The 56,195-nt window shown below is 59.0% G+C and carries 55 protein-coding genes (2 of these 55 running past the window's edge); 34 read left to right on the forward strand and 21 right to left on the reverse strand.

Going from position 1 to position 56,195, the window contains the following annotated elements; translation table 11 throughout:
* The 6 genes from arcB to AB5Y67_RS04225 form a co-directional block, all read left to right on the forward strand.
* Window positions 1–816, forward strand: partial view of an aerobic respiration two-component sensor histidine kinase ArcB gene (arcB, locus tag AB5Y67_RS04200; RefSeq protein WP_199428624.1) — the 3' end only. The gene continues 1,497 nt to the left of window position 1, outside the view; only the last 816 of its 2,313 coding nucleotides appear in the window; its start codon lies off the left edge, out of view; it ends in the stop codon at window positions 814–816.
* Between the two features lie 51 nt (window positions 817–867).
* The gene (gene dgt, locus AB5Y67_RS04205) at window positions 868–2,232 is read left to right on the forward strand and encodes a dGTPase (RefSeq protein WP_199428623.1); all 1,365 of its coding nucleotides are present in this window, start codon (window positions 868–870) and stop codon (window positions 2,230–2,232) included.
* A gap of 315 nt (window positions 2,233–2,547) precedes the next feature.
* Window positions 2,548–2,751, forward strand: coding sequence for a hypothetical protein (locus tag AB5Y67_RS04210; RefSeq protein ID WP_199415545.1), 204 nt, complete (start codon window positions 2,548–2,550; stop codon window positions 2,749–2,751).
* A 223-nt stretch (window positions 2,752–2,974) separates the two neighbouring features.
* Window positions 2,975–7,216 carry a transporter substrate-binding domain-containing protein gene (locus tag AB5Y67_RS04215; RefSeq protein WP_199428622.1) on the forward strand — a complete coding sequence of 1,414 codons (4,242 nt, stop codon included), beginning with the start codon at window positions 2,975–2,977 and terminating at the stop codon, window positions 7,214–7,216.
* A complete protein-coding gene (locus AB5Y67_RS04220; protein WP_199415547.1) occupies window positions 7,197–8,408 on the forward strand; it encodes an EAL domain-containing protein in 1,212 nt (403 codons plus the stop codon). The genes AB5Y67_RS04215 and AB5Y67_RS04220 overlap by 20 nt, the downstream gene beginning before the upstream one ends.
* A gap of 39 nt (window positions 8,409–8,447) precedes the next feature.
* On the forward strand, window positions 8,448–10,424 hold the full coding sequence (locus tag AB5Y67_RS04225) for a methyl-accepting chemotaxis protein (protein ID WP_199415548.1): 1,977 nt from the start codon (window positions 8,448–8,450) through the stop codon (window positions 10,422–10,424).
* A gap of 59 nt (window positions 10,425–10,483) precedes the next feature.
* Here AB5Y67_RS04225 and rfaH read toward each other — a convergent pair whose 3' ends face one another.
* The 4 genes from rfaH to metN form a co-directional block, all read right to left on the reverse strand.
* The gene (gene rfaH / locus AB5Y67_RS04230) at window positions 10,484–10,984 is read right to left on the reverse strand and encodes a transcription/translation regulatory transformer protein RfaH (RefSeq protein ID WP_005339074.1); all 501 of its coding nucleotides are present in this window, start codon (window positions 10,982–10,984) and stop codon (window positions 10,484–10,486) included.
* A 96-nt stretch (window positions 10,985–11,080) separates the two neighbouring features.
* On the reverse strand, window positions 11,081–11,881 hold the full coding sequence (metQ, locus tag AB5Y67_RS04235; RefSeq protein ID WP_005339072.1) for a methionine ABC transporter substrate-binding lipoprotein MetQ: 801 nt from the start codon (window positions 11,879–11,881) through the stop codon (window positions 11,081–11,083).
* A 25-nt stretch (window positions 11,882–11,906) separates the two neighbouring features.
* Window positions 11,907–12,560, reverse strand: a complete 654-nt coding sequence (locus tag AB5Y67_RS04240; RefSeq protein WP_005339070.1) for a methionine ABC transporter permease — start codon at window positions 12,558–12,560, stop codon at window positions 11,907–11,909.
* Window positions 12,541–13,584 (reverse strand): methionine ABC transporter ATP-binding protein MetN, encoded by a 1,044-nt coding sequence (gene metN / locus AB5Y67_RS04245; RefSeq protein ID WP_005341087.1) that lies wholly within the window; start codon window positions 13,582–13,584, stop codon window positions 12,541–12,543. The genes AB5Y67_RS04240 and metN overlap by 20 nt, the downstream gene beginning before the upstream one ends.
* A gap of 505 nt (window positions 13,585–14,089) precedes the next feature.
* Here metN and AB5Y67_RS04250 point away from each other — a divergent pair.
* Entirely contained in the window at window positions 14,090–14,545 is a 456-nt protein-coding gene (locus AB5Y67_RS04250; RefSeq protein WP_325793965.1) for a hypothetical protein, read from the forward strand.
* Window positions 14,546–14,649: 104 nt separating this feature from the next.
* Here the strand turns inward: AB5Y67_RS04250 and ppgK are convergent, their stop codons facing one another.
* On the reverse strand, window positions 14,650–15,390 hold the full coding sequence (gene ppgK / locus AB5Y67_RS04255) for a polyphosphate--glucose phosphotransferase (protein WP_005339062.1): 741 nt from the start codon (window positions 15,388–15,390) through the stop codon (window positions 14,650–14,652).
* Between the two features lie 111 nt (window positions 15,391–15,501).
* Complete coding sequence (gene queG / locus AB5Y67_RS04260) at window positions 15,502–16,656, reverse strand: tRNA epoxyqueuosine(34) reductase QueG (RefSeq protein WP_047436159.1); 1,155 nt, start codon at window positions 16,654–16,656, stop codon at window positions 15,502–15,504.
* A 60-nt stretch (window positions 16,657–16,716) separates the two neighbouring features.
* Here queG and AB5Y67_RS04265 point away from each other — a divergent pair, with 60 nt between their 5' ends.
* The 11 genes from AB5Y67_RS04265 to AB5Y67_RS04315 all read left to right on the forward strand — a co-directional run bounded on the left by AB5Y67_RS04265 (window position 16,717) and on the right by AB5Y67_RS04315 (window position 27,518).
* Window positions 16,717–18,228: an NAD(P)H-hydrate dehydratase gene (locus AB5Y67_RS04265; protein ID WP_199427958.1), complete on the forward strand. Its 1,512-nt coding sequence runs from the start codon at window positions 16,717–16,719 to the stop codon at window positions 18,226–18,228.
* A gap of 10 nt (window positions 18,229–18,238) precedes the next feature.
* A complete protein-coding gene (gene tsaE, locus AB5Y67_RS04270) occupies window positions 18,239–18,712 on the forward strand; it encodes a tRNA (adenosine(37)-N6)-threonylcarbamoyltransferase complex ATPase subunit type 1 TsaE (protein WP_005339056.1) in 474 nt (157 codons plus the stop codon).
* A gap of 23 nt (window positions 18,713–18,735) precedes the next feature.
* Complete coding sequence (locus tag AB5Y67_RS04275; protein WP_234915170.1) at window positions 18,736–20,424, forward strand: N-acetylmuramoyl-L-alanine amidase; 1,689 nt, start codon at window positions 18,736–18,738, stop codon at window positions 20,422–20,424.
* A 72-nt stretch (window positions 20,425–20,496) separates the two neighbouring features.
* Window positions 20,497–20,619 carry a hypothetical protein gene (locus AB5Y67_RS04280; RefSeq protein ID WP_265177011.1) on the forward strand — a complete coding sequence of 41 codons (123 nt, stop codon included), beginning with the start codon at window positions 20,497–20,499 and terminating at the stop codon, window positions 20,617–20,619.
* A 3-nt stretch (window positions 20,620–20,622) separates the two neighbouring features.
* Window positions 20,623–22,488, forward strand: coding sequence for a DNA mismatch repair endonuclease MutL (mutL, locus tag AB5Y67_RS04285; RefSeq protein WP_199427956.1), 1,866 nt, complete (start codon window positions 20,623–20,625; stop codon window positions 22,486–22,488).
* A complete protein-coding gene (miaA, locus tag AB5Y67_RS04290) occupies window positions 22,478–23,407 on the forward strand; it encodes a tRNA (adenosine(37)-N6)-dimethylallyltransferase MiaA (RefSeq protein WP_199427955.1) in 930 nt (309 codons plus the stop codon). Before mutL ends, miaA begins: the two co-directional genes overlap by 11 nt.
* A 72-nt stretch (window positions 23,408–23,479) precedes the next feature.
* Window positions 23,480–23,743, forward strand: a complete 264-nt coding sequence (gene hfq / locus AB5Y67_RS04295) for an RNA chaperone Hfq (RefSeq protein ID WP_005339045.1) — start codon at window positions 23,480–23,482, stop codon at window positions 23,741–23,743.
* Between the two features lie 63 nt (window positions 23,744–23,806).
* Window positions 23,807–25,093: a ribosome rescue GTPase HflX gene (gene hflX / locus AB5Y67_RS04300; RefSeq protein ID WP_199427954.1), complete on the forward strand. Its 1,287-nt coding sequence runs from the start codon at window positions 23,807–23,809 to the stop codon at window positions 25,091–25,093.
* 91 nt (window positions 25,094–25,184) lie between these two features.
* Window positions 25,185–26,336, forward strand: coding sequence for an FtsH protease activity modulator HflK (gene hflK / locus AB5Y67_RS04305; protein WP_005339041.1), 1,152 nt, complete (start codon window positions 25,185–25,187; stop codon window positions 26,334–26,336).
* Between the two features lie 3 nt (window positions 26,337–26,339).
* On the forward strand, window positions 26,340–27,224 hold the full coding sequence (hflC, locus tag AB5Y67_RS04310; RefSeq protein WP_005339038.1) for a protease modulator HflC: 885 nt from the start codon (window positions 26,340–26,342) through the stop codon (window positions 27,222–27,224).
* Between the two features lie 105 nt (window positions 27,225–27,329).
* Window positions 27,330–27,518, forward strand: a complete 189-nt coding sequence (locus AB5Y67_RS04315; protein ID WP_127007877.1) for a DUF2065 family protein — start codon at window positions 27,330–27,332, stop codon at window positions 27,516–27,518.
* Between the two features lie 81 nt (window positions 27,519–27,599).
* Here the strand turns inward: AB5Y67_RS04315 and ispB are convergent, their stop codons facing one another.
* Window positions 27,600–28,571 carry an octaprenyl diphosphate synthase gene (gene ispB / locus AB5Y67_RS04320; RefSeq protein ID WP_058059475.1) on the reverse strand — a complete coding sequence of 324 codons (972 nt, stop codon included), beginning with the start codon at window positions 28,569–28,571 and terminating at the stop codon, window positions 27,600–27,602.
* 242 nt (window positions 28,572–28,813) lie between these two features.
* Between ispB and rplU the strand changes: the two genes are divergently transcribed.
* The 4 genes from rplU to AB5Y67_RS04340 all read left to right on the forward strand — a co-directional run bounded on the left by rplU (window position 28,814) and on the right by AB5Y67_RS04340 (window position 32,541).
* On the forward strand, window positions 28,814–29,125 hold the full coding sequence (rplU, locus tag AB5Y67_RS04325) for a 50S ribosomal protein L21 (protein WP_005304210.1): 312 nt from the start codon (window positions 28,814–28,816) through the stop codon (window positions 29,123–29,125).
* Between the two features lie 17 nt (window positions 29,126–29,142).
* The gene (gene rpmA / locus AB5Y67_RS04330) at window positions 29,143–29,400 is read left to right on the forward strand and encodes a 50S ribosomal protein L27 (RefSeq protein ID WP_005339028.1); all 258 of its coding nucleotides are present in this window, start codon (window positions 29,143–29,145) and stop codon (window positions 29,398–29,400) included.
* 200 nt (window positions 29,401–29,600) lie between these two features.
* A complete protein-coding gene (cgtA, locus tag AB5Y67_RS04335; protein ID WP_021231939.1) occupies window positions 29,601–30,803 on the forward strand; it encodes an Obg family GTPase CgtA in 1,203 nt (400 codons plus the stop codon).
* A 367-nt stretch (window positions 30,804–31,170) separates the two neighbouring features.
* Window positions 31,171–32,541 carry a YjiH family protein gene (locus AB5Y67_RS04340; RefSeq protein ID WP_159143057.1) on the forward strand — a complete coding sequence of 457 codons (1,371 nt, stop codon included), beginning with the start codon at window positions 31,171–31,173 and terminating at the stop codon, window positions 32,539–32,541.
* Between the two features lie 183 nt (window positions 32,542–32,724).
* Here AB5Y67_RS04340 and AB5Y67_RS04345 read toward each other — a convergent pair whose 3' ends face one another.
* Together AB5Y67_RS04345 and AB5Y67_RS04350 are read right to left on the reverse strand one after the other, a co-directional pair.
* Window positions 32,725–33,066: a hypothetical protein gene (locus AB5Y67_RS04345; RefSeq protein ID WP_199427953.1), complete on the reverse strand. Its 342-nt coding sequence runs from the start codon at window positions 33,064–33,066 to the stop codon at window positions 32,725–32,727.
* Between the two features lie 99 nt (window positions 33,067–33,165).
* Entirely contained in the window at window positions 33,166–33,495 is a 330-nt protein-coding gene (locus tag AB5Y67_RS04350) for a hypothetical protein (protein WP_199427952.1), read from the reverse strand.
* A 305-nt stretch (window positions 33,496–33,800) separates the two neighbouring features.
* Between AB5Y67_RS04350 and AB5Y67_RS04355 the strand changes: the two genes are divergently transcribed.
* The 3 genes from AB5Y67_RS04355 to AB5Y67_RS04365 all read left to right on the forward strand — a co-directional run bounded on the left by AB5Y67_RS04355 (window position 33,801) and on the right by AB5Y67_RS04365 (window position 35,864).
* The gene (locus tag AB5Y67_RS04355; protein ID WP_199427951.1) at window positions 33,801–34,790 is read left to right on the forward strand and encodes a luciferase-like monooxygenase; all 990 of its coding nucleotides are present in this window, start codon (window positions 33,801–33,803) and stop codon (window positions 34,788–34,790) included.
* A gap of 3 nt (window positions 34,791–34,793) precedes the next feature.
* Window positions 34,794–35,240, forward strand: coding sequence for a VOC family protein (locus AB5Y67_RS04360; protein WP_197724829.1), 447 nt, complete (start codon window positions 34,794–34,796; stop codon window positions 35,238–35,240).
* A gap of 123 nt (window positions 35,241–35,363) precedes the next feature.
* Window positions 35,364–35,864, forward strand: coding sequence for a 2TM domain-containing protein (locus AB5Y67_RS04365; RefSeq protein WP_199427950.1), 501 nt, complete (start codon window positions 35,364–35,366; stop codon window positions 35,862–35,864).
* 119 nt (window positions 35,865–35,983) lie between these two features.
* Here the strand turns inward: AB5Y67_RS04365 and AB5Y67_RS04370 are convergent, their stop codons facing one another.
* From AB5Y67_RS04370 to lptD, 6 genes are read right to left on the reverse strand one after another with little or no spacing between them, the layout of a single operon-like run.
* The gene (locus AB5Y67_RS04370; RefSeq protein WP_069555848.1) at window positions 35,984–36,805 is read right to left on the reverse strand and encodes a symmetrical bis(5'-nucleosyl)-tetraphosphatase; all 822 of its coding nucleotides are present in this window, start codon (window positions 36,803–36,805) and stop codon (window positions 35,984–35,986) included.
* A gap of 6 nt (window positions 36,806–36,811) precedes the next feature.
* Entirely contained in the window at window positions 36,812–37,174 is a 363-nt protein-coding gene (gene apaG, locus AB5Y67_RS04375) for a Co2+/Mg2+ efflux protein ApaG (RefSeq protein WP_031227971.1), read from the reverse strand.
* 4 nt (window positions 37,175–37,178) lie between these two features.
* Window positions 37,179–37,991 carry a 16S rRNA (adenine(1518)-N(6)/adenine(1519)-N(6))-dimethyltransferase RsmA gene (gene rsmA, locus AB5Y67_RS04380; protein WP_005339016.1) on the reverse strand — a complete coding sequence of 271 codons (813 nt, stop codon included), beginning with the start codon at window positions 37,989–37,991 and terminating at the stop codon, window positions 37,179–37,181.
* Window positions 37,981–38,976 (reverse strand): 4-hydroxythreonine-4-phosphate dehydrogenase PdxA, encoded by a 996-nt coding sequence (gene pdxA, locus AB5Y67_RS04385; protein WP_040065076.1) that lies wholly within the window; start codon window positions 38,974–38,976, stop codon window positions 37,981–37,983. Before pdxA ends, rsmA begins: the two co-directional genes overlap by 11 nt.
* Entirely contained in the window at window positions 38,976–40,274 is a 1,299-nt protein-coding gene (gene surA, locus AB5Y67_RS04390; RefSeq protein ID WP_325793958.1) for a peptidylprolyl isomerase SurA, read from the reverse strand. The genes pdxA and surA overlap by 1 nt, the downstream gene beginning before the upstream one ends.
* Before the next feature lie 26 nt (window positions 40,275–40,300).
* Window positions 40,301–42,745 (reverse strand): LPS assembly protein LptD, encoded by a 2,445-nt coding sequence (gene lptD / locus AB5Y67_RS04395; protein WP_150390305.1) that lies wholly within the window; start codon window positions 42,743–42,745, stop codon window positions 40,301–40,303.
* Between the two features lie 174 nt (window positions 42,746–42,919).
* On the opposite strand from lptD, the gene AB5Y67_RS04400 reads away from it, so the two are divergent.
* The 3 genes from AB5Y67_RS04400 to djlA are packed head-to-tail and all read left to right on the forward strand — an operon-like array spanning window position 42,920 to window position 45,448.
* Window positions 42,920–43,930: an aminoglycoside phosphotransferase family protein gene (locus tag AB5Y67_RS04400; RefSeq protein ID WP_150390306.1), complete on the forward strand. Its 1,011-nt coding sequence runs from the start codon at window positions 42,920–42,922 to the stop codon at window positions 43,928–43,930.
* Window positions 43,927–44,595, forward strand: a complete 669-nt coding sequence (gene murU / locus AB5Y67_RS04405) for an N-acetylmuramate alpha-1-phosphate uridylyltransferase MurU (RefSeq protein WP_325793957.1) — start codon at window positions 43,927–43,929, stop codon at window positions 44,593–44,595. Before AB5Y67_RS04400 ends, murU begins: the two co-directional genes overlap by 4 nt.
* 19 nt (window positions 44,596–44,614) lie before the next feature.
* Entirely contained in the window at window positions 44,615–45,448 is an 834-nt protein-coding gene (gene djlA, locus AB5Y67_RS04410; RefSeq protein WP_005358354.1) for a co-chaperone DjlA, read from the forward strand.
* Window positions 45,449–45,529: 81 nt separating this feature from the next.
* Here djlA and AB5Y67_RS04415 read toward each other — a convergent pair whose 3' ends face one another.
* Window positions 45,530–46,981 (reverse strand): aminoacyl-histidine dipeptidase, encoded by a 1,452-nt coding sequence (locus AB5Y67_RS04415; protein ID WP_325793956.1) that lies wholly within the window; start codon window positions 46,979–46,981, stop codon window positions 45,530–45,532.
* 947 nt (window positions 46,982–47,928) lie between these two features.
* On the opposite strand from AB5Y67_RS04415, the gene gpt reads away from it, so the two are divergent.
* The 5 genes from gpt (at window position 47,929) to AB5Y67_RS04440 (ending at window position 52,863) form a co-directional block, all read left to right on the forward strand.
* The gene (gene gpt, locus AB5Y67_RS04420; protein WP_005339007.1) at window positions 47,929–48,396 is read left to right on the forward strand and encodes a xanthine phosphoribosyltransferase; all 468 of its coding nucleotides are present in this window, start codon (window positions 47,929–47,931) and stop codon (window positions 48,394–48,396) included.
* A 172-nt stretch (window positions 48,397–48,568) separates the two neighbouring features.
* A complete protein-coding gene (frsA, locus tag AB5Y67_RS04425) occupies window positions 48,569–49,837 on the forward strand; it encodes an esterase FrsA (RefSeq protein ID WP_064338704.1) in 1,269 nt (422 codons plus the stop codon).
* A gap of 62 nt (window positions 49,838–49,899) precedes the next feature.
* Window positions 49,900–50,292 carry a sigma factor-binding protein Crl gene (gene crl / locus AB5Y67_RS04430; protein WP_005339003.1) on the forward strand — a complete coding sequence of 131 codons (393 nt, stop codon included), beginning with the start codon at window positions 49,900–49,902 and terminating at the stop codon, window positions 50,290–50,292.
* A 179-nt stretch (window positions 50,293–50,471) separates the two neighbouring features.
* Complete coding sequence (gene proB, locus AB5Y67_RS04435; RefSeq protein ID WP_199427900.1) at window positions 50,472–51,575, forward strand: glutamate 5-kinase; 1,104 nt, start codon at window positions 50,472–50,474, stop codon at window positions 51,573–51,575.
* 34 nt (window positions 51,576–51,609) lie between these two features.
* The gene (locus AB5Y67_RS04440; RefSeq protein WP_199427899.1) at window positions 51,610–52,863 is read left to right on the forward strand and encodes a glutamate-5-semialdehyde dehydrogenase; all 1,254 of its coding nucleotides are present in this window, start codon (window positions 51,610–51,612) and stop codon (window positions 52,861–52,863) included.
* A gap of 85 nt (window positions 52,864–52,948) precedes the next feature.
* On the opposite strand, the gene AB5Y67_RS04445 is transcribed toward AB5Y67_RS04440, so the two are convergent.
* Genes AB5Y67_RS04445 through rsgA form a run of 5 tightly spaced genes read right to left on the reverse strand, consistent with a single transcriptional unit; the run spans window position 52,949 to window position 55,783 of the window.
* Window positions 52,949–53,338 carry a hypothetical protein gene (locus AB5Y67_RS04445; RefSeq protein WP_199427898.1) on the reverse strand — a complete coding sequence of 130 codons (390 nt, stop codon included), beginning with the start codon at window positions 53,336–53,338 and terminating at the stop codon, window positions 52,949–52,951.
* Window positions 53,339–53,340: 2 nt separating this feature from the next.
* Window positions 53,341–53,592, reverse strand: coding sequence for a DUF2960 domain-containing protein (locus AB5Y67_RS04450; protein ID WP_005338984.1), 252 nt, complete (start codon window positions 53,590–53,592; stop codon window positions 53,341–53,343).
* On the reverse strand, window positions 53,582–53,851 hold the full coding sequence (locus AB5Y67_RS04455; RefSeq protein WP_040096191.1) for a VF530 family DNA-binding protein: 270 nt from the start codon (window positions 53,849–53,851) through the stop codon (window positions 53,582–53,584). Before AB5Y67_RS04455 ends, AB5Y67_RS04450 begins: the two co-directional genes overlap by 11 nt.
* On the reverse strand, window positions 53,848–54,720 hold the full coding sequence (gene asd / locus AB5Y67_RS04460) for an archaetidylserine decarboxylase (protein ID WP_199427897.1): 873 nt from the start codon (window positions 54,718–54,720) through the stop codon (window positions 53,848–53,850). The genes AB5Y67_RS04455 and asd overlap by 4 nt, the downstream gene beginning before the upstream one ends.
* A gap of 28 nt (window positions 54,721–54,748) precedes the next feature.
* Window positions 54,749–55,783, reverse strand: coding sequence for a small ribosomal subunit biogenesis GTPase RsgA (gene rsgA / locus AB5Y67_RS04465; RefSeq protein WP_199427896.1), 1,035 nt, complete (start codon window positions 55,781–55,783; stop codon window positions 54,749–54,751).
* A gap of 91 nt (window positions 55,784–55,874) precedes the next feature.
* Here rsgA and orn point away from each other — a divergent pair, with 91 nt between their 5' ends.
* Window positions 55,875–56,195 carry the 5' portion of an oligoribonuclease gene (gene orn, locus AB5Y67_RS04470; RefSeq protein WP_167573881.1) on the forward strand. The gene runs 225 nt beyond the window's last position, so the window shows 321 of its 546 coding nt (coding positions 1–321); it begins with the start codon at window positions 55,875–55,877; its stop codon lies off the right edge, out of view.

Consider the following 56,195-nt stretch of genomic DNA (forward strand, 5'->3'; position numbering starts at 1 on the left):
TGCTTTACCGCCGAGCTGGAGGTAGCTTGCGCCGAGCCTGTGTTGCCAGAGCAGGAGGAGGAGATGCCCTCCCTCGATATCCTGCTGGTGGAGGATGTGGAGCTTAACGTGACGGTGGCCTGCGCCCTGCTGGGCAAGCTGGGTCATCAGGTGCAGGTGGCACGGGACGGCACCCAGGCGTTGGCGATGGCCAACCCGGATGATTTCGACCTCATTTTGCTCGATATCCAGCTGCCGGACATGACCGGCTTCGATGTGGCGAAAAACCTGCTGGAGCGTTATGGCGACAGCCTGCCACCCATGGTGGCGCTCACCGCCAACTCCACCGGCGATCGCCAGTACTACCGGGATCACGGCATGCAGGATGTCATTAACAAGCCGCTTGGCTCCAAAGCGGTGCGGGAGGTGATTGGTCACCTGTTTGCCGATCTGGCCGAGGATGAAGCGGACGAGCAGGCGGATGCGGGCAATCAGGATGCCCTGCTGGATATCCCCTTCCTCACCGATTACGCCGATACCGTGGGAAAGCAGGTGCTGCTCTCCAGCGTTGATCTGTTCGAGAAGATGATGCCGGACTACATGGCGGTGCTCGACTCCAACATGATTGCCAAGGATCAAGCTGGGGTGGTGGAAGAGGCACACAAGATAAAAGGAGCGGCAGGCTCCATTGGCCTGCGTCGACTGCAGCAGACGGCCCAGCTGATCCAGAGCCCGGATCACCCCGCCTGGTGGGAAAACGTGGAAGACTGGATTGAGACGCTGCGCCGCGAATATCCCGGCGATATCGCCCGTCTGCGGCGCTGGTTGCTGTCTTGAGGCTGGAGGTTGTCTTGAGTCTGATGGAAGTTGCTGGCAAGGAGCTGCGAGATGTATAGCCGTTTGATTACCCCTGCACGCATCCACCCCTGGGGGGATGAGGAGCTGCTGGAGGCGACCGAGCAGGATCGCGCCCGTATCGTGCAGGCGGCGCCGGTACGCCGGTTGCAGCAGAAGACCCAGGTCTTTCCGCTCGATGTGAAGGCCTCGGTGCGCAGCCGCCTCACCCACTCGCTGGAGGTGCAGGAGACCGGTCGCCAGATCAGCCGCCGCATTCTGGCCGCCTTGCCTGCCGGGATGGTCTGTGAAGGGGCTTTTATCAATCTGGTGGAGATGTCTTGCCTCTTGCACGATGTGGGCAACCCGCCGTTCGGCCACTTCGGTGAGCAAGTGATGAGCCAGTGGCTCGGCGAGATGCTCGATCCCCTCTATCAGCAGGCGCTGGCGCAACCACCTTCGGCCCAGTGGGCGGAATTGCGTCAGGACCTGCAACTGTTTGATGGCAACGCCCAGAGTCTGCGGCTGGTGCACAGCCTACACGAGCTCAACCTGACGCTCGGGCAGCTGGCGGCACTCTGCAAATACCCGCAGCAGCCGCAACCCGGTGTGAGTTACGGCCAGCATCATGGCTGGAGCAGCAAGCGGGGCATCTTCTTTAGCGAGCAGCCGCTCTACCGTGCCCTCGGCCAGAGTCTGGGATTGGCCCCAGGCTGTCGTCATCCGCTGGTCTACATCATGGAGGCGGCCGATGATATCTCCTACTGCATCGCCGATCTGGAAGATGCGGTAGATCGGCGGATCCTGACTCAGGGTGAACTGCTGGCGGCACTGCGGGCCGCTGACCAGAGTGACTACATGGGCACCTTGCTGGATGAGGCGCTGGCTTCTGGTCGGGGCTTTTTCCCCCATTTTCGCCAGCAGCTGACCCGGGATCTGGTTACGCTGGCGGCGCAGAGCTATGTCAGCGAACATCAGGCCATTTTGCAGGGCTCCTATCCGCAAGCACTGCTGCATGGTCAGGCGCCGGCGGCGCGGGTGCTAGATATCCTCAAACGGGTGGCCCGCGAGCTGGTCTTTATGCGCCCCGAGGTGGAAGCGCTCGAGCTGGAGGGGTATGCGGCGCTGCGCGGGGTGCTGACCAGTTATGCCTGTCTATTGGCGCTGCCAGCGCCACAGTTTGCTCGCCTGCTGGCCGGGGAGGGGAGTCAGGCGCTGTTCTTTGCGCGCCGCCTCTATCACCGTCTCTCGGCCCGCCATCTCAAGGCCTATCGATTGGCGATCGCCACCCCGGATCCGCGCTTTGCCTGCCAGAACGAGCAGGAGTGGTATTACCGGGTGCGGCTGCTGCTCGATTATGTCAGCGGCATGACGGATACCTACGTGCTGGAGGAGTACCGGCTACTCTCGGGGATCTGATGCCCCAAGCTCCCCTTCGGGCAGCATAAAATGCCGTAAAAACGTTTAAAAAGGAGTCGCAAGAGGCTTGTTTTAAATTCGGATATTTTTTAGACTTCTGCAACCTGTTCAACTTTTATCCTGTAAGGACACGAAAATGCAACATCTGATGCTCAATATTGCATTCTCTCGCGGCACTGCGTGCGGCGTGAAATCTCGTGCTCTTTTACCGCGTGGCGTAAACAGGTAACCCCTGTCTTTTTATCACCCGCGGTTCGTCCCGCAGGGTGATATCCACTTTCTCCGGGAGAACCGCATGTTCAACTGGAGAATGTCATGTCTATCGAACTGGTTTTACTGCGCAGTGTTGAATCCCTGGTCCAGAGAAGGATTGCCAAGGTCGAGCGTCGTCTCGTGCAGGTCAATCTGTCACCCGCCCTGCTCAGGGATATCGGGCTGGAAGGATATCAGGGTCAAATCGCCCTCGTTCGCGAGCGGGAGTATCAAACCGGCTTCCGCCTCGGGAATCGAATAACCTGATCGCGAGGGGGAGAATAAGATCCCCCTCGCTGTTGAAATGGCAGGCTGCATGCCTGCCATTTTTCCATCTTATGGTTGATTCCAGGTTCACATGTTGGTGACTCAGTATTATCCTCTCCGCCCTCTTTGTAACAGTTGCGATTGTTTTCTCGCCTTGCGTCGTCAGGATCTGCAAGATTAGAGGTGGCAGCCCTATCTGTTTTACTCATCAGGACAAGACCTTATGCCACTCCTTCGTCAGCTTTTTCTTCCCATTTTGCTGTTGTTTTCAGGCATGTTGGCTGTTGCGGCTCCCCAGCCGCAAGATGAGAGCACAAGTAACGAAATCTCCGCACAAAAGGAGCTGCTGGTCGGGGTACCCCGTGGTGGTTATCCCCCTTTCATCTATCAACTCCCCAACCAGCGTTATGCCGGTCCACTCAAGGAGTTGGCCTCGCGCATTGCAGCCGAAATGGGCGTGTCCCTGCGCTATATCTCCTACAACTCCTACGTAGATGCCCAGATTGCTCTCCAAGGCGGCCAGATCGATGCATTAATCGGAGTCGAACGTAATGCTCTTGAGCTGAAGGGGATAAACCATATCGGCAGTATCGGTTCATTTGCCCGCTCCATTTTAATGCATACTCCGGATCAGCAATTGACCCTGGAGCAGGCGCGCAAGTTACGCTGGGTCTGTATTCGCGGGTTTGGCAGTTGTAATGAATTGGCTCGTTTGGGGATCTCTGATGTAACTGAGCTGGAGAGCCGCACTGAGGCGACCTATATGGTCAAGCTGGGCGCTGTCGATGCATATCTTGAGTTGGGTCCAATTGTTACCCTTAAGATGGAGAGAATGCCAGCATCAATGGGGGTTGTCGCTCCTGGGTGGCTTTCTGGCAGCACGCTGACGATGGCGACCAGCTCCCGCCAGCCAGAACTGAGTGAGAAGCTTTGGCAGGCATATCAACGGATACCCGTTGCAGACTCACGACTAAGGTTGCATCAGGAAGATGAGCGCGCCAACGCTGGTCTGTTGTTGGAACCAGATGAGGCTAGTTGGCTGAAGCAGAGAAACAAGGTGATCAAGTTCGCCGTTGCCCCCGGATTTGCCGGCATCAGCGAAATCGATGACGAAGGTGAATTGCATGGCTATACGGCAGACCTGATGAAGTTATTGAGTCTGCGCTCCGGAATCCGCTTTGAGCTGGTGTCGACAAATACCTGGCAGGAGTCACTTAAACTGCTGAAACAGCATAAAGTGGACCTTATTCCCTTGATGACACCGCTCAAGGATCGTCAGTCCTTTGCCTCTTTTACCTCCTCCTATCTGAAGTTCGACAGCTATGTCGTAGCCAGACACGGTGCTCGTCCGCTGAAGTCGTTGGTCGAGCTGAAAGGGCGTCTGATTGGTGGTGTGACGGGCTCTTACGAAGCCTCTCTCATTCACGCGCTGGGCGCCAATATTATCGAAGTAGGCAAAGATGCCGATTTACTGACCTTGCTTGATACTGGGCGAGCCGAATATGTGCTGTTGACCATGACCAATCTGGGACAGCAGGCGATGAAGGGTTTCAATGATAAGTATCAGGTAGTGCTGAGTTCCCCCGAATTTTCCGTACCTATCAGTATGGCCGTCGATAATGCTCAGCCCGAGTTGCTCCACATCATGGACAAGTTGTTGCTGACCATAACGGATGAGGAGTGGCAACTGCTGGAACGACGCTGGCTCAATGTGTCGGTCAATATCGAGTCTGATTACACCCTGATTTACAAATGGTTGGCCATAGGGGGGGGCGCCTTGCTCGTCAGCGGTTTGCTGGTGATGTTCTGGGCTCGCAGTTTGCGTCGCCAGATTGCGCAGCGCAAAATCGCAGAGGACAAGCTGAACGAACAGTTGCTGTTTGTGCAGACCTTGCTCAACTCACTGCCAACCATGGTGGCGCTACGTGATAGCGAGCAGCGGATCACCTTGTGCAATCAGGCCTACCGCGATGCTTTCCTTGGTGCTGGCAGTAGCAGTGAGGAGCTGCAAAACATGCCAGAGACTCTCAGAAACAGTGTGTTGGAAGAAGAGCGTTTGGTGTGGCAGACCGGACAGGATCTGGAGGGTGCAGGCAGTAACCTGCGAGCTGATGGTACGCCCTGCCATGTTATCTATGCCAAACGCCCTTATCGCGATCCCGATGGCAATATGCTGGGGGTGTTGACAGTATTGACCGATGTCAGCCGGATCAAGGAGGCGGAGGAGCGCGCCCGTCAGGCTGAAAATCGCCTTACCCAGATTACCGACAGCATGCCTGGGGTGGTCTATCAGTATTTGTGGCAAGGACCCGGCAAGGGGCGGTTTTTGTATGCTTCTCAGGGGGCCAGCGAGATCCTCGGGGCTTCCCGGCAGGAGCTGTTCAATGCCGAATCGGGTGGTGAGGTGTTCGGCTTTACCGAAGAGGCGCTGCAGGATTTTGTCAGTAAGGTGGCCAATCATGCCGAGACTCTGGCTCCCCTCGACCTGGAGGTCAAGGTGGAGCGACCTGATGGAGATCGCTATCTGCAAGTGCGTGGCAACTTTGTCAGACAGGAGCAGCAGGCACTGATCCTTAACGGGGTGATTCAGGACATCACTGCCCTCAAGCAACAGGAATATGAGCTGCGCGAAGCTCGCGCCTATGCCGAGCAGGCGATGCAGGCTCGCAGCCGCTTTTTGGCAACCATGAGCCATGAACTACGAACACCCATCTCAGGCATGCATGGCATGCTCGAATTGCTGCAAATGAGCGAGCTTAACGACGACCAGCGTTTTATGGTGCGCAATGTGGTCACCTCGACCAATAACCTGCTCTATCTGGTCAATGACATCCTCGATTTCTCCAAGATAGAAGCGGGTCAGTTGCAGTTGAATTACCAGAGCAGCCGGTTGCAAACGGTGATCTGCGATGCCATTCGTGGCCATGCGACACTGGCTCATAACAAGGGGCTCCACGTGGTGCTGGAGTGGGAGCATCATGTGCCGGATTGGGCCGACATCGATGGGGTGCGTATTGGTCAGGTCATCTCCAACCTGCTCAACAATGCGGTGAAGTTTACCGAACAAGGGGGGATTACTATCCAGGTCAGCTACCTGAGCGAGCAACTGACCATCAGTGTCAGTGACACCGGTATCGGGATCGCCGAAGAGAAGCAGGCGCTGCTGTTCACGCCTTTTGAGCAGGTGGAGTCAGATATCAACCGTCGTTTTGGTGGCACCGGCTTGGGGTTGGCAATCTGTGAGCAGCTGGTATGCAAAATGGGGGGGGCACTGACACTGACCAGCAAGGCAGGGGAGGGCTCCAGCTTCCGCTTTACCGTGCCGCTAACCAATCCGCAGTGGGATCCCCCTGCTTTGGCTGACACAGAATGGTGGTTTTTCAGCGATGACACCAATCTCGAAGCGGCCATGGTACGGCAGGGGGCCAAGCTCAGGTACTTGGGGGCCAGTGAGCTCAGTCGCTCACTGGAAGGGTTGCTGTTGGCCGATCAACGGTGGCTTGAGCAAGCGCTTGGGGGGGAATGGCAAAGCTGGCTGCAACACTCTGCGCTGAAGGGGATCATAGCGTCACCCGATGAGGCGTTACGGGGTCGGATTGGTGAACAGAAATGGTGGCGCCTGGGTCTATCTCCTCTCTATCCGGATCTTCTGCTGGAGAGCTGCCACGAATTGCTACAGGAGCGGGTCACACCAATTCTCCCTGCGCTTGCAGAGAAGCTGGGTGGCAAAGTATTGGTGGCCGATGATCATCCGGTCAATCGTGCCTTGCTGGCACGGCAGTTAGCCATTCTTGGTATCGAGGCTCAGGTTGTGGAAGATGGCGAGAAGGCTCTGCGGGCCTGGCAGGGACAGCAATTCTCTCTGCTGCTGACTGATTGCCATATGCCGGTGATGGATGGTTATGCCCTGACCAAGGCGCTGCGGGCTGCGGGAGTGACGGCCCCCATCATAGGGGTAACGGCAGATACGTCGGAAGAGGCGAGTGCTCGTATGGTAGAGGCAGGCATGAGTGACATGTTACTGAAGCCCTACCCGCTGGATATCTTGCGCCAGATGCTGGCCCATTGGCTGGCAGAGAAGACGCCAACCAGAAGCGCGGTTGCGCCCGTTGGTGGGGTGACTGGCATGCAGGCTGAACGCTGGTTGGCGTTGTTTGGTGACGAGCTGACCGCGCGAGCCATGGCGGTGGAGTATCTCGATTCCAACCGGCAGGATGGCGAGGCCATGATGGCTGCGCTGATTTGTCATGATGCCAGCGCTTTGGTAGAGACCGCCCACCGGATCAAGGGGGCTGCCCGAATGGTCGGGTTGGAGGAGCTTGCCAGCCAGGCCGCCATACTGGAATCGGCAGCGCGATTGAAGCGGCTCGACGAGCTCGACGATCTGGTCAGCACTGTGCAGAGGTTGATGACGGCGATTGCCCACGACATTGGATTATGGCTCGATGATAAAAGCACAACATGAGTTGGTCATCATGGTCGTGGAAGACCATGGATTTCAGCGCAAGGCGCTGCTGCACCAGATCCGCAGCCTGGGTTACCAGAATCTGCTGGAAGCGGTTGATGGTGTCGAGGCGTTGGCGCTTAGCCAGCAACACAACGTCGATATCCTGTTTTGTGATCTGCGAATGCCCGGAATGGATGGCATGGCGCTGTTGAGCCGCCTGTCGCTGGGTGGTTTTCAGGGCGGCATTATCCTCTCCAGTGCGCTTGAGGGGGATGTGGTGGAAGCCGTATTGCGTATGAGTGCCGCTTATGGCTTGCAGGTGCTCGGTCGCATAGATAAACCCTCAACGCCGCAGCAGCTCCAGCGGCTTATCCAGGCTTGGTCACCCCGGCAGGAACCCGTCAGGGAGGAAGAGGGGCACAGAATAGGGCTCGATGAGTTGCGTCGAGCGATCGAGCAAGATCAACTGCTGCCCTGGTATCAGCCCAAGGTGAGTTTTGCATCCGGCGAATGGGTCGGGATGGAGGCGTTGGCCCGCTGGCAACACCCCGAGTTTGGCCTGATCCCCCCCGGGCGTTTTATTTCACTGGCGGAGAGCAGCGGGCTTATCGATCCGTTGACCGAGGTGATCATCAGCAAATCTCTGAGTGATGGTCATTTATGGGAGGAAACCGGGTTGTCACTCAATCTGTCGATGAACCTCTCCACCACCTCACTCATTGAAGGGGATCTTTGCAACTTATTGATTGATCAGTGCAAGCGCTGGAGTATCAATCCGGAACTTATCACTCTGGAGGTGACCGAGAGCGCATTCGTGCAGGATCTGGGCAAGTCTCTGGAGGTGCTGACCCGGCTGAGGATGCACGGTTTTGGCCTCTCCATCGATGATTTTGGTACCGGCTACTCCTCGATGCGGCAGCTGGCACTGTTGCCGTTCACCGAACTCAAGCTGGATCGCTCCTTTGTCGATCGCTGCCATGCCGATCCGTCACGTTTGGCTATCATCGAGTCCAGTATCGAGTTAGCCCGCAAGCTGGGGCTGAAGTCGGTGGCGGAAGGGGTAGAAGATGAGGCGACCTGGCGAGTGCTGGCCCAACTCGGTTGCGACCTTTGTCAGGGATTTTTCTCTGCCCGCCCGATGCCGCGCAGTGAATTGGCTAATTGGCACCGGACTTGGCAAGATAGATTGCCTACACTGATATCTATCTGATTCTGTTGGCTGGATCCCTCCGTTTGAACAAGGATGTTCATGAAAATCTCAAGCAAGTTGCTGCTCAGCTTCGGTTTTATCAACCTGCTGATCCTGCTCTCCTCCACGCTGGTCTATTACCGGCTGACCCAGATCAATCAGGCCCAACACACCCTGCTGGAGCAGGCGCTGCCCGCCCTGCAGCGGGATGAAACGAGCCAGAAGGCGCTGGTTGCCACCGTTTCCGCCTTGCGTGGCTATCTTATCCTCGGCAAGGATCCGGCTCAGGCCTCCCGCCTCAAGCAGGAGTGGGAGTCGGCCTGGCAGGCCATCGCCCATCAGGCGTTCAGTCCGGCGCTCGCCAAGTCTCTTGAGACCTTCAAAAGCCATCAGGATAAGGTGTGGACCATAGCCCAGAGTGAAGAGAATCTGCCCGCTCATACCCAGATGCTGCAGGAGGCGGGGCCGCTGGCGGAGGCGGCGCTCGATCAACTGCAATCTTTTGCCAATGAGGAGGTGGCGACCCCGCAGGATCAACTCTCTGGCGATCGCCGTATGTTGCTCAAACAGGTGGGAGATGCCTACAACAGCCTCGCCAACGCCCTCTCTGCCCTGCGGGATTTTCTTATCTCAGGCGATCCCGAATACCGCAGCAAATATCAGGATTACTACCAGTTTCACCAGCAGCGGGTGGCTGAGGTTAAACAGCAAGCCGCGCTCTTTACCGACACCCAGCAGAGCCTCTGGCAGCTGTTTGAAGAGATGGCGACCCCCTTCTCCGAGCTGGTGGGGCAGGTGATCGAGAAGCGCCAGGCGCCGGATTGGGATCAGGCAAACTACCTGATGGCCACCGACATCGAGCCGATGCAGTCCAGCCTCAGCGAGCAGCTGGTCCAGCAGGTGGAGAAAACCCGCGCCGAGGTGGAGCTGATTTCGGCGCAGATGACCGGAGCCGGGAGGGCTATCAACCAGACACTGCTGTTGGCTACCGGCAGCGCCATCGTGCTTGGCATGGTGGTCGCATGGCTCTTTAGTCACCGTCTGACCCGTGACATTACCTGTCTGGTGACCCGGGCGGGGCAGGTTGCGGATGGCCGGCTGGCGGCCGAGCCCTTGCCAATCACAGGGCAGGATGAGTTGGGAGAATTGACCGGTTCCATCAACCGGATGTCTGCCCAGTTACATCATCTGGTCGGGGAGTTGCAGGGGGCTGTGGGGCAGGTCGAGGTGGCCTGTCTCGATGTGGGCAGCACTACCAGAGCCATAGTGGCGGATCTGACGGAGCAGGATCAGCGGGTCGATGCGGTGGCGGCGGCTATCGATCAGATGTCGGTTAGCGCCCGTGATGTGGCTGGTAACATTGCCAGTGTGGCGGATGGTGCCCATCAGGTGCGGCAGCAGACCCGTCAGGGAGAGGCCGCGCTGGCACGAATGAGCGATACCATGCAGCAGATTGCCGCCATGATTGGACAGGCCAACGAAGCCATGAGGCTGCTGGAGCATCAGAGTGAACAGGTGGGGCAGATCACCGAGGTGATCGCCACTATAGCCGAGCAGACCAATCTGCTGGCACTCAATGCGGCGATAGAAGCGGCGCGGGCAGGCGAGCAGGGGCGTGGTTTTGCTGTGGTGGCCGATGAGGTTCGCCAGCTGGCAACCCGCACCCATCAATCCACCGCCGAGATCAGCCAGACTATTGCGGCCATCTCCCAGCAGACTCGCCAGACGGTGAGCACCGTCAGCAGCGGTACCCGGTTGGTAGAGCAAGGGCGGGATGCAGTCGGATTGGTGACCGATACCCTTAGTGCCATGAACCAGCTGGTGCAGTCGCTGTCGGGCCAGCTGGAGGCCATTTCTGTGGCAACCGAGCAGCAGTCGCGGGTGGCCGCCGAGGTATCCGGGACGGTCGACGACATTGCCGCGCTCAGTCGGCAATCCTGTCAGCGCAGTCAGCAGGGGGAGGAGATCGTAGCCAGACTGGCTGGTGATACCGGCAAGCTGAAGGCGGTCATCGCCCGCTTTGATCTTGATGCATGAGATGGCGGGATCATCCCGCCATTGCTATTGCCATTTACCGAGCCGTCTGGCCCGTGGGTTTAGTCCAGACGTCTGAAGGTGTGGTTGTCGAAGCTGCTGGTAGTCTCCCGGTTGAGCAGGCTGACCAGCAAAATCGCCCGTTTCTCTCCATCCGGCTCCATATAGATGGCTTCGAAGCCGGCAAGTGGCCCCTCTTCAATCAGCACCTTGTCGCCCGAGCAGGGCAGGCTGGCGTAGCTGGCTCTCGCCTCGTCGCTGTCATCGCGGCTCATCAGCTGATAGACCAGCTTGCTGCTGATGGGGGTCCATTCACTGCCAAAGTGGATGATTCTGCTGATGCCGCGGGTTGATTTCAGGGTGACCGGTGTCACCTCTTCCAAATCAACGAAGATAAACAGATAGTTGGGGAACATGGGTTCCCGTACCGGAACTCGCTTACCCCGGCGCAGCTTCTCGATCTCCACCATGGGGTAATAGGATTCGATACCCTGGGCATCGAGGTGGGCGCGGGCGCGGGCCTCTTCTTTTGGCTTGCAGTAGGCCAGATACCATTTTTTCATGTTATGAGTATGTTCGTGTTGCCGTGCTCGCGGATATGATAGCGGCGCCAATAAAAAAGGCCACGCATTGCGTGGCCTTTTTTGCCGAGTGAGCAATTACCAACCTTTTACCAGGCCACCTTTGAACAGCTCGAGACCTTTCTTGTAAACATCATCGGTCTGGAAAGCTTGTACGAACTGTTTGACCTTCTCGTCATCCTTGTTGTTGTCGCGGGCGACGATCAGGTTGACGTAGGGGGACTCTTTGTCCTCAACAAACAGGCCGTTCTCGGTCGGGGTCAGACCAATCTGACCGGCGAAGGTGTTGTTGATGATGGCCAAGTCCACGTCTTCCAGCGAGCGCGGCAGTTGGGCTGCTTCCAGTTCCACAATCTTGAAGTTACGCGGGTTGCTGGCGATATCCAGCACGGTGGCTTCCAGACCGGCGCCATCCTTCAGGGTGATCAGACCCTGTTTGGCCAGCAGGATCAGGGAGCGGCCCAGGTTGGTCGGATCGTTCGGTACCGCGATCTGGGCGCCATCTTGCAGCTCGCTCAGCGCCTTGATCTTCTTGGAGTAACCGGCAATCGGGTAGACGAAGGTGTTGCCAACCGGCACCAGCTTGAAGCCGCGATCACGCACCTGCGCATCCAGATAGGGTTTGTGCTGGAAGGCGTTGACGTCGATGCTGCCATCGTTCAGCGCCACGTTCGGGGTGACGTAGTCGGAGAAGTTGACCACCTCGACTGTCAGACCGTATTTCTCTTTGGCTACCTTGGCAGCCACTTCAACCAGTTCGGTCTCGGGGCCGGCAATGGCGCCCACTTTCAGAACCTTGCTCTCTTCTTTTTGACCGCAACCGGCTAGAACCAGACCAGCCAGCAGGGCAGCCGCAACGGATTTGATGCCAAATTTCATAAAACCTCCTGTCAGAAATCGACGATTAACGATGATCACATTTGTTGACCAGGCGCTCACCCGCGCTCTGGATAAGTTGAACCAGTACTACCAGGATAACCACGGTCACCAGCATGACGGTCGGGTCAAAGCGCTGATAACCATAACGAATACCCACATCCCCCAGACCACCGCCACCGATGGCCCCGGCCATGGCCGAGTAGTTCACCAGAGTGACGAGGGTAATGGTGACGCTGTTGAGGATGCCGGGCAGAGCCTCGGGCAGCAGCACCTTGGTGATGATTTGCAGCGGCTTGGCGCCCATCGCCTTGGCCGCTTCCAGCAGGCCGTCCGGCACTTCCATCAGGGCCCCTTCCACCAGACGGGCAATGAAAGGGATGCAGCCGACAGTCAGCGGCACGATGGCGGCGATGGTGCCGATACTGGTGCCGACAATCAGCCGGGTTAGCGGAATGATGGCGACCAGCAGGATGATAAAGGGCACCGAGCGACCCACGTTGACCACCATACCCAGAGTACGGTTGAGCAAGGGGTTGGCCAGGATCTGGCCCGCCTTGGTCACATGCAGTGCCACGCCGAGCGGCAGACCCAGCAGGCAGCCGAACAGGGCGGAGGCAAACACCATGATCAGGGTGTCGCCCAGGGCCGTGATGAGCAGATTAATCATGGCTTCGGACATAACCCATTACCTCCAGCTGAATGTGGTTGTCGATAAGGAACTGCTGGGTAGCCTCGCACTGGGCTTCATCCCCGAACAGCTCGGCCAGCAGGAAACCGAATTTGACGCCACCTGCGTATTCGATGTCTGCGCTCAGTATGCTGATGTCGATGTTGAAACGGCGGCTCGCCTCGGAAATCAGCGGCGTATCAACCGTGCTGCCGGTAAAGCCGAGCTTCACCAGCGGGTAGCTGCCCGGCACCCGCTCCGCACTCATCCGATCCTGATACTCCTGCGGTACCTCCAGATGGATGGTGGAGTGGATGAAGTCACGGGCCAGCTGGGTTTTGGCATTACTGAAGAACCAGGCCACTTCGCCCTGTTCGATCAGACGGCCGTCGCTGATGATGGCCACTTCGTCACAGATCCCCTTCACCACATCCATCTCGTGGGTAATGAGCAGGATGGTGAGCCCCAGCTTGACGTTGATCTCCTTGAGCAGGGTCAGGATCGAGCGGGTGGTCTGCGGGTCGAGGGCCGAGGTGGCCTCGTCACACAGCAGTACCTTGGGGGCCGGTGCCAGTGCGCGGGCAATGGCGACGCGCTGTTTCTGACCGCCGGAAAGCTCGGACGGATAGGCCTGAGCACGGGCTTCCAGCCCGACCAGCGCCAGCAGTTCGGCAACCCGTTGCTGGATCTTCTCTTTGCTCCAGCCTGCCAGCTCCAGCGGAAAGGCGATGTTGGCAAACACGGTGCGGGAGGCAAGCAGGTTGAAGTGCTGGAAAATCATCCCGATCTGGCGGCGAGCCTGGGTCAGATCCCGTTCGCTCAGGGCGACCAGATCCTGGCCATCAACGATGACTTGACCCTCTGTCGGGCGCTCCAGCAGGTTGACACAACGAATGAGGGTACTCTTGCCGGCACCGGAGGCACCGATCACCCCGAAAATTTTGCCTTGGGGTACATGCAGACTCACATCACGCAGGGCGTGCACGGCGTCACTGCCTGTACCGTAGACTTTGTTGAGACCGATCAACTTAATCATGGATTCTTCCGTGCTAACAGCCTTAAAGCACAGGGCGCTACAGGCGGGGAAATTGGGCAGAGGTTCCACTGGGTTACTCTGTCATCATGGAGGATGATGCTAAGATGTCTGGATGGCCATGTCAACGCATGTTTTTACGTCTAGACGTCTAAAAAAGTGATAAGGATTTCTGTCAGGCGGATAACGATCAGGATGGTATTGTTGCTCTTCCAGATCCTGTTTCGTCCCTGCGGCAGATAACCGAATTAAAGATGGTTTATATCGGGTAAATGCTGGTTTTATTAGTGTGTCAGCCCGTTTCTGTTCACATCTGCTGTCGAGCCTGATGCTCCTCCATCGTTACACAAATTGCTGCACAAATCGTTCCCTATTCGTGACCGGATCACCTGATCGCCACTTTGTCGGCGTCAACCTTGATGCAGCGCAAGGGGGGCTCGGATAGGGATTGGGTCGGTGGCGCCGGTTTTTTATACTGATGATGTCGACAAGCATGGAGGGCAGTGCGATGAGATTCCAACAGATCAAAGAGTTGCTGCACTATCTTGAGCAGGTTCATCACCAGCTCGGACTCTGTTACGGGCGTTTGACCAGTCAGGTGGACAGCGAACGCAGCCGGATGTTGCTGGTCTATCTGCAAGGGCGTGAGGATGCGGCCAGTGCCCATCTGCACGAATATGCCGCTCAACTGGGAGAGGCGGTCAGGGAGACCTGGCTGAACCAGAGTTTCAGCGAGGATATGCTGCCTGCCATTACCCGCTTCGAGCTGCCGGCATCAGTCCAGACTCAGGATATCGTCACTCAGGTATGCCGCTGGGAAGATCAGCTGGTGGGCGAGCTGAGTCATCTGGCCCGGGAGTGCCCGACACCGGCCACCACCGCCTTGCTCGAGAATCTGGCCAGGCTGGAGCAGACCCGCCTGACCCGACTGGTGCACGGAGTGCACCGACTCGACGACATGTAGCGGGTGATAAGCGCCAAACTCGCAAGATGACGGCCAAACAAAAGGGCCCGGCAGCAGTGCCGGGCCCTTTCCATTGGTATCTGCTGACTTGCAGTGAGCGTCGGTCAGCCCTGCTGCTCGGCCGCGTAGAGGGCGGCCCCGATAATGCCCGCCTGATTGAGGCTGGCCGCCGGAATCAGCGGCGCCCGGGTCTCGATGCGATCGACAAACTTATCCAGCTTGGCTGCGCTGCCGCCCCCCAGAATGAAGAGGTCGGGGGAGAAGAGAAACTCGAGGCGCGCCAGATACTTGTTGAAACGCTTGCCCCAGCGGTTCCAGGAGAGATCTTCCCGTTTGCGCGCCGCATCGGAGCAGTAGTGCTCGGCGACCATTCCTTCCAACATCAGATGGCCCAGCTCGGTGTTGGGCAGCAGATGGCCGTTGACGAAGATGGCGGTGCCGATACCGGTACCGACCGTGATGAGGATGATGACCCCCTTGCGATCCTTGCCGGCGCCAAAGCGCATCTCGGCCAGACCGGCTGCATCGGCATCATTCAGCACATAGCAGGGCTTGCCGGTGACATCGGCAAACAGATGCTCGGCATCGGTTTCGATCCAGCTCTTGTCGATGTTGGCGGCACTCTTGGCAACCCCGTTGTGGATGGTGGCAGGAAAACCGCAGCCCACCGGTCCTTTCCAGTCGAAGTGTTCGACCAGCGCCTTGAGGGTATGGGCGATGGCGGCCGGGGTGGCCGGTTGCGGTGTGGCAATGCGATGGCGCTCGCCAATCAATTCGCCGGTTTTGGTATCGACCAGACAGCCCTTGATCCCTGAGCCTCCAATATCCACTCCCAACATATGCATCTGTGTTGTCCTTGTTGTGTGCCGACCAGTTTGCAGTGACCATGCTGTTATGGGCACTGCAGGTCGGCAGAGCATGAAAAAAGTGCTGCAATCCGGCAAGGGGCAGATCACTTATGCGTGATCCGACAAACCTTTTTCGATGCAGCGGATCAGCAAACGGGTCTTCTTGTTCTCTTCATCCTGACGCCGGGCAAGGGTGGTCAGCGCCCATTCGATATGTTCGGCCACCATGGGCTCGGCGGTGGTCAGCCCCAGTTGCAGGGCGGCTATCACCTCGGGGGTCGCCGGGCCATTGCCAAGGGCGACCGCCAGATTGCGGCGCCAGCGTTGGTAGCCGATGCGGCGGATCGGGCTCCCCTCGGTCTGCTTGAGAAAATCGCTCTCGCTCCAGCACCACAGCGCCAGCAGGGGCGGGCGGTGCAGGCTGGGGCGGGGGCTAAAATCGGGTTCCGGGCTGGCATCTGCGTAGCGGTTCCAGGGGCAGATAAGCTGGCAGTCGTCGCAGCCGTAGATGCGGTTGCCCATCAGGGGCCGGAACTCTTCCGGAATAGGGCCATCATTCTCGATGGTGAGATAGGAGATGCAGCGGCGGCCATCCACCACATAGGGGGCGACAATGGCGCCGGTCGGGCAGATGTTGATGCAGGCGACACACTTGCCGCACTGCTCCTTCTCCACTGGCTGGTCGAGCGGCAGCGGCAGGTTGAGCAACAGCTCACCGAGAAAGAAGAAGGAGCCAGCCGATTCGTTGAGCAGCAGTGAGTGTTTGCCAACCCAGCCGAGGCCCGCCTTGGCCGCCAGTGGCCGCTCGAGGATGGGGGCGGAGTCAACGAAGGGGCGCCACTCACCCAAGGTCTCTTCAGTGCCTTGAAACAGCTCGGCGCAGCGCGCTTCGATGCGATCACCCAGCTGTTTGAGCCGGTTGCGCAGCACCTTGTGGTAGTCACGGCCGAGAGCATAGCGGCTGATGTAGCCGAGGGTCGGATCGCGCAGGGTAGCGGCGAAGCCCGCCTCGAATGGCAGGTAGTTCATCCGCACCGACAACACCCGCACCGTGCCCGGCAGCAGCTCGTGGGGGCGCGCGCGCATCATGCCGTGGCGCGCCATGTAATCCATGCTGCCGTGATAGCCCGCATCCAGCCAGGCCTGCAATCTCGGCTCTTCGATACGCAGGTCGGTGTCGGTGATGCCCGCCTGGTCAAATCCTAGCTCCCGTGCCCAGAGCTTGATATCGTGGGCCAGCTGGTGGAAGTCAGGTGCGCTCATGCGGCTTGGCCTGGCCGGAGTTTGCTGGCGTGGGTCGATTGATAAGAGGCGGGAGCCGTCATGGTAGAGATCATCAGGGGCGCGTTGGGCACAAAAGAGGGGGGCAGTTTACCACAGGGGCTGTGGCAGACTGAACAGATCCGCGCACTGGAGCGCAACTGGGCCGCGCGTGAGGGGCAACCTATCTATGCCCTGATGGAGCGAGCCGGTGCTGCGCTGCGCACCTATGCCACCCTGCATTGGCCCGACAGTCGCTGCTGGTGGATCTTCGTCGGCCCCGGTAATAACGGCGGTGATGGCTATGTGCTGGCCCGCCTTGCCCGCCAGATTGGCATCGAGGTGGTGGTGATTGCCGCCAGAGCACCCGACCAGCTGAAGGGGGATGCCAGACGGGCCGCCGATGAGTGGCTGGCGGCCGGTGGCCGGGTCTGGCTGGCCGAGCAGTTTGATGGGGACCAGCACTCCGCCCCGGATCTGGTGGTCGATGCCCTGCTTGGCACCGGCGTCAACACGCCCCTCTCGCCACTACTGACAAAGATCGTCGCAACAATCAATGGCTTGGCTGTGCCCGTGCTGGCGGTGGATCTCCCCTCCGGCCTCAACGGCGATACCGGCCGTGCCATGGGGGCCGTGGTGCAGGCCACTCGCACCCTCACCTTTATCGGTATCAAGCAGGGGATGCTCACCGGCGACGGGGTGGATTGTGTCGGCCAGCTCGACTGTGATCCCCTTGGCGTCACGCCTGATGACACTATGCTGCCCGCCGCCTGGCGTATCGATTATCCACTGCTCTGCACGCAGCTGACCCCGCGCCCGCGCGCTTCCCACAAGGGCTCTTATGGCAAGGTACTGCTGGTGGGGGGCAATCGCGGCATGCAGGGAGCCATCGTGCTGGCTGCCCGCGCCTGCCTGCGGGCGGGGGCCGGGCTGGTGCGGGTATGTCAGCATCCAGAACATCCGCCGGTCAGCCTCTATCAACCCGAACTGATGAGTCTCACTACCGCTGATGACGAGGGGTGGGCGTCGGTGCGGGTCATCGGCCCCGGGCTCGGTCAGGATGAGTGGGGAAGCGCGCAAATCGCCCGTTATCTCACCGAACGGCTGCCACTGGTTTTGGACGCCGATGGATTGAATTGGCTGGCGCAATCTCCCCGCCATCAGGATAATTGGGTGCTCACGCCCCATCCCGGCGAAGCAGCGCGCCTGCTGGGATGCTCCATTGCCGAGATTGAAACCGACCGGTTTGCCGCCGTGCAGGCGCTGCAGCGGCGCTATGGCGGAGTGGTGTTGTTAAAAGGGGCGGGAACACTTATTTATGACGGCGAGCGGGTCGCTCTCTGTTGTGAAGGCAATCCCGGCATGGCAAGTGGCGGCATGGGCGATCTGTTATCTGGTATAATCGCCGCCCTTTTGGCCCAGGGCTGGTCTGCCACCATGGCAAGCTGGCTGGGCGCCGTGATCCACGGCGAGGCTGCAGATCAGGTCGCCGCTGACGGCGAGCGGGGCATGCTGGCGTCAGATCTGCTGCCGCTGATCCGCAAACTGGTTAATCCCGACACCATTACTAGTTAAAAAGAAGAACATGGCAAAACAGTTGATGATGACACTGCCGGACGAGGCAGCAACCGTGGCACTGGGTGGCCGTCTGGCACAGGCCTGCCAGCAGGCGACCACAGTGTTTTTGCATGGCACGCTTGGCGCCGGTAAAACCACCCTGACCCGCGGCTGGGTGCAGGGCCTTGGCCATCAGGGCAAGGTAAAAAGCCCGACTTACACCCTGGTCGAACCCTATGAGCTCGATGGCTGGCAGGTCTACCATTTTGATCTCTATCGCCTGGCTGATCCGGAAGAGCTGGAATTCATGGGCATTCGGGACTATTTTGCCGCCAACACACTCTGTCTGGTGGAGTGGTCCGAGAAGGGCGAGGGCTGGTTACCGGCTCCCGACCTGGAAATTACCCTCACCTATGTAGGCGAGCAGCGCGAGGTTCTGATAGAGGCTCGCACTGCTATTGGCGAAGCCATTCTGGAACGGTTGTCATCTACGTGCGCTTGATCCTTGTTATTGCTCTCTCTTTGATGGCGTTACCCTCTTGGGCGAATCAGCTCAAGAGCGTACGAATCTGGCCATCACCGGATAACACCCGGGTGGTGCTCGATATGAGCAGCGCCCCCAATTACAACTACTTCACCCTCACCGGCCCGGATCGGCTGGTAATCGATCTGAAAGGGGCGAGCAACGCCGCCAATCTGGCCCGGATCGAGAACAACAGCGAACTGGTGCGCAAGATCCGCCAGAGCACACCGCTGGAGAAGGGCGGTTTGCGACTGGTGATGGATCTCAGCTCCGCCATCAAGCCGGTGGTCTTTCCGTTAGCGCCAGCCGGGCCCTATGGCCACCGTCTGGTCATCGACCTTCCTTATGAAGAGAAGCGCTCGGCGGCTGCGGTGCAATCCACGCCTGTCGGTGGCAAAGGCAAAGGGGTGGTGATTGCCATCGACCCGGGCCACGGCGGGGAAGACCCGGGCTCCATCGGCCCGCGCCGTACCTACGAGAAGCGGGTCACGCTGGCGGTCTCCCAGAAGCTGGCTGCACTGATCGACCGCGAGCCGGGGATGCGTGCCGTGATGACCCGTCGTGGCGACTATTTCGTCGACCTCAACAAGCGCTCCGAGATTGCCCGCAAGGCCAAGGCGGATCTGCTGGTGTCGGTCCATGCGGACAGCTTCCATAACTCCACTCCGCGCGGCGCCTCTGTCTGGGTCCTCTCGACCAACCGTGCCAACCGCGAGATGGGCAGCTGGCTGGAGAAGCAGGAGAAGCAGGGCGAGCTGCTGGGCGGTGTCGGCAAGGTGTTGGCGGAATCCGATCCCAATCCCTATCTGGCGCAGACCTTCCTCGACCTCTCCATGGACAAGTCCCGTGCCGAAGGATATGACGTCAGCCGCCAGATCCTGCGCTCCATGGGCAAGGTCGCCCGACTGCACAAGAAGGCGCCGGAGCATGCCAGTCTGGCGGTGCTGAAAGCGCCGGATATTCCCTCGGTTCTGGTTGAAACCGGGTTTATCTCCAACCATGCGGAAGAGAAGCTGCTGGCCACCGCCAGCTATCAGGACCAGCTGGCCCGCGCCATCTTCGAGGGGATCCGCAACTACTACCGCGCCCACCCGACCAAGGGGGCCATGCTGACCGGCAAGGGGCAGGTGAGCCAACCTGCCGCTACTCGCCCTGCACCGGTAGCACGGCAGCCGGTGAGCCAGCCTAGGCAGGCACAGTCGCAGCCGGTGGTGACCAACAAGATGCCCGCCACCGCCCGCGACGGCGGTGCGGCGACCGGTTCCGGCGCCGGGGTGATCAAGCCTTACTCGGCGGCAGCGCAAGAGAGCGGTGCACCGGTCAGCAGTGTGGGGGACTATGACAAATCGCGGATGCTCCGCCATGTGGTCAAACGGGGCGAGAGCCTCTCCCGCCTTGCCGAGAAGCATGGAGTGAGTCAGTCCACTCTGGTGGAGATCAACCAGCTGCGCAGCCGGGATATTCAGATCGGGCAGACCATCTATATCCCCCAGCAGGGGCAGAGCCGCAGTGCAGCCCCCGTTCGCAATGACGACAAGTCGCAGATGCTCCGCCATGTGGTCAAGCGGGGCGAGAGTCTCTCCCGCCTTGCCGAGAAACATGGGGTGAGTCAGGCTCGGCTGGTGGAGATCAACAAGCTCAAGTCGCGGAATATTCAGGTAGGGCAGGTGCTCTACATTCCGCAAAACTGACGTGCGGGGCGGGTGATGCCGCTCCCGCTGTTAGCGAATACCATCAGCAAGATTGAAATTCAGGAGCAAGTTATGCCGATCCGTATATTGCCCCCTATCCTTGCCAACCAGATTCCGGTTGGTGGAGAGGTGGTGGAGCGGCCCTCCTGGAGCCTTAAGAGACTGACCATCCGCAAGATTGAAATTCAGGAGTAAGTGATGCCGATCCGTATTTTGCCACCCATTCTGGCCAACCAGATTGCAGCCGGAGAGGTGGTGGAGCGGCCCTCTTCTGTGGTGAAAGAGCTGGTGGAAAACAGCCTGGATGCGGGGGCCGACCGGGTCGAGATCGACATCGACAAGGGGGGAGCCAAGCTGATCCGCATCCGTGACAACGGCTGTGGCGTCGCCAAAGACGAGCTGGTGCTGGCGCTGTCGCGTCATGCCACCTCCAAGGTGGCCACGCTGGACGATCTGGAAGGGATCAACAGCCTCGGCTTTCGTGGTGAGGCGCTCGCTTCCATCAGCTCGGTCTCCCGTCTCACCTTCACCTCCCGTACTGCAGATCAGTCCGAAGCCTGGCAAGCCCAGGCGGAAGGGCGCGAAATGAGCGTCACCATCAAGCCGGCGGCACATCCGGTGGGCACCACGGTGGAGGTGGTGGATCTCTTCTTCAATACCCCGGCGCGGCGCAAGTTCATGCGCAGCGAAAAGACCGAGTTTGCCCATATCGACGAGCTGGTGCGCCGCATTGCGCTCTCCCGCTTCGATGCCACCCTGATCCTGCGCCACAATGGCAAGGTGGTGCGCCAGTACAAGGCCGCCAATACCGTGCCGGAGCAGGAGCGACGTCTCGCCGCCGTTTGCGGCACTCCCTTCATGCACCATGCGCTGGCGGTGGAGAGCGAGCATAGCGACGTGCGGTTGTGGGGCTGGTTGGCGACGCCGGAGGGGGCAAGACCGCAAAACGATCTGCAATACACCTATGTCAACGGCCGGATGATGCGCGACAAGCTCATCAACCACGCCATTCGTCAGGCCTATGACGAGTTGTTGCCTCCCGACCGCTTCGCCGCCTATGTGCTCTATATCGAGCTGGATCCCCGTCAGGTGGATGTCAACGTCCACCCGGCCAAGCATGAGGTACGCTTCCATCAGGCGCGACTGATCCACGACTTTATCTTTCAGGCGCTGTTTACTGCGCTGCGCCGCGAAGGCGTCAGTGCCGCTCATCAGGATGCCCCGCTGGCCGAAACTCTGGTCGAGTTGCCGGTCAGTCCGCAGATTGAATATCCCGGTCAGGCGCCACGTCCCGAATGGTACGGTGCCGAGCACAGCTACCGGGCACCTGCACAGGTGCGGGAGGGGGGCAGTGGGGCTGGCCGAGCCAGCAATTATCAACCGCCCGAGCCCCCAAGCCGGGAGGCAATGCGCGGCATGGGCGCTCTGCTCACTACGCTGCCTATCGCAGCTGAGGCAGCTCCTGTGCAGCCCACTGATCCAGTGCCGTCACCCAAACAGGGGGGATGTCGCGCCCTGACACTGGTGGATCAGGCCTACCTGTTGATCGAGCGGGATAATCAGCTGGCGCTGCTCTCGCTGGTGCGCGCCGAGCGGGTGTTGCTGCGCCACTGGCTGCTGGAGACCTGGGGCCAGGGACTGGCGGCCCAGCCACTGTTGCTGCCGGTCTCCTTCAAATTGCCGAAGAATTTGATCGCGCTGGTGACCGAGCAGGAACGTTTGCTGAAACGGATGGGGCTGGAGTTGAAAAGCGGGGGGCGCGACACCATGATCCTGACTCGGGTGCCGGCTCTGCTGCGCCAGACCGATCTGGTGCGTCTGTTACCCGAATTGCTGCAAATTATCGAGGGCGGATCTGACAGTGATGCTGGTCAGCAGGCTGAAGTATTATGCCAATGGTTGGTGGAGCAGGGGATAAGCCGCGAGAAGATATACGATTTTTCAACTGCCAGTCGTCTGCTGACGGAACTTGTGGCCGCTCACGCTGACCAACTGACAGATATTCGCATGGTGCGCCCCCTTTCGCTGGCGACCGTGCTGGAGGAGTTTGAACATGGCGAGTGACTTGCCGACCGCAATTTTTCTGATGGGGCCGACGGCCTCCGGCAAGACGGATCTCGCCATTGAACTGTGCCAGGCATTGCCTTGCGACATCATCAGCGTCGATTCTGCGCTGATCTATCGCGGCATGGATATAGGTACGGCCAAGCCGACCGCCGATGAACTGGCACGTGCCCCGCACCGGCTGATCGATATTCTTGATCCCGCTGTGAGTTATTCGGCAGCCGATTTTTGCAAGGATGCCCTGCGGGAGATGAAAGAGATCGCCGACCGTGGCCGCATTCCGTTGCTGGTGGGCGGCACCATGCTCTATTTCAAGGCGCTGCTGGAGGGATTGTCCCCGCTGCCCTCTGCCGATCCCGCCATTCGTGCCGGGATTGAGGAAGAGGCTGCCCGCCTCGGTTGGCAGGCGCTGCACGATGAGCTGGTGCGCATTGACCCGGTGGCCGGGGCGAGAATTCACCCCAATGACCCGCAGCGGCTCTCTCGGGCACTGGAGGTCTACCGCATCAGCGGCAAGACCCTTACCGAGCTGACTCAGGTGCAGGGGGAGGGCTTGCCCTATCGGGTGCTGCAGTTTGCCATCGCCCCGAGCGAACGCGCCGTGCTGCATCAGCGGATCGAACTGCGCTTTGACAAGATGCTGCAAGGTGGCTTTGAACAGGAGGTTCGTGCGCTGATGGCGCGCGGCGATCTGACCCCGGATCTCCCCTCCATTCGCTGTGTGGGTTATCGCCAAATGTGGGACTACCTGTGCGGTGAAGTGGGGTATGATGAGATGCGTTATCGTGGCATTGTTGCCACACGCCAATTGGCAAAACGACAGATGACCTGGTTGCGCGGCTGGCCCGACGTGACCTGGTTGGAATCTGGTGAGTCTGGCAATCTCGACCGCGTGCTTGCTCGCGCTGGTGCGGCTTGACACTCCCTGTATAATCAGGTTGTTATATTGATATTCGGTGTTTAAAAACAACAAACTATAAGGAAAAGAAAAATGGCTAAGGGGCAATCTCTCCAAGACCCGTTTTTGAATGCGCTGCGCCGTGAGCGGATTCCTGTTTCTATCTATTTGGTGAACGGCATCAAACTGCAAGGTCAGATCGAGTCTTTTGACCAGTTTGTTATCCTGCTGAAAAACACCGTGAGCCAGATGGTTTACAAGCACGCCATCTCGACTGTCGTACCGGCCCGTGCCGTCAATCATCACCAGCCCACTCCGGGTGGCGCGGCTGATGAACAGGGTGATGCCGAGGCGTGATATCCCTAGGCGAGTCAACTCGCCAACTCAGATTCATCATGATTCCTGTTAAGGAGCAAGCGCTTGTTTGACCGTTATGAAGCTGGCGAACAGGCCGTTCTGGTGCATGTCAACTTCAGTGATGAGGGTGAGCGGGAGGATCTGGAAGAGCTCAAGATGTTGGTGAGCTCGGCCGGAGTCAATGCGCTGGGGGTAATTACCACCAGTCGCAGTGCGCCCAGTGCCAAATTTTTTGTCGGCAGTGGCAAGGCTGAAGAGATCGCGTCCCAAGTCCAGATGCTGGATGCCGACGTCGTCATCTTCAACCATGCCCTGACCCCCGCCCAGGAGCGCAACCTGGAGCGTCTGTTCCAGTGCCGTGTGGTGGACCGAACCGGCCTGATCCTCGATATCTTTGCCCAGCGCGCCCGTACCCACGAAGGTAAACTGCAGGTCGAACTGGCACAGTTGCGCCATCTTTCCACTCGTCTGGTGCGAGGCTGGACCCACCTTGAGCGTCAAAAGGGCGGGATCGGTCTGCGTGGCCCGGGTGAAACCCAGCTTGAAACTGACCGACGTCTGCTGCGGGAACGCATCAAGGCGATTTTGCGTCGGCTCGACAAGGTGGCCAAGCAGCGGGAGCAGGGACGCCGCGCCCGCAACCGCAACGAAGTGCCGACGGTGTCACTGGTTGGTTATACCAACGCCGGAAAGTCCACTTTGTTCAACCAACTTACAGCTGCCAGCGTGTATGCTGCCGACCAATTGTTCGCAACTCTGGATCCCACCCTGCGTAAACTGGTGATCCGGGATGTGGGTGATGTGATTTTGGCGGATACAGTTGGATTTATTCGACACTTGCCCCATGATCTGGTCGCGGCCTTCAAGGCGACCCTGCAGGAGACCCGTGAAGCGGATCTGCTGCTGCATGTGGTGGACTGTGCCGATGAGCAGATGCAGGAGAATATCGACTCCGTGCAGCAGGTGCTCGCCGAGATCGAAGCCGATGACAGGCCCCAGCTGATGATCTGCAACAAGATCGACAAGCTGGCGGATCGTCCGGCAGGTCTGGAGCGAGATGACGAGGGGCGCCCGTTGCGCGTCTGGTTGTCGGCCCAGACTGGTGAAGGTTGTGAGCATCTGTTTACGGCGCTGACCGAATTGCTGGCTGGCTCCATGGTGCATCACACCCTGCAGTTGCCTCCTTCTGCCGCGAGATTGCGCAGTGCGCTCTATCAGCTGAAAGGGATTGAGCAGGAAGGTTTTAGCGAGGAGGGTGATTTCGTGCTGGAAGTCCGCTTGCAAGTGGCCGACTGGAACCGCCTCCTGAAACAGGAAGGTGAGAGTTTACAACGCTTTATCAGGCATTGATTCGTCGATGAAGGTGACCCCTTAGGGGCTTCTCAACGTATGATGGCCCGATAGAGATGATATCCATCCGCATGTATTAATGGAGACGCTGATGGCTTGGAATGAGCCTGGTAACAACGGCAAAGACCGTGACCCTTGGGGGAATAACGGCAAGAATCAGGGACCCCCTGATCTGGATGAAATGCTGCGCAAAGTGAGTCGCCGTTTCGGTGGCTTGTTTGGTGGCGGCAAATCTGGCGGCGATGTAGGTCGCTTTGGTATCTCCATCGCGCTGGTTGTGGCTGTGGTGGTGTGGGTCGTCAGCGGCTTCTACACCATTCGCGAAGCGGAGCGTGGTGCCGTGCTGCGGTTTGGCAAGTTTTCCCATATTGTCGAGCCGGGCCTGCGCTGGAAGCCGACCTTTATCGATCAGGTGATCCCGGTGGACGTCGAGTCCGTGCGCTCCCTGCCTGCCTCCGGTTTCATGCTGACTCAGGATGAGAACGTGGTACGGGTCGAGATGGACGTGCAGTACCGTGTGGTCAATCCCGAGCAGTATCTGTTCAGCGTGACCAATGCCGACGAGAGTCTGGGTCAGGCCACCGATAGCGCCCTGCGCTATGTAGTGGGTCATACCCGGATGGATGACGTCCTGACTACCGGTCGTGAGAAAGTGCGTCAGGAGACTTGGCAGGTGATCGATGGCATCATCGAGCCCTACCAGATGGGTCTGCAGATCGTCGACGTCAACTTCCTGCCGGCGCGTCCGCCGGAAGAGGTGAAAGACGCCTTTGATGACGCCATCTCCGCTCAGGAAGATGAACAGCGCTTCATTCGTGAAGCAGAAGCCTATGCCCGTGAAGTGGAGCCCAAGGCCCGTGGCCAGGTGAAGCGTCTGGAGCAGGAAGCGGAAGCTTACAAATCCCAGATCGTGTTGAAAGCCCAGGGTGAAGTCGCTCGCTTCAACGAGCTGCTGCCCCAGTATCTGGCTGCCCCCGAGCTGACCCGTGAGCGTATCTATCTGGAAACGATGGAAGAGCTCTATCAGCAGGCCAACAAGGTGGTGGTCGACATGCCGGCTGGCAACAACAGCATGATCTACCTGCCGCTCGACAAGCTGTCTGGCAAGCCGAAGGCTGCCCAGTCTGATCGTGCCACTGTCGCCCCGGTCACAGAGCAGGTTCCCGTTTCCAACGAGGGTGCCAACTCTACGCCGACAATGCCGCTGCGTAGCGGTGACCGCTTCAGCTCAGGGAGAAACTGATAGATGAAAAAGCTAGCTATTGGTGCAATCGCTGTCGCGGCCATGGTCTGCTTCTCCTCTGTCTTTATCGTTGATGAAGGTCAGAAGGGGATTGTGGTGCAGTTTGGCAAGGTGAAGCGGGTTGACTCCGGTGAGCCCCGCCTCTATGAGCCGGGCCTGCACTTCAAGGTGCCGCTCATCGACCAGGTTCGCAAGATGGATGCCCGCATCCAGACCATTGACAGCCAGGCCGACCGTTTTGTCACCTCCGAGAAGAAAGACCTGATCATCGACTCCTACGTGAAGTGGAAGATCGAGGACTTCTCCAAGTACTACCTGGCAACCGGTGGTGGCAACAAGCTGCAGGCTGAAGATCTGCTCAAACGCAAGATCAATAACGGTCTGCGTTCCGAGATCGGTAACCGCACCATCAAGGACATCGTCTCCGGTGAGCGCAGTACCGTGATGGAAGATGCCCTGAAGAAGATGGCGCGCTCCTCCGAGCTCGGTATCAAGGTGGTGGATGTACGGATCAAGCAGATCAACCTGCCGGTGGAAGTCTCCAACTCCATCTACCAGCGGATGCGCGCCGAGCGTACCGCAGTTGCCCGTGAGCACCGCTCTCAGGGTCGCGAGAAGGCTGAAATCCTGCGTGCCGATATCGACCGCAAGGTGACCGTCATGATCGCCGACGCCGAGAGTAACGCTCGCCAGCTGCGCGGTGAAGGGGATGCGGAAGCCGCCAAGATCTATGCCGACAGCTACAAGAAAGACCCCGAGTTTTTCAGCTTCGTGCGTAGCATGGAGGCCTATCGCAAGAGCTTTGCCGGTGGCAACGACCTGATGGTATTGAAGCCGGACAGCGAGTTCTTCCGTTACCTCAAGTCTCCTCACGGCACCAAGCAGTAATCGCCACGAGGTCACATTCAAAGGGTCTGCATTGTCAGACCCTTTTGTTTTTGGTGCCAACGCCAGCCGTAAACCCAGGGGGCTGGTTGCATTCAAGGAGGTCGGATGCTGACATCCATGCTGATGGGGTTGGGATTGTTGCTGTTGTTCGAGGGGCTCTGCCCGCTGTTGATGCCCAGGGCATGGCAGCAGATGTTACGGCTGCTGAGCGATCAGCCACCGGAGCAGTTGCGCCGTATCGGCGGCTCGCTAGTGGTTGCGGGTAGCGTGATCCTCTGGATGCTGAGTCGCTGAGTCTGGCGCAATGCACTGTCCAGCAGATAGCAGACAATAAAAAAGAGGCCGAAGGCCTCTTTTTTATTGCATCCCGTTTACTCAGGCACTGCGCTGCACGGCCATGTGGGCCAGTGTTTCCAGCGCGTGCTTGTGTTGGGAGTCCGGCAGGATGGCGAGGGCGGCAATGGCCTTGTCGGCCTCTTCCCTGGCACGCATGCGGGAGTACTCCAGCGCGCCGGTACGGTCGAGAATCCCGAGGATCTGCTCAAGATGTTCCATACCGTTGCGGTGCTCGATGGCATCGCGCACCAGCTGGCGCTCTTCCGGCGTGCCCACTTCCATGGCGCGCAGCAGCGGCAGGGTCGGTTTGCCTTCGGCCAGATCGTCGCCGACGTTCTTGCCCATCTCTTCGCTCTGGGAGCAGTAGTCCATCACGTCATCGATGATCTGGAACGCGGTGCCCAGATACTTGCCGTAATCGGTCATGGCCTGCTCGACGGGCTCGGGCTGATGGGTCAGCACGGCTGCAAGGCGAGTGGCGGCCTCGAACAGCTTGGCGGTCTTGCAGTAGATGACCGTCATGTAGCTCTCTTCGGTGGTATCCGGGTCGTTGCAGTTCATCAGCTGCAACACTTCCCCTTCGGCGATGGTGTTGGTGGCATCCGAGAGGATCTCCATCACCCGCAGGTTGGAGAGTTCGGCCATCATCTGGAAGGAGCGGCTATAGAGGTAGTCACCGACCAGCACGCTGGCGGCATTGCCAAACATGGCGTTGGCGGTCTCCCTGCCACGGCGCAGGTCGGATTCGTCGACTACGTCGTCATGCAGCAGGGTAGAGGTGTGAATGAATTCGATGATGGCGGCCAGTTTCAGGTGATCCTCACCCTCATAGCCCAGCGCACGCGCAGCCATCACGGTCAGCATGGGGCGCATCCGTTTCCCGCCGGCGCTGACAATGTAGAAACCCAGCTGATTAATCAGACTAACGTCGGACTGGAGTCGGGCCAGGATCAGTTCATTGACCGCCGTCATGTCGGCGGCACAGAGCGCACGGATAGTCTGTTGGTCCATAAGTCTCGTAACGTGACAGCAGCAATAACTGCGATTTTAGTAATGGCAGGGATTCTACACGATTTCACAATGGGTTACAGTTAGGCGTTTATCCACGGCGGCAGATATGCGCACAAAATAAACTTTTTGCTAAATTGGCCTTGCCTGAGCAGATCGATTTGCGTAGAATGCCCGCCCATTGTTATAGGTTTTTGCGCATGTCTAGCCTTGAGCAAAAGACATGCCTTTACGGAGTTAATCAAATGTACGCGGTATTCCAAAGCGGCGGAAAACAACACCGTGTGGCCGAAGGTCAAATCGTTCGTCTGGAAAAGCTGAACGTTGAGACTGGCGCTACCATCGACTTCAACGAAGTTCTGATGGTTGCTGCAGGCGACACTTTTAAAGTAGGTGCTCCTTTCGTTGAAGGTGGCAAGGTTGTAGCTGAAGTTGTGGCTCACGGCCGTGGCGAGAAAGTGACTATCGTCAAGTTCCGTCGTCGTAAGCACCATCGTAAGCAAGCGGGCCACCGTCAGTGGTTCACTGAAGTCAAAATCACTGGCATCAGCGCTTAATTAGAGGAGTCCGATAAATGGCACACAAAAAAGCTGGCGGTTCATCCCGCAACGGTCGCGATTCTGAAGCTAAACGCCTGGGCGTGAAGCGTTTCGGCGGCGAAACAGTTCTGGCTGGCAGCATCATCGTTCGTCAACGTGGTACCAAGTTCCACGCTGGCACCAACGTTGGTCTGGGCAAGGATCACACCCTGTTCGCTACCGCGACTGGTAAAATCCTGTTCGAAGTTAAAGGTCCGCTGAATCGTAAGTACGTTAGCATCGTTGCTGAGTAATTACGGACCGCAAGGATCCGAAGCCCCGCCAACAGGCGGGGCTTTTGTTTTTCTGACGTCTTTCTGATGTCGTTGACGAAAAAACGGAACGCAGCTGACTTTGGCTCTGACGGGCATGATTGGCAAGATGCGTATCGCCCGCAGGGGTCTGTACCACTATAATTGCGTATCGGTTTTTCGAATTAAGGTGACGGTTACCTATGAAGTTTGTTGATGAAGTCCAGATTCGAGTCGATGCCGGTGACGGTGGTAACGGTTGTGTAAGCTTTCGCCGTGAAAAATATATTCCCAACGGTGGTCCGGACGGCGGTGACGGCGGTGACGGTGGCGACGTATATCTGATCGCCGACGAGAACCTCAATACCCTGATCGACTACCGTTTCGAGCGTTTCCATGCTGCCGAGCGCGGTGAGAATGGCCAGAGCGCCAACTGTACCGGTCGCCGCGGTAAGGACAAGATCCTGCGTGTGCCGGTCGGTACCCGAGCGACCGATGAAGATACCGGTGAACTGCTGGGGGATCTGACCCACCACGAGCAGAAGCTGCTGGTTGCCAAAGGTGGTTTCCACGGTCTGGGCAACACCCGCTTCAAGAGCTCCGTCAACCGTGCTCCCCGCCAGAAGAGTAACGGTACTCCGGGTGAAGTGCGTACCCTGAAGCTGGAGCTGCTGCTGCTGGCCGATGTCGGCATGCTGGGTCTGCCCAACGCAGGCAAGTCTACCTTTATTCGCGCCGTTTCTGCGGCTCGCCCGAAAGTGGCTGATTACCCCTTCACTACCCTGGTACCGAACCTGGGTGTGGTGCGTGGTGAAAACTCCCGCTCCTTCGTGATCGCCGATATCCCTGGTCTGATCGAAGGTGCTGCCGAAGGCGCAGGTCTGGGTATCCGCTTCCTGAAACACCTCGAGCGTTGCCGCGTGCTGATCCACCTGGTGGATATCTGCCCGGTTGATGGCTCCGATCCTGCTGAAAATGCCGTGACCATCGTCAAGGAGCTGGAGAAGTACAGCCCGGAACTGGCTGGCAAGCCGCGCTGGTTGGTGTTTAACAAGATGGATCTGATCCTGGAAGAAGAAGCCCAGGAGGTGATGGATCGCGTCAAGGCGGCCCTGAACCACGAAGGTCCGGTCTATGCCATCACTGCCATCAACAAGGAAGGCACCAAGAAGGTCTGCTACGACATTCTGGATCTGCTGGATACCATGCCCCGTCAGCTGGCGGAAGATGCCAAAGACGCCATCGAGAAGGTGGAGTTCAAGTGGGATGACTACCACAAGAACCAGCTGGCCAAGGCTGAAGCTGAAGCACTGGCTGCCTCTCTTGCCTTCGATGAAGGGCTTGATGATGACGATTGGGATGACGACGAAGATGATGGCGTTGAAGTCATCTACGTCCGTGACTGATCCCCGTCACTCTCATTGAAAACCGGAGCCTGAACAGGCTCCGGTTTTTTTTATGTCTATCGAGCAGCAACTCATTAGGTATATTTGTGATGTCACTTATTGCCTGCCACTGATAACCGATTATACTGCCCACCAAAATTAACAATAACGAAACAATCATCTGGCGATGTCGATTGAATCGATATGCGCCGCTGTATCTTATTGTTTTAATGGAAGGTTTACCTGTGGAAATATTTATGCGCAGATTTCTGCCTTAAGGGCTTGTTTGTGCATTTTTTTAGAGTATTCTTGCGCCCGTTTTGCCGGTTAATGCATGAATACGCAGGTTTGCCGGGCTAGGGAAAAGTAACATTAGGGCAGTCATATCATGTTGGAAAAGAGTCTCGAAGCACCTGCGGTCAATACTCGCCGTAATTTGTTGATGTTTCTGGTTCCGTCACTTATCGGGATCCTGCTGTTCATGACGCCGGTCGTCTATGACGGTAACGTCACCATCCCGGTGGCCGTGCTGGCCAAGCTGGTACAGCGCGTTTTTGCCGATTATCTGGTCGCCATGGTCAGTGCGGTGATCACCACCACCATGCTGATGACGGTGATTGCCTGGCTGTTCAAGCCAGCGATTCTGGTGCGTCGTCCTTTCCTCAACAGTTTGTTCAATGTCTCCCCTTTCTGGGCCTGCGTGCGGGTATTGGGCGGTATCTTCGTGCTGCTGACCTTTTTCCAGGTGGGGCCAGAAGTGCTTTACTCCGGCGCAACCGGTGGACTGGTGCTCAACGATCTGCTGCCGGTGCTGTTTTCAGTCTTCATTTTTGCCGGCCTGCTGCTGCCGTTGCTGCTCGATTTCGGGCTGCTGGAATTTGTCGGCACCATGATGACCCGCATCATGCGTCCGGTGTTCCGGTTGCCGGGTCGTTCGGCTGTGGACTGCTTTGCCTCCTGGCTTGGCGATGGCAGCGTCGGCATCCTGCTGACCAGCAAGCAGTACGAAGGGAAGTTCTATACCCAGCGTGAAGCCGCGGTGATTGGCACCACTTTCTCTGCTGTCTCCATCACCTTCTGTCTGGTGGTGATCTCCCAGGTGAAGCTGGAGCACATGTTCGTCCCCTTCTACCTGACCGTCTGTCTGGCGGGGGGGGTTGCCGCCATCGTGGTGCCGCGTCTGCCACCGCTCTGCTGGAAGAAGGACATCTATGCCGATGGCACTCCCCTGTGCCGCAAGCAGGAAGCAGTGCCGCACCAGCACAGCGTAATGAGCTATGGTTTCGAGCGTGCGCTGACCAAGGCTGACAGCATGACTGATCTCGGCGCCGTCGCGCGGGAAGGGGTGAAGAATGCACTGGATATGGTGTTTGGCGTGCTGCCGGTGGTGATGGCGATCGGTACCTGTGCCCTGATGCTGGCCGAACATACCCCTATCTTCAACTGGCTTGGCGCCCCGTTTGTCCCCTTGCTGGAGCTGCTGCAACTGCCTGAGGCGGAAGCGGCGTCCAAGACCATCATGGTCGGTTTTGCCGACATGTTCATTCCGGCGGTGCTGGCCTCGACCATCGAGAGCGACATGACCCGCTTCGTGATTGCCGCCATGTCGGTGACCCAGCTGATCTATATGTCGGAAGTGGGCGCCCTGCTGCTGGGCAGCAAGATCCCGGTCAAGCTGTGGGAGTTGTTCGTTATCTTCCTGCTGCGCACTCTGGTTACCTTGCCGGTTATTGCCGGGGTGGCACACCTGCTGTTCTAAGGGCGCAGCGCAGTGAAAAACGGTCAACCTCGGTTGACCGTTTTTTTATGGCTTTTCCTCTTTTCTCCGGGCTTGATGGATTACGCGGGTTATTCGCAAAACGTTCTGCCTTGCAAGGTGTGGGTCATTCGCCGTGGGCTGAGTGTGGGTAACAAGAGAGAAGGGCCTGCGGGCCCTTGCTCATCAGTGTCCCTGCGGGTGGGGCTGTGCCGGCTTGCGGGGACACTGCACCAGCAGGGTATGGATGGTGTAGGTGCTGATCTGGGGGAAGCTCGGGCTAAATCCCCTCATCGGGTCGGTGCCCCCCATGCTCATCTGAACCTTGGTGAAGGTGTGCTGGCTGCGATCGGTTTCCTGATAGCCCTGCGGACAGCTCAAGCTTGCCTGTTGCTGGCAATCATCCGGCGCACTGCACTTGATCTGGAATCGTTGCAGCGAGGAATCTGCGGAGGTGAGCTCAGTGACAGTGGCGGGGGCGCAACCGGACAGCAATATACTGCCCAGCAGGACAATTCTCTGTGACATAAAAGGCGCGTGCTCTGTGGGACATGAAAAGGGGGAGCGTGCCGGCCGGACTCTTGGTATCCCGCGCCGGCCGCCGTATGGGTTAGTGTGACGTTATGCTCAGATCGGACACTGGATGGTCAGCGAGTGGATTGTGTTGGCGATGCGATAGGGCTTGGCTGCCTTGTAGATCTTCTTCTCGTCGTCATAGCTTCCCCCCAGATACTGGGTGCTGTAGAGCGTCTGCTGGCGGCGGTCGGTCTCCTTGTAACCTTGTGGGCAGGTCTGGTTGGCCTGCTGGAAGCAGGCTTTCATGCTGCTGCACTCGATGTAGAAGCCGCGCTGGCTGGTATCGGCAAGGTGCACCGGGGTGACGGTGGGGGCGGGTGGAGACAACAGGGCGCAACCGGAGAGCGTCAGCGCGCCCAGCAGAACGAGATGTTTTGACATAGATAACCTGAACAGTGTGGTGTGACAAAGAGTGAGGGGGAGTCTATTGCTCCCCCTTCGCTATAGGGGCACCGTTATAACCAGCCAGGGGCGCTCAGGCCAGCCCGCAAATGTAAGAAAATATGATCCACCCCCGGGCTTACGCGGCCAGCAGGATGAGCGTTCAAACAATACTTGCCTGAGATTTGTTCCGTTCGATTGCTGCCGCTTGGCAGGCTGAGTGTGGCAGGAGATAGTGATTCATTCAGGTATCCCGTGCTACATTGCCCCACTTGTTACTGGTGTGTAAATCAATGGAGTGACCCATGTCTGCCATCCCCTATTCCGTGCTCGATCTGGTGCCTGTTGCCGAAGGTTCCGTGCCTGCCGAGTCGTTTCGCCGTTCACGGGATCTTGCCCGCCATGCCGAGGGTTGGGGTTACCAGCGCTACTGGCTGGCCGAACATCACAACATGCCGGGCATTGCCAGTGCCGCCACCTCGGTGCTAATCGGCCATCTGGCCGAAGCCACCACCACCCTGCGGATCGGGGCGGGTGGCATCATGCTGCCGAACCACTCGCCGCTGGTGATTGCCGAACAGTTTGGCACCTTGGCTTCTCTCTATCCCGACCGCATCGACCTTGGCCTTGGCCGCGCCCCCGGTACCGATCAGCGCACCATGCGGGCGCTGCGGCGAATGCGCAGTGGCGAGGTGGATGATTTTCCGGCCGATGTGCGCGAGCTGATGAGCTACTTTGGCGACGATATTGGCGCAGTGCAGGCGGTGCCCGGCAAGGGGCTGCATCTACCCATCTGGCTGCTGGGCTCCAGCCTCTACAGCGCGCAACTTGCAGCGGCGATGGGCTTGCCGTTCGGGTTTGCCTCCCATTTTGCTCCCGCCATGTTGCTGCAGGCGCTGGAGATCTACCGCAGCCAGTATCGCCCCTCTGCTCGCTGGCCCAAGCCCCATGCGGTGGTCTGCATCAACATGATCGCCGCCGACAGCGAGCGGGAGGCCCGTTTCCAATTCACTACCGTGCAGCAGCAGTTCTTGCGTCTCCATCGCGGTGATGCGGGCAAGCTGCCCGCGCCGGTTGTCCAGCTTGGCGATGAGTGGGCGCCCCGTGAGCTGATGGCGATGGAGCAGACCCTGGCCCGATCTCTGGTGGGCGACCCTGAGCAGGTTCGTCACGGCCTCAAGGTGCTGCTGGCGGAAACCCGTGCCGATGAGCTGATGTTCAATGGACCCATCGTCGATCATCAGGCCCGATTGCGCTCCTTTGAAATTGCCGCCGAGCTGATGCAGAGCCTGTAAGCCATGACGAACCCTACTGTCGCGGTGGATGGGCCGTATTGGAATCCCATGGTACCGGAGCTGTCGGTTACCGATCTGGCTCGATCTCTGGTTTTCTATACCGGTTTGTTGGGCTTCTCGGTCCGCTATCGGCGCGATGACCCTCCTTTTGCTTATCTTGAGCAGCAACAGGTACAACTGATGCTGGAGCAGTTACATCCGGCGGGTTGGCAGGTCGGGGCGCTGGAGCCACCATTCGGTCGGGGGATCAATCTGCAGATGGAGCTGACCGAAATCCAGCCGCTACTCGACCGCTTGCAGGCTGCCGGGATTGCACTTTTCCGGCAGCCCACTGAGGTCTGGTATCCAGTGGGCGAGATGCTGGCCGGGCAGCGCGAATTTTTGCTGCAGGATCCCGATGGTTATCTGTTACGGTTTGTGCAATATCTGGGGGAACGAGCGGCTGACTGACAAGATCAAAATCTTAACCATCTGATTTTAAAGGACTGTCAGATGTGTGTCAGCCATCTGTCGTGTCACCTTTCGCGGCGCAAGCCCTATGCTGGCCCTGTCAATTACCACAAGGAGTTCGAGATGATCGTCAGGAAGTTGCGATTGCAACGGGGTTGGTCTCAGGATCAGTTGGCAACGTTGACTGGTTTGAGTGTCCGCACTATCCAGCGGATCGAGCAGGGGCAGCAACCCGGACTGGAATCTCTCAAGGCCCTGGCCGCAGTCTTTGAACTCGATGTGGCTCAACTGGATGGGTCAGAGCAACAGGAGCGCGAGATGGGAGGAAGTGACACTATGGGGCAGGATGCGGTGCAGGTATCGGCAGAGGAGCGGGCGGCAATGCGCTATGTGGAGGAGCTCAAGGGCTTCTATCACCATGTCGCCAGCTATGTGGTGGTGATCTGCGGGCTGTTTGTCATCAACTACCTGAGCAATCCGGAGTACATCTGGGCATGGTGGCCAACCTTGGGTTGGGGGCTGGGACTTGCCTCCCATGCTGTTCGGGTGTTTCAGCCCTTCAAGCTGTTTGGCCCCGAGTGGGAGCGGCGCCAGATCGAGAAGCGGCTGGGGCGCAAGTTGTAACTTCATTCGCCGGAAAACAGGGAACCTAAAACAGAAAGCCCGGCAACCAGCCGGGCTTTGTTATTGGAGCGGGTTGTGGCCATCCGTGCGGCAGCGACCGCCAGATTGCTGCGCACTTTCTAGCTGGCGTGAACCGGGCAGGGGGTGGTGATCAGGGCATCATCCTCGTAGCGCCACAGGGTGAGGCTGTTGCCCCAGACGCAGCCGGTATCGAGCGCCTTGATATCGCTCTTGCCGGTGTTGCCCATCAGGGCCGCCCAGTGGCCGAACACCAGAATGGGGTCATCCACGTGGTGTTCGCGCTGTTCGAACCAGGGACGCAGCCCCGGGGTCGACTCCTTGGGCCCCTTCTTGCATTTGAAGTCGAGACGACCGTCGAAATAGCAGAAGCGCATCCGGGTGAAGGTGTTGATGATGTAGCGGTAGCGGTCGATCCCGACCAGATCATCTTTCCAGCCATCGGGCTGGTCGCCGTACATGTTGTGCAGCAGCCAGCTGTACTGGTCACCGCGCAGCAGGCTCTCTACCTCGCGGGCGCAGTTGCGCGCGGTGCGGACATCCCATGCGGGGGAGATCCCGGCATGCACCATCATGATGGGGAGATCCGGATGTTCGGCCAGTAGCGGGCGGTGGCGCAGCCACTCCAGCAGTTCATCCCGATCCGGGGCATCCATCAGGCTTTGCAGCTTGTCTTTCTTCTTGAGCGGTGCAACGCCATCGGCGACAGCCAGCAGGTGCAGGTCGTGGTTACCGAGCACGGTGACGGCGCGGTTGCCCAGCCCTTTGACAAAACGCAGGGTATTGAGGGAGTCCGGGCCGCGGGCGACCAGATCGCCGCAGAGCCAGAGCACGTCTTGGTCGGGATCGAACGCGGCAAGATCCAGCAGACGGCGCAAGTCGTCGTAACAGCCCTGGATGTCACCGACAAAACAGTTCGCCATGAAACCTCAGTTGATAATATTGGGGATAGCCAGCGTGAAGGGGGCGATGGGCGCCTCAAACTGCTGACCAGAGCCATCTTGCAGGGTATAGCTCCCTTCCATCACCCCAAGCGGGGTCGCCAGCGGCACGCCGCTCTGGTAGCGGTAGGTCTCACCTTCGGCAATGACGGGTTGTTCCCCGACCACGCCCGGGCCTGCCACTTCCAGCATCTTGCCATTGGCATCGGTGATGAGCCAGCGCCGATGCAGAAGTTGCACCGGGCCGGGCCCCAGATTCTCAATCTCGATCAGATAGTGAAACTGGTAAGGGTCTTTGGAGCCCGCCACATACACGGGGTATGGGCGGATCTCGATGTGCGGGAGTGCCACAGGATCAGGCCTGTTGCTGATCCGCCAGCCAGTTGGCGATCATGACAAACTGCTCGAGGGAGAGATTCTCCGGGCGCAGGTTGCCATCGATACCAAGCTCGGTCAGCTGGGCGTCGGTGATGAAGTTGGAGAAACTGTTGCGGATGGTCTTGCGACGCTGGCCAAAGCCTTCGGTACAGACGCGATTCAGACAGCGAATGTCTTTTGCGACTATGGTCGGATTCTTGTGCGGGATCAGGCGAACCACGGCAGAGTCCACCTTTGGCGCCGGTTTGAAGGCACCCGGGCCCACTTCCAGCACAGGCACCACCTGGCAGTAGTACTGGGTCATCACGCTCAGGCGGCCATAAGCCTTGCTGCCCGGGCCTGCTGCCAGACGCAACACCACTTCCTTTTGCAGCATGAAGTGCATGTCTTCGACCCGATCTGCGAACTCGCACAGGTGGAAGATGAGCGGGGTGGAGATGTTGTAGGGCAGGTTGCCGAAGATCCGCAGCGGCCCCTTGCCTTCACCCATCAGGGTGCCGAAGTCGAAACGCATGGCATCCGCTTCGATGACGGTCAGCTTGTCTTTGAGGGTCGGGTGCTCGCGCAGGCGCGCAGCCAGGTCCCGGTCAAGCTCGACCACGGTCATTTTGTCCATCTGGGCGGCAACCGGCTCGGTCAGCGCGGCCAGACCCGGACCGATCTCCACCAGATTCTGACCCGGCTGCGGGTTGATGGCGGCGACGATTTGATCGATCACATACCGGTCGTGCAAGAAGTTCTGACCGAAACGCTTACGGGCCGTGTGGCCCATGTGCACCTTACTGCTCATATCTTTTTTTCTCTACCATCTTGATGGCGTGGTTAATCGCGGTGACAAGGCTGCCCGGATCGGCCAGGCCCTTGCCTGCCAGATCCAGCGCGGTGCCGTGATCCACCGAAGTGCGGATGAAGGGAAGCCCCAGGGTGATATTGACCGAACTGCCGAAGCCCTTGTATTTGAGCACAGGCAGCCCCTGGTCGTGGTACATGGCGAGTACCGCATCCGCATCCTTGAGGTATTTCTCCTGGAACAGGGTGTCGGCCGGCAATGGGCCGACCAGATCGATCCCTTCCTGGCGCAGGGTGGCCAGGGCGGGTTCGATCACGTCAATCTCTTCACGTCCAAGATGGCCACCTTCCCCCGCATGGGGGTTGAGGCCGCAGACGTAAATACGGGGTTTGGCGATGCCAAACTTGGTGGCGAGATCCTCATTTAGGATCCGGATCACCTTGCCGAGGCGATCCTCGGTGATGGCCATCGCTACATAGGCCAGCGGAATATGGGTTGTCGCCAGTGCGACCCGCAGCCCCTCGGTGGCCAGCATCATCACCACATCGGCGGTGTTGGATTGCTGGGCAAAGAACTCGGTGTGGCCGCTGAACGAGACCCCGGCCTGGTTGATGATCCCCTTGTGCACCGGCCCGGTCACCACGGCGGCAAATTCGCCGCTCATGTTGCCATCACAGGCGCGCTGCAGGGTTGCCAACACATAGGCGCCATTGCCTTCGTTCAGCTCGCCCGGCACCACGGGGGTGCCGAGGGTGACCGGACAGACGGTCAGGGTGCCCGCCCGCTGCGGATGAGCAGGGGCGGCGGCATCGTAGGGCTCAAGCTCGATGGGCAGCCCAAGCAGGGTTGCCCGCTCGCGCAGCAGCGCCGGATCGGCGATCACCACCAACTGGTGGGGCCAATCCTGCCGGGCAATCTGCAGCACCAGATCCGGGCCGATCCCGGCCGGTTCGCCCGGGGTAACGGCAAGGCGACGGCAGCTCATCAGCTACCGGCTCCTTCGATCTGGATGTAGGCCTCGTCACGCAGCTCATCCAGCCACGCCTGGGACTCTTCCACGAAGCGGCGATTGTAGATCAGCTGGTAGGCGCGCTGCTCCTGAGCCTTGTCGGTCGCATCCTGGCTGCGGCGATCTTCCACCTGCACTATGTGCCAGCCGTGGCTGGTACGGAACGGGGCACTGATCTGGCCCGGTTGCAGACGGTTGACCATGTCGCGGAACTCGGGGACATAGACGTTGGGATCAGACCAGCCCAGTTCGCCACCCTGCACCGCAGAGCCCGGATCTTCGGAGTACTTCTCCGCCATGCTGGCGAAGCTTGCCTTGCCGCTCTTGATGTCGTGCAGAATGCCATCCAGCATCCCCTTGGCTTTCTCTTCGCTCAGGATAATGGACGGCTTGATCAGGATATGGCGGGCTTTCACCTCGGTCTGCATCACTTGCTGCTGACCCTTGGTGTCGAACACCTTGACGATGTGCAGGCCGGCGCCGGAGCGCAGCGGGCCGACGATGTCGCCCTTCTTGGCACCCTGTACCGCTTCCGCCATCAGGGTCGGCATCTCTTGCGGGCTCATCCAGCCCCAGTCGCCCCCTTCCAGCGCCTTGGGACCGTTACTCTCGGCAATGGCCAGTTTGCGGAAGTCGGCACCTTGCTTGAGGGCAGCCAGAATGCGCTCGATCTTGCTCTTGGCGGCATCCAGCTGGGCGGCAGTGGGGTTGTCCGGCAGGGCAATCTGGATATGGCCGACGTGGTATTCGTTCTGCTGTTGACCCTGTTTCTTCAGGATCTCCACCACCTGCTTCACCTCCTGCTCGGAGATGTTGATACGGCGGCGCACCTGATTGCGGCGCACCTCGTTCATCAGGATCTCGCGGCGAACCTCTTCCCGATACTGGGCATAGGTCATCCCTTCACGGGCGAGTTGGGCCCGCAGCTGATCCAGGGTCATCTTGTTGTCGGCAGCGATGCCCTGAATAGCCTGTTCCAGCTGGGTATCGCTAATCTTCAGCCCCTGGCGCTCCGCCAGTTGCAGCTGCAGGCTCTCCTGGATCAGGCGATCCAGCGCCTGTTTGCGCAGGGTAGCGTCATCAGGCAGGGACTGGCCGCTCTCCTGAGCGGAGAGTTTTACCTTGTTGACCAGTACGTCCTGTTGGCTGGACAGCACCACGTCCTTGTTGACCACGGCCAGCACCTTGTCCATCAGCTCGGGCGCAGCCAGTGCGGCCTGGCTCATGGCACCGAACATTCCCGCGGTCAGCAGGGCAATCAGGGTCTTTTTCATATCCATCTCTCAAGGCTGGGCCAGCATCATTGCTGGCCTTTCAGATTAAACGGGCGAACATAGGGCAGCAGCTCGGTATCCAGGGTGACGCTGCGGCCACCGGTACCCACGCTGCCAAGTCCCTTCATTTCAAACTGCAGACCAATGACTTTTTCCGAAGTGGGCTTCAGGGTGACGTTGTCCGGCTGATTGTGCCACTCCAGGCTCATGTTGATGCTCCAGCAGCAGGAGTCGTATTTGACACCGATCTTGCGGTCAATGTTCACATCCTGCTTGATGTCACGGTAGTAACCGCCATACATCTGCCACTGATCGGCGATCGGCGCCATCATCACCAGGCCCGCCTGGCTCAGATCTTCTGCCAGCGCCGTGTTGGTCGGATAGCGATAGTCCAGGTTGCCATCCTTGATGTAGCGGTAGTTGACCTGAGTGGTCAGCTTGCCGGTCCGGTACTCGACTGCACCGTTGCCAGCCGTAAATTCACCCTCGGAGGTATCGTACTGGGTCCCCGCATGGGCAAACCACTCATCGGTGATCCGGGCATCACCCTCGAACGAGAGCAGGGAGCGGGCGTTGGTGCTTTCCGGATTTGAAGGGTAGAGGCGCACCTTGGGTGGCGTCATCTCAAAGGCCTGGGCCACCGCCAGACGCAACCGTTCATCACCCACATTGTCATAGACCCGGCTGGTCAGGCCAACGGTGACCCGATTGGCATCGCTGATGCGGTCGAGACCGGCAAAGCGGCGGTCACTGAACAGGCTGTAGTAGTCCTGACGGGTGGTGGTGGAGTCGTAGATCCCGATCTCGTCCTGATTTTTGTAAGGGATATAGAGGTACTGGAACTCGGGTTCCAGGGTTTGGGTGCCCTTGCCATCATACCAGTCGAGCGGCCGATCGAAGTTGACGCCCCCCTTGAGGCGGAAGGAGGGCAGAGTACGGGTAATGGTGCCCTCTTTTAGGGTCAGCTGTTTGCTGTCTGCATCGGTGAAGCGGTTGCGGTCTTGGCTAACCAGATTATCGGGTACCTCCTGGTTGTAGGAGGTAAACATCAGCTTGTACTGACTGGTCAGGTAGTAACCCGGTGCATCCACCAGGGGCACGGTCAGGGTTGGCGCCAGATGCAGGCGGGTGGCGGTATAGCGCTCACCTGCTTGCAGAGTGGCGGCACTGCCACTGTCATAGCCAAACTTGGTTAGTTCACTGTTCCAGGCCAGATCGAACCACTTGCCTTGCTGATAGTAGTTGTAGTCGATACGCGGCAGCATCTCGTGGGGCAGCAGCGCATATGGGCTCAGGATCTGGTAGCGGCGCACCTCGGAGGTGAGGTTCCAGTTGGGCTGGTAGTAGCCGGCGGTAAAGGATTGCTGTAACTGGCTGTCGACCTGAGTGCCCACTTGCGGGCTGAAGTCGTTGAAGTAGTTGTAATCCTTGTCGCGCACCTGGGTGTAGTCGATACCAAAACGCAGGCTGCCATCCATCAGGGCGGAACCGTGGCGGACGTTCATCAGGTAGCGATGTCCATCGGACAGGCCAGCTAGACTCGGATTGCTCGGGCTGTACTGCTTGTCATCGGCCAGATTTTCAAAATAGAGGGTGCCGGTGTGGGCGGGGTCCGGCATGTAGCGGAACTCCACCTGTTCCATCAGGCCGCGTTTGTCCATAAAACGGGAGGTGATGGTGGCATCGTAGTTGGGAGCTATGTTCCAGTAGAAGGGCTGGGTGATATCCATGCCGTTGCTGGAGCTCTGCTTGTAGCCCGGGTAGAGCAGACCGGTCTTCCGCTCATCCTTGATGGGGAAGTTGATATAGGGGAAGTAGAACACCGGATAGTCGTAAAGCCAGAGACTGGCATTCCAGGCTTCGCCGAACACCTCTTTCTGGTCGATGTCGATGCTGCCCGCCTTGAGGGTCCACACTTCCTGACCGGGGGGGCAGGTGGTGTACTGGGCCCCCTCCATGGTGATGTTCTGGTTGTTGTTGGTCATCACCACGCGCTTGGCAAAGCCGCGCACCGGTGAGCCATGCACCTGATACTTGCCCTCTTCCAGTTCGGAGTTCTTGGTATCCAGGTTGGATTTGAGGGTCTTGTCGCTGGTGACGGTCACCTGACCGTCGTTGTAATAGATGTTGCCGATGGCGATGACATCCCGGCTCTTCTGGTCGAGCTGGGCATAGTCGGAGTCAAACTTGCGAACACCCTGACGAACCTTGACGTCACCTTCATAGACGGCGGTGCCGCCCTGTTTGGCCTCGAGACGGTCAGCATCAACCTCGACCGGCTGTGCGTTGGCATCCTGATCCGATGCAGGCTTCTCTATCTTGGGAACATAGTCATAGCAGAGACTATCGAGAATGCCGGTGGCTGGCGGCGCTTCGAACGGGGCCGCCTGCACCATCATAGGGGTGAGTGCGGGGGCCAGGCTGATAGTCAGGGCGATGGGATAGCGGTACCCCAGTGTCCATTTTGTCATGTGAAAGACTCGTGCAATCCGTGATAGATACGGTTGATCCAAGGCATGCATTTTACGACAGGTTTCATCGAGTTGACATTGCATGTCATTGCTTTATGTTAGCCGGCAATGATAAAGCATTATTGCGGCCAGGGCTAACAGCCAAGTGCTGCTTTCCACCTTGGTCCTCTACTTATGCACGATCGCGATTCCCTGCTATTGCAGTGGGCACGCCGTATTTCCGGTGATGCCACTCTTCAGTTGACCCTCATTTCCGGTGATGCCAGCTTCCGCCGCTACTATCGCGGTGGTGGTCTGGTGTGGGTGGATGCCAATCCGAAAACCGAAAAAAATCATGAGTTTGTTCGTAACGCGGCCGCCTTGCAGGCGCGTCAGCTGTTGGCGCCAGAGGTGAAGGCGGTGGACTATGAGCAGGGTCTGCTGGCGGTCAGTGACCTGGGTGATACCCAGCTGATCAGCTGCCTGAACGAGCACAATGTGCTGGCCTGGTATGGCAAGGCGATTGATTTGCTGCCCCGCCTGGGGGCGGTTGAACTGGCGCTTGAACCCTTCGATGCGGCTTTTATGGCGCGGGAGAACAGCATTTTCCCCGAGTGGCTGCTGGGTCATCATCTGCAGCTGACCCTGAGCCATGAAGAGCAGCAACTGCTGGACGAGACCTTTGCCTGCCTCACCGCCTGCAATCTGGCTCAGCCGCAAGGGGTCATGCACCGTGACTTCCACAGTCGCAACCTGATGGTGTGCGGCGGTGACACTCCTGATAGCAGCGAACTCGCCATCATCGATTTTCAGGATATGGTCATCGGGCCGCTTACCTATGACTTGGTCTCCTTGCTTAAAGATTGCTACGTACGCTGGCCTGACGAGGTGATCGATGAAGGGATGCGCCACGGCTTTGCCACCCTGCAACAGGCGGGTCTGCTTGGCGAGCTCGATTATGCCAGTTTCCGTCGTGATGCCGACCTGACCGGCATGCAGCGCCACCTCAAAGCGGCCGGAATCTTTACCCGGCTCTATCATCGCGACGGCAAGTCCGGCTATCTCAAGGATATTCCCCGTACCCTCGGCTACGTGGTGGATGTCTGTCGCACTCATGGTGGTGCCTATCCGGTATTGGCCCGTTTTGGTCAGTGGCTGGAGCAGGTGGTGTTGCCGGGGATCGCCAATGCTGGAGTTAAATCATGAAGGCGATGCTCCTGGCCGCTGGCCGTGGCGAGCGGATGCGCCCGCTGACCGACCTGCTGCCCAAGCCGTTGCTGGCGGTGGGGGGCAAACCGCTTATCGTCCACCATATCGAAAAGTTCAAAGCCGCTGGCGTGACCGAGTTGGTCATCAACCACGCCTGGCTCGGCCACAAGCTGGTCGAGAGCCTGGGTGATGGCAGTGCGCTTGGCGTGACCATCCACTGGTCAGCCGAGGAGAGCGCACTGGAGACCGCGGGCGGCATAGTGCAGGCGCTGCCGCTGCTGGGCGCAGACCCTTTTCTGGTGATCAACGGCGATACCTGGCTCGATCTCGATTATCACACTCTGGTCAGCCAGCCCCTTGGCGATGATCTGGCCCACCTTTGGTTGGTACCCAATCCGCCCCAGCACCCGAGCGGGGACTTTGCCCTGCAAGGGGGGCGAGTCATGGATACGCCGGCGTTTACCTTCAGCGGGGTCGGACTATATGATCCGGCGGCCTTTGCCGGTCTCGCGGGCGGCGCCCGCAAACTGGCGCCCCTGCTCCGTGACTGGATGGCACAAGGGCGGGTGGGCGGCAGCCTGCTCGCTGGCGAGTGGCGCGATATCGGCACGGTCGACCGTCTGCGCGAGCTGGATGACCAGCTCCAGGCCCGCACTCATTAACTTCAAGAGGTCTTGAACCATGCGTATTTGGGGTAAGGTGCTGGGCGCCTTCTTCGGTTTTCTGCTCGGCAATATCATCGGCGCCCTGATTGGCCTCTGGATTGGCCACCGTTTCGACCGTGGCATGGGGCTGCAGGGGGCGTTTCGTCGCGGCCCGAGTCAGGAGCAGCAAGCCGTCTTCTTCCATGCCACTTTCTCGGTGATGGGTCACATCGCCAAGTCAAGCGGTCAGGTGACCGAGCAGGAGATCCGGGTTGCCTCCAACCTGATGGATCGGATGCGGCTGGCGGGTGAACAGCGTGCCCGGGCGCAGGAGTCGTTTCGTCTCGGTAAAGAGGCCGACTTCCCGCTGCGCGAAACCCTGGCCGAGTTCCGCCGTGCCAGTCTGGGGCAGCGCGATATTCTGCGCTTCTTCCTCGAGGTACAACTGCAGGCGGCCTTTGCAGATGGTCGGGTAGAGGAGGGCGAGCGCGCCATTCTGCACACCATTGCCGACGAGCTGGGTTTCAGCCGCATCGAGCTGGCTCGCATTCTGGCAATGGCCGAGGCGCAGATGAACTTCTTCAATCAGGCTCATGGCCAGTATCAGGGGGGCCATTCCGGTGGTCAGCAGTATCGGCAGGCGGCACCCTCTGCGGATCGCCTCAAGAATGCCTACCAGCTGCTGGGTGTGAGCGAGAGCGACAGCGATCAGGATATCAAGCGCGCCTACCGCAAGGAGATGAGCAAACATCACCCGGACAAGCTGGCTGCCAAAGGGCTGCCGCCGGAGATGATGGAGATGGCCAAGGAGAAGACCCAGGAGATCCAGCAAGCCTGGGAGTGGATCCGCGAGGCCCGCGGCATCCGGTAAGCGCCAACGTCAGGTTGGAACAGACAATAAAAAGCCCCGCAGCAGTGCGGGGCTTTGTTTTGCCGTGTGGCGTAGGCTGGATTAGTTGGCTGGAATCGCTTCCAGTACGTGCACCAGCAGTTGCCAGAAACGTTCGACCGCCGGGATATGTACCTTCTCGTCAGGGGAGTGGGCACCGCGGATGGTCGGGCCGAAGGAGACCATGTCCCACTCCGGATAGGCGCTCTTGAACAGACCGCACTCGAGGCCGGCGTGGATCACCATGACGTTGGGCATGGTGCCGAACAGGGTCTGGTAGCTGTTGCGTACCAGCGCCATGACGGGGGAGTCCACGTTCGGCGCCCAACCCGGGTAGGCACCGGTGAATTCGCAGCTGGCGCCTGCCAAGGTGAACAGGGAGCGGGTCATCTGCTCGATGCTCTCGCGGCCGGAGTCAATCAGGGAGCGGATCAGGCACTGGACGTACACTTCGCCATCCTGAGTCTTGATGACCCCCAGGTTGGTAGAGGTTTCGGTCACGCCGGGCATGGCATCGCTCATGCGCATCACGCCGTTCGGGCAGGCCATCAGGGCATCCAGCAGGCGCTGCTGCAGGGAGACGCTCATCAACTTGGCCGGTTTGGCGGCGTTGTTGACCAGCACGGTCAGGTTCGGCTCGGTGGCGGCCAGTTCGGTCTGGTAGATCCCGGTGTAGCGGTCAACCAGCGCCTTGAACTCGTTCACGCTGGCAGCGGGCACCAGCAGGGTGGCACGGGCTTCGCGCGGGATGGCGTTGCGCAGAGTGCCGCCGTGGATCTCGGCCAGACGAACACCCAGCGGCTCGGCTGCTTTGAGCAGACGTACCAGCAGCTTGTTGGCGTTGCCACGGCCGCGATGGATATCGCAACCGGAGTGGCCGCCACGCAGCCCTTTCACGGCCAGCTCGAACGCTTCGCCTTCGCTGGCGTCAACCAGCTCGAGCGGGAAGCGGATATTGGCATCCACACCGCCAGCGCAGCCCATATAGACTTCGCCATCCTCTTCGGAGTCGGTGTTGAGCAGAATTTCGCCCTCCAGCCAGCCCGCTTCCAGACCGAATGCGCCGGTCATGCCGGTCTCTTCGTCGGTGGTCAGCAGCACTTCCAGCGGACCGTGCTTGATGGTCTTGTCAGCCAGCACAGCCAGGCAACCGGCCATGCCGATGCCGTTGTCGGCACCCAGGGTGGTGCCACGGGCAGTGACCCACTCGCCATCGACATAGGCATCGATGGGATCGGTCGCGAAGTCGTGTTTGGTGTCGGCGTTGGCCTGCGGCACCATGTCGATGTGGGCTTGCAGTACCACGGCTTTGCGATTTTCCATCCCCGGGGTGGCCGGTTTCTTGATGATGATGTTGCCGACCTTGTCCTGCTTGACCGCCAGACCTTCCCCTTGAGCCCATTGGATGATCCAGGCGCTCAGTTTGGCTTCATGTTTGGAAGGGTGGGGGATGGAGCAGATCTGTTCGAAGAAATGCCAAATCAGTTTGGGAGAGAGAGAGCTAAGCTGTGCCACGTCGGGACTCCTTACCAGCACGGAATTAACAGGGCCCCATCAGCGGGCCGGGGAAGAGGATAACGATAATACAGTCAATCACACAAAAATGTGAGCAATCAGCGCAAATCGCAGGCAGCTTGTGCTGGCTGATGGCAACCAGGCAGTACGATCGTCAGGTTCGGACGACGCTGACCGATAGAAAAGAAAATGTGTGACCGATCTCACAAAAATATTGAATTTAACGCACCGACTGGTAAATTAGCTCCCGTGGTTCGCCACCCGTCAGGATGACGATGAAAGCCTCCAGGGAACCGAAGCAAAGCAAGTGCGCCTCCATGGAACCGAGTGTTCGTTCAAGGATTTGAGCCCGCATTAAAGGTACGTAACTTGTTAAGCAATCAGGAGTTTCAATATGCCAGGCAGCAACTCAACCTATTGGTTTGCCCCCTCTTTGTATACCCAGGGTTTCAGCTACCCTAACCCCTTCGTCACTCGTCGCTAAGACGAGCTGCCCAACCAGGCAGAGGCGAGAAAGCAGCAGGTGCGTGAGGTAAATCCTCCCCCTGCTATTTTTTTATCTGCGATTTGCCGCACAGCCCATTAGGACTCGGCAGCAGGAACGGCAGGTTAGTCGTTTGGCGCTCTAGATGTGCCGAATGGAGAGGGTGATGCCGGTTTTTCCTGTTTTTGGCATACGTTTGCCAGGCATTTTCCCTGCAAACGGTGCTATCATACCGGCCCAACAGCCTGTCCGCGGTTTGGACACATCATCTAACCGATCGCCGGATAAGCCCATCTTGCTTCCATTGTTATCAGATTTGCTGCCGAGGCTTAGCCCTGAGGCAGCCGAAGTGCAATCTGAATTCAGTCGGGCAAGGGCCGCCATTTACTGGCATCCGCAGGGATAATTGCGGATGTTGTTATTTTAAGTGATTGTTTTTAAATAACTATTCGAGATCGATAACATGCCGAAAAAGTTCTATGTGTCGTGGGACAACCTGCAACGTGAAGCTCGCCGTCTGGCCCGTCGTCAGCTGCCTGTCAGCCAGTGGAAAGGTATCATCGCGGTCAGCCGTGGTGGCCTGGTGCCCGCAGCCCTGATGGCCCGTGAACTTGGCATTCGTAATGTGGAAACTCTCTGCATCTCCAGCTATGACCATGACAGCCAGCGCGAGCTGGTGGTCGTGAAGGCTGCCACCACCGCCGGTGACGGCGAAGGCTGGCTGGTGGTGGAAGATCTGGTGGACACCGGCACCACCGCCAAGGCGATCCGCGAGCTCTATCCGAAAGCCAAGTTCATCGCGATCTTTGCCAAGCCGATGGGCGAAGCGCTGCTGGACGATTTCGAAGTGGCGATCCCGCAGGATACCTGGATTGAACAGCCGTGGGATATGGCACTGGAGTTCGCCACACCGATCTGCGACGAAAAGTAACGGGATCGGGATGTGACGCTCGCTGCGTCCATTGGTCGCGACCGGCAATAATGGTTTCACAGGGCTCCAATTTGGAGCCCTGTTTTTTTGTGTATCAATCTGTTGCAGGGTGGCTGATGGGCAGTAAAAGTGGTTAAGATGAGCTATTGCCTGATATGAATGGGACACTATCTTGGACTTGAACGAAGACCTAAACCTGACCGAACAGCTCTTTACCCGCGTCAAGAAGGTATTGGAAACATCCGAGATCTCCAACTCCAGTGCGGCTGATCTGGCGCAAGCCGAGTCAGACGAGATGTTTATCGACGGATCCATGTCAAAGAGCTGGTATCGCCTGCTGCGTCGCCCCTCCTGGACTTGGCAGGGGGCAGACCCCATCGAAGTGGAGCAGACCCTGGCCCGTATCGCCATGGCGACCGGCGAGCGCACCCATGACTGCTATCTCGATACCATCAAGGGCTATGTGCCCGGCAACTGGATCTACGAATGGAGCCAGGTGGCTGGCAACTATTTCAAGCAGGGCCGCGAACTGCGCGAGAAGGGGGATACTTCTGGCGCCCTGAAGCAGCTGCTCAAGGCGGTGCGCTACTACTCCATCGCCAGCTATCCCCATCTCAAGGATGACGAGCTGGCGGATCAGGCCCAGCTGCTCGGTAACATGGCCTATCGCGAGGCGGGTCGCCTGTTCAAGGTGCCGCTCAAAGAGATCCAGGTGCCTTTTCGCGGCAAGCATATTCAGGGTTATCTCCACCTGCCGACGACCGAAAAACCGGTGCCGCTGGTGATCATCAGCGGCGGGATCGACTCCCTGCAGCTCGATTTCCTCAACTTCTATCTCAAACGGCTCGAGCCCAACGGTATCGGCATGCTCTCCCTCGATATGCCCGGGGTCGGCTATGCCGAGCATTGGCCGCTGGTGCAAGATACCAGCCGTCTCCATCAGGCGGTGCTCCATTACCTCTCCGAAGTGGCCTGGGTCGATCATCAGCGTATCGCCATGGTGGGGATGCGTCTGGCGGGCAATATCGCAGCCAGACTGGCCTTTATCGAACCCTTCAAGCTGCGCACCGTGGTCTGTGTCGGCGCCGGTGTCAATCAGGTGTTTACCAATCAGGAGCTGTTTGCCAAATGCCCGCGCATGATGCGGGATAGTCTGGCCAACCGGTTGGGGGCGGATGCGGCGCAGTGGGATGGCATGCGTACCAAGTGCCAGGTATTTTCACTTAAAACACAAGGATTACTGGGGACTCGCACCTCAGTGCCGATATTGAGTATTGGACACAAGCGAGATTTTATTTGTCCCGAGCAGGATGTACGGGCATTGGCGGCGGCCAGTCGTAACGGCAAGGCCATCGTATTCGACAAACAGCCTTTGCTGGAGGTGTATGACAAGGCACTGGACGAAATCGTCGAGTGGCTGAAACAGCATTTGTGTACCTGACATTGCGCTAAAGAACTGACGCCATCCCGAGGTGGCGCGGCTTGTTTAACAGGGAGGTTAACATGTCTGAAAGAGTGACCTACAAGCGACTGCTGAGACAGTTTGCTGCCATTGGCCCCTATTTGCGCGAAGATCTCTGCGAAGAGGGGCGTTATCGTTTCGACTGCCTGTCGGTCTGTGTCAGCGCCAAGCCGGCGCCGGACAAACGGGAGTTCTGGGGCTGGTGGCTGGTGCTGGAGCAGGACGATCACCATTTCCGTTACCACTATCAGCTCGGTTTCTACAATGCTGATGGTGAGTGGCTGGACAAGCCGATCCCCAAGAAGCACCAGGTAGAAGTGGAGCGGACCCTCAACCGTTTCTACAAGCTCATCAGCGACAAACTGACGGCTCTGGAGTGTCAGTTAGCGCCAGCGGATCAGGTCACCAATGAGTTGACCGTGACCGCTGCTTGATCCCTGATGCCCGGCGAGCAACATCCCGCTGTTTGCCGGGCCATCAGTCAGCCATCTCCCCTTCCGACCATAATCATCCGGGCCTTGGCTTCATCTCCTCACCCCGGCGTTAATTGCCTTGCAGGGCTCCATGGCCGTGGGTATAAAGATATTCCTTACTTTTTAGCCTTTATGCTCCCATGGAAAACAGAACCATAGTCGTCAAGTTGGGCACCAGCGTGCTCACAGGGGGGTCTTCCCAGCTCAATCGTGCCCATATGGTCGAGCTGGTCAGACAGTGTGCGGCCTTGCACCGTCACGGCCATCGGGTCGTGGTCGTCACATCAGGAGCTATCGCCGCCGGGCGTGAACATCTGGGTCACCCGCCACTGGCGCCAACCCTGCCCAACAAGCAGATGCTGGCGGCGGTTGGTCAGACCCAGCTGATTCGGGTATGGCAGGATCTGTTCAACCTCTACGGTCTGCATATCGGCCAGATGCTGCTGACCCGCGCTGATCTGGAAGATCGGGAGCGCTACCTCAACGCCCGCGACACCATGCGAACCCTGCTCGATCACCGCATTATTCCGGTGATCAACGAAAACGATGCGGTGGCGATCGCCGAGATCAAGGTGGGCGACAACGACAACCTCTCCGCACGGGCCGCCATTCTGGCGGATGCGGATCTGCTGATCCTGCTGACTGACCAGAAGGGGCTCTTTACCGCCGATCCGCGCACCAATCCCGATGCCCAGCTCATTGAAGAGGTGCAGACCATCGACGATACCCTGCGCTCGCTGGCGGGTGACAGTGTCAGCGGCCTTGGCACCGGCGGCATGGCTACCAAGCTGCAAGCCGCCGATGTGGCGCGCCGCGCTGGTGTCAACGTGGTGATCGCGACCGGCCAGATGCCGGAGGTGATCGGCCGTCTCGCCAAGGGCGAGCGTATTGGCACCCTGTTCCCGGCGCTGGCGTCCCCGCTGGAAGGGCGCAAGAGCTGGATCCTGGCAGGCCCGCCCCCTCACGGCGAAGTGCATGTGGATCAGGGCGCAGTGGCCGCTATGAAGGAGAAAGGCTCCAGCCTGCTGCCCAAGGGGATTGTGGCGGTCAAGGGCGACTTTATTCGAGGCGATGTGGTGCGCATTCTTGATCCCAAAGGCGCCGAGTTGGCGCGCGGCATCTGCCGTTACGACCATCTGGAGCTGGAGAAGTTGCGTGGCGTCCACTCGGATCAGATTGAGCAGGTACTGGGCTATGGATATGGTTCAGTAGCCATCCATCGAGACGATATGGTGCTGCTCTAATCAGGGCGGCACAGCATGAACAAAGGGAACCGAGATGAGTCTGGAGAAAATGGGGCAGGCGGCCCGTGAAGCCGCCTATCAGCTGGCTACCATCAGCACTGCGCAGAAGAATCGGGCGCTGGCCGCCATCGCCGATGAGCTTGAGGCGCGCAGTGAGCAGATCCTTGCTGCCAATGACAAGGATATTGCGGCTGGCCGTGAGGCGGGCTTGTCAGAAGCGATGCTGGATCGCCTGCTGCTCAATCCGGCCCGGCTGGCCGGTATCGTGGCAGATGTGCGCAAGGTGATCACGCTGGACGATCCGGTCGGCGCCGAAATGGATAGTCGGGTGCTGGAGAATGGCCTGCGGCTCTCCCGTCGTCGGGTGCCCATCGGGGTTATCGGCGTCATCTACGAGGCGCGCCCCAACGTCACCATCGACATCGCCAGCCTCTGCCTCAAGACCGGCAACGCCAGCATATTGCGTGGCGGGCGCGAGACCTTCCACTCCAATCTGGAGCTGGTGCGGGTAATTCAGCATGCCTTGGCGGCCTCCGGTCTGCCCGAGGCGGCAGTACAGTACATCGACAACCCGGATCGGGCGCTGGTCGGCGAGTTGCTGCGTCTCGACCGCTATGTGGACATGATCATCCCCCGTGGCGGTGCTGGCCTGCACAAGATGTGCAAGGAGAACAGCTCCATTCCGGTCATCATCGGCGGCTTTGGCATCAGCCACATCTTCGTCGACGAGAGCGCCGATCTGGTGCGCTCTCTGGCGGTCATCGACAACGCCAAGGTGCAACGCCCCTCCGCCTGCAATGCCCTCGATACCCTGCTGGTACACGAGAAGGTGGCAGCCACCTTCCTGCCGCAACTGGTGACGCTGATAAACGAGCGCAAGGTGACGCTGGTGGCCGCGCCCAACGCCATAGCGCTGCTGGCGGGTGCCGACAACCTGTGCGAGGCTGGGCCGGAGGATTTCGATACCGAGTGGCTCGGGCTGACCCTGGGGGTCAAGTTGGTGGCAGACGTCAACGAAGCGCTGGCCCATATGCGCGAGCACAACGCCGGCCACTCCGATGCCATCCTGACCAACGATCTGGCCAACGCCGAGCGTTTCGTCAACGGAGCCGGCTCGGCGGCTGTCTATGTCAACGCCTCCACCCGTTTCACCGATGGCGGCCAGTTTGGTCTGGGCGCTGAAGTGGCGGTCTCGACCCAGATGCTGCACGCCCGTGGCCCCATGGGGCTCACCGAGCTTACCAGCTACAAGTGGGTAGGGCAGGCCGATTACCTCAGCCGTTCCTGATAACCTGTTGTGTCAGATACAAAAATGCCGACTCTTGGGTCGGCATTTTATTTGGTGGATATCGGGAAGATATCAGGCGCTCGGGTTATTCCCCGTGATAGATCGCCTTGTCACCGTGCTTGAGCACATAACCCTTCCAGATAAAGAGGGTGTAGCCGCTACCCTGCCACGACCAGTTGCCCTCCGCACCTTGACGGGTCAGCAGGTGCTGCTCGCCGCTTGGCAGATGCAATTCGGCCTGCGTCTGGTCGGCATTGAACAGCACGAAGGCGCTGCTGGTCTGGCTGGCATCGGTCGGATTGAGCCGGATGCCCTGCTCGAACAGGCGCACACATTTGCCAGTCAGCGCTGACCACTGATAGCCCGCACTGCCGATACAGCCGTGGCTGTCGCGATCGCCGCCCACCAGATGTTGTTCCGGTGTACTGCATGCCGCCAGCAGCAGAGAGGCGGCCATCAGAGTCAATGTGCGCATGGTTACTCCTGAAGATCCCGTTCGATGACGATGTTGGAGAATCCCAGCTCCTTGAAGTAGTTCTCCTGGTAATCCTTCACGCTTTTCTTGTCACGGCGACATACCTGAGCCAGCTGGGCCTCCATGGCGTGAAAACTGGTGAGATCCAGCCCTTCGGCAGCGGCGATGGCGTCGTAGATGCTGCGGAACTTGTCGTTCGCGTAGCCGATCTCTTTGGCCTGTTTTTTATAGGTGTACGTAATCTTAAAGGCCATCTTGCCCTTCCTTCTTCGATTTGGCTTGCTTGCGCTGGACGTAGAGGTAGAGGCTTTCGACCTTCTCCCTAGCCCAGGGGGTCTTGCGCAAGAACTTCAGGCTGGACTTGATGCTGGGATTATCGGTGAAGCAGCGGATATTGATCTGCTGCCCCAGCGCTTCCCAGCCATAGTGCTCGACCAGTGCGGTGACGATGGCTTCCAGCGTCAGCCCGTGCAGCGGGTTGTTTTTCTGCGAGGCGTTCGGTTGCTCGCTCATGCCTGCTCCGCCAGCTTGGCAAAGGGCTGACCCATGCGGGTGGTGACCCCGTTGGCCAAGTGAGGTTCGAAACCGGCCAGCATGCCCGGGCCAAACAGGCAGACCACGGTGCTGCCCAGCTTGAACAGGCCCATTTCGGCGCCTTTCTGCAAGGTAATGGCTTCGTCGCCGGTGTAGTCCCAGCGCACCACCTTCTTCTCTTTGGTCGGCGCAATGTTGCCGGCCCAGATGGTCTCGATGCTGGCCACGATAGTGGCACCGACCAGCACCAGCGCCATGGGGCCGTGCGGAGTGCGGAAGGTGGCGACCACACGCTCGTTGCGGGCAAACAGGTTCGGCACGTTCTCGGCGGTGAGCGGGTTGACAGAGAAGAGATCCCCCGGCACGAACACCATGCTCTCCAGCACGCCGTCCAGCGGCATGTGGATGCGGTGGTAATCCTTGGGCGCCAGATAGATGGTGGCGAAGTCGCCATCCTTGAACGGCGCAACCAGATCCTCATAGCCGCCCAGCAGCTCGCGAGCGCTGTAGTCGTGGCCCTTGGCCTGGATGATGCGACCCTGCTGGATCGGACCGAGCTGGCTGACGGTACCATCCACCGGCAGCGCCAGGGTCAGGGCATCTTCTACCACGGGGCGGATACCGGGCTTGAGCTCGCGGGTGAAGAACTCGTTGAAGCTCTTGTAGTGGGCCGGGCTCTCGTGCAGCGCCTCGCTCATGTCGACCTTGTACTGCTTGATAAAAGCCTCGATCACTTTGGTGGTGATGTTGCCCGCTTCGGCGGCGGCAAACTTGCCGATCAGACGGGAGAGGGCGTGCTTGGGCAGACAGTATTGACCGGCAATTTTCAGGTTGTCAGTAATGCTCATGTTCATCATCAACGTAGGTTTATTAGGGTCACAGGCGCGCTTGCTGGCGACCGTGACGGGCTTCCTGCATGGTTTCCAGGATGCGGTGATAGTTGTGGAAGCGATCGGCACTGATAGCGCCCGCGTCGACCGCGGCGCGCAGGGCACAGCCGGGATCGTCCTTGTGGGTACAGTCGCGGAACTTGCAGCCACCCAGATAGTCGCGAAACTCGACGAAGCACCAGGTGATGCGGTCGGCTTCCAGATGCCAGAGGGCGAACTCGCGGATCCCGGGGGAGTCGATGAGATCACCGCCGCTCGGGAAGTGGTAGAGCCGCGCCGTGGTGGTGGTGTGCTGGCCGAGCCCCGAGTTTTCGGAGATCTCGCCGGTGAGCACATCCAGCCCCGGCATCAGGGCGTTGGTGAGCGAGGATTTGCCCACCCCTGACTGGCCGACGAAGATGCTGATCTTGTCGGTGAGCTTGGCTTTCAGCTCATCGAGCCCTTCACCGCTCTCGCAGCTCACCAGCAGCACCTCGTAATTGAGTTTGCGGTAGGTTTCGAGCTGGCTCTCGATGCGCGAGCGGGCGGCGGCATCAAGCATATCGACCTTGTTCAGCACGATGAGGGGGCGGATCTCCACATCCTCGGCGGCCACCAGATAGCGGTCGACGATGTTGGTGGAGAACTCGGGCATCACAGCCGAGACGATGATGATCTGGTCGATGTTGGCGGCGATGGGTTTGACCCCGTCGTAGAAGTCCGGTCGGGTCAGTACCGAGTGGCGCGGATGCACCGCCTCGATGACGCCGGCGATGGCGGCATTAAGGCCGGGACGCCACACCACCTTGTCGCCACAGACCAGACTGCTGATGCTGCTGCGCCGCAGGTTGCTGCGGTGGATGGTGCCATCGCTCGCTTCCACGTCCGCGTGCTGACCGAAACGGCTGATCACCACCCCTTCGATGGCCGGGCCAAACAGGGTGTCATCCACCTCTGTGGTGTGCTCTTTTTGCAGCCGACGCTCGCGGTTGGCCTGGACGCGTCTTTGTTGACCCAGATTGAGTTTTGCTTTCTTTGCCACTCGATTCGCCAGTTTATGAACAGATCCAAAGCCAGTATGATACATGCAAATTGGCAAAATTCCGCCATTCCTCCCAACAGAGAGAGTAATCATGACAGTCAGCGCGCAGAACCTGGTATGGATCGACATGGAGATGACGGGTCTCGACCCCGAAGAGAACGTGGTACTGGAGATTGCCACCATCGTCACCGACAAGGACCTGAACGTGCTGGCCGAAGGGCCGGTGATTGCCATTCATCAGAGTGATGAAGAGCTGGCCAAGATGGACGAGTGGAACGTCAACACCCATACCAAGAGCGGTCTGGTGGCCCGGGTCAAGGCGAGCCAGCATGACGAGGCGAAAGCCGTTGCCGAGACCCTCGCGTTCATTCGCCAGTGGGTGCCGGAGCGCACCAGCCCACTGTGCGGCAAC

The sequence above is a fragment of the Aeromonas sp. s12 genome, assembly GCF_040907925.1.
Lineage (GTDB): Bacteria > Pseudomonadota > Gammaproteobacteria > Enterobacterales > Aeromonadaceae > Aeromonas > Aeromonas veronii.

Coding starts and splice junctions, on each gene's coding strand:
- murU (WP_325793957.1), top strand. CDS start 43,927: ATGAAGGCGATGCTCCTGGCCGCTGGCCGTGGCGAGCGGATGCGCCCG.
- AB5Y67_RS04350 (WP_199427952.1), bottom strand. CDS start 33,495: ATGTCAAAACATCTCGTTCTGCTGGGCGCGCTGACGCTCTCCGGTTGC.
- AB5Y67_RS04445 (WP_199427898.1), bottom strand. CDS start 53,338: ATGCGCACATTGACTCTGATGGCCGCCTCTCTGCTGCTGGCGGCATGC.
- proB (WP_199427900.1), top strand. CDS start 50,472: ATGGAAAACAGAACCATAGTCGTCAAGTTGGGCACCAGCGTGCTCACA.
- metN (WP_005341087.1), bottom strand. CDS start 13,584: ATGATTAAGTTGATCGGTCTCAACAAAGTCTACGGTACAGGCAGTGAC.
- dgt (WP_199428623.1), top strand. CDS start 868: ATGTATAGCCGTTTGATTACCCCTGCACGCATCCACCCCTGGGGGGAT.
- rplU (WP_005304210.1), top strand. CDS start 28,814: ATGTACGCGGTATTCCAAAGCGGCGGAAAACAACACCGTGTGGCCGAA.
- cgtA (WP_021231939.1), top strand. CDS start 29,601: ATGAAGTTTGTTGATGAAGTCCAGATTCGAGTCGATGCCGGTGACGGT.
- AB5Y67_RS04225 (WP_199415548.1), top strand. CDS start 8,448: ATGAAAATCTCAAGCAAGTTGCTGCTCAGCTTCGGTTTTATCAACCTG.
- lptD (WP_150390305.1), bottom strand. CDS start 42,745: ATGACAAAATGGACACTGGGGTACCGCTATCCCATCGCCCTGACTATC.
- hflC (WP_005339038.1), top strand. CDS start 26,340: ATGAAAAAGCTAGCTATTGGTGCAATCGCTGTCGCGGCCATGGTCTGC.
- AB5Y67_RS04360 (WP_197724829.1), top strand. CDS start 34,794: ATGACGAACCCTACTGTCGCGGTGGATGGGCCGTATTGGAATCCCATG.
- gpt (WP_005339007.1), top strand. CDS start 47,929: ATGCCGAAAAAGTTCTATGTGTCGTGGGACAACCTGCAACGTGAAGCT.
- metQ (WP_005339072.1), bottom strand. CDS start 11,881: ATGAAATTTGGCATCAAATCCGTTGCGGCTGCCCTGCTGGCTGGTCTG.
- surA (WP_325793958.1), bottom strand. CDS start 40,274: ATGAAAAAGACCCTGATTGCCCTGCTGACCGCGGGAATGTTCGGTGCC.
- AB5Y67_RS04240 (WP_005339070.1), bottom strand. CDS start 12,560: ATGTCCGAAGCCATGATTAATCTGCTCATCACGGCCCTGGGCGACACC.
- AB5Y67_RS04345 (WP_199427953.1), bottom strand. CDS start 33,066: ATGTCACAGAGAATTGTCCTGCTGGGCAGTATATTGCTGTCCGGTTGC.
- AB5Y67_RS04280 (WP_265177011.1), top strand. CDS start 20,497: ATGCCGATCCGTATATTGCCCCCTATCCTTGCCAACCAGATTCCGGTT.
- AB5Y67_RS04455 (WP_040096191.1), bottom strand. CDS start 53,851: ATGAGCGAGCAACCGAACGCCTCGCAGAAAAACAACCCGCTGCACGGG.
- AB5Y67_RS04340 (WP_159143057.1), top strand. CDS start 31,171: ATGTTGGAAAAGAGTCTCGAAGCACCTGCGGTCAATACTCGCCGTAAT.
- AB5Y67_RS04440 (WP_199427899.1), top strand. CDS start 51,610: ATGAGTCTGGAGAAAATGGGGCAGGCGGCCCGTGAAGCCGCCTATCAG.
- ppgK (WP_005339062.1), bottom strand. CDS start 15,390: ATGCATATGTTGGGAGTGGATATTGGAGGCTCAGGGATCAAGGGCTGT.
- rsmA (WP_005339016.1), bottom strand. CDS start 37,991: ATGAGCAGTAAGGTGCACATGGGCCACACGGCCCGTAAGCGTTTCGGT.
- AB5Y67_RS04250 (WP_325793965.1), top strand. CDS start 14,090: ATGAGATTCCAACAGATCAAAGAGTTGCTGCACTATCTTGAGCAGGTT.
- hfq (WP_005339045.1), top strand. CDS start 23,480: ATGGCTAAGGGGCAATCTCTCCAAGACCCGTTTTTGAATGCGCTGCGC.
- AB5Y67_RS04215 (WP_199428622.1), top strand. CDS start 2,975: ATGCCACTCCTTCGTCAGCTTTTTCTTCCCATTTTGCTGTTGTTTTCA.
- AB5Y67_RS04355 (WP_199427951.1), top strand. CDS start 33,801: ATGTCTGCCATCCCCTATTCCGTGCTCGATCTGGTGCCTGTTGCCGAA.
- djlA (WP_005358354.1), top strand. CDS start 44,615: ATGCGTATTTGGGGTAAGGTGCTGGGCGCCTTCTTCGGTTTTCTGCTC.
- tsaE (WP_005339056.1), top strand. CDS start 18,239: ATGGCAAAACAGTTGATGATGACACTGCCGGACGAGGCAGCAACCGTG.
- AB5Y67_RS04400 (WP_150390306.1), top strand. CDS start 42,920: ATGCACGATCGCGATTCCCTGCTATTGCAGTGGGCACGCCGTATTTCC.
- ispB (WP_058059475.1), bottom strand. CDS start 28,571: ATGGACCAACAGACTATCCGTGCGCTCTGTGCCGCCGACATGACGGCG.
- crl (WP_005339003.1), top strand. CDS start 49,900: ATGTCTGAAAGAGTGACCTACAAGCGACTGCTGAGACAGTTTGCTGCC.
- AB5Y67_RS04210 (WP_199415545.1), top strand. CDS start 2,548: ATGTCTATCGAACTGGTTTTACTGCGCAGTGTTGAATCCCTGGTCCAG.
- AB5Y67_RS04265 (WP_199427958.1), top strand. CDS start 16,717: ATGGTAGAGATCATCAGGGGCGCGTTGGGCACAAAAGAGGGGGGCAGT.
- queG (WP_047436159.1), bottom strand. CDS start 16,656: ATGAGCGCACCTGACTTCCACCAGCTGGCCCACGATATCAAGCTCTGG.
- miaA (WP_199427955.1), top strand. CDS start 22,478: ATGGCGAGTGACTTGCCGACCGCAATTTTTCTGATGGGGCCGACGGCC.
- hflK (WP_005339041.1), top strand. CDS start 25,185: ATGGCTTGGAATGAGCCTGGTAACAACGGCAAAGACCGTGACCCTTGG.
- AB5Y67_RS04365 (WP_199427950.1), top strand. CDS start 35,364: ATGATCGTCAGGAAGTTGCGATTGCAACGGGGTTGGTCTCAGGATCAG.
- AB5Y67_RS04370 (WP_069555848.1), bottom strand. CDS start 36,805: ATGGCGAACTGTTTTGTCGGTGACATCCAGGGCTGTTACGACGACTTG.
- rfaH (WP_005339074.1), bottom strand. CDS start 10,984: ATGAAAAAATGGTATCTGGCCTACTGCAAGCCAAAAGAAGAGGCCCGC.
- AB5Y67_RS04275 (WP_234915170.1), top strand. CDS start 18,736: ATGGCGTTACCCTCTTGGGCGAATCAGCTCAAGAGCGTACGAATCTGG.
- AB5Y67_RS04315 (WP_127007877.1), top strand. CDS start 27,330: ATGCTGACATCCATGCTGATGGGGTTGGGATTGTTGCTGTTGTTCGAG.
- AB5Y67_RS04220 (WP_199415547.1), top strand. CDS start 7,197: ATGATAAAAGCACAACATGAGTTGGTCATCATGGTCGTGGAAGACCAT.
- asd (WP_199427897.1), bottom strand. CDS start 54,720: ATGAGCATTACTGACAACCTGAAAATTGCCGGTCAATACTGTCTGCCC.
- rpmA (WP_005339028.1), top strand. CDS start 29,143: ATGGCACACAAAAAAGCTGGCGGTTCATCCCGCAACGGTCGCGATTCT.
- pdxA (WP_040065076.1), bottom strand. CDS start 38,976: ATGAGCTGCCGTCGCCTTGCCGTTACCCCGGGCGAACCGGCCGGGATC.
- AB5Y67_RS04450 (WP_005338984.1), bottom strand. CDS start 53,592: ATGGCCTTTAAGATTACGTACACCTATAAAAAACAGGCCAAAGAGATC.
- mutL (WP_199427956.1), top strand. CDS start 20,623: ATGCCGATCCGTATTTTGCCACCCATTCTGGCCAACCAGATTGCAGCC.